Annotated in this window: 45 protein-coding genes (2 of these 45 cut by a window edge); 35 read left to right on the forward strand and 10 right to left on the reverse strand. The window is 38.6% G+C overall.

Translation table 11 applies throughout. The features are described from left to right. Together IPM48_01665 and IPM48_01670 are read right to left on the reverse strand one after the other, a co-directional pair. On the reverse strand, window positions 1-250 hold the 5' portion of the coding sequence (locus IPM48_01665) for a hypothetical protein (GenBank protein MBK9270279.1). It extends 1,169 nt beyond the left edge of the window; 250 of the gene's 1,419 nt are visible here — the first part of the coding sequence; the start codon lies at window positions 248-250; its stop codon lies off the left edge, out of view. 2 nt (window positions 251-252) lie between these two features. Next, window positions 253-1,395 (reverse strand): glycosyltransferase family 4 protein, encoded by a 1,143-nt coding sequence (locus IPM48_01670; GenBank protein ID MBK9270280.1) that lies wholly within the window; start codon window positions 1,393-1,395, stop codon window positions 253-255. A 57-nt stretch (window positions 1,396-1,452) separates the two neighbouring features. Between IPM48_01670 and nadB the strand changes: the two genes are divergently transcribed. After that, window positions 1,453-3,060: an L-aspartate oxidase gene (gene nadB, locus IPM48_01675; GenBank protein MBK9270281.1), complete on the forward strand. Its 1,608-nt coding sequence runs from the start codon at window positions 1,453-1,455 to the stop codon at window positions 3,058-3,060. 64 nt (window positions 3,061-3,124) lie between these two features. Here the strand turns inward: nadB and IPM48_01680 are convergent, their stop codons facing one another. Further along, a complete protein-coding gene (locus IPM48_01680; GenBank protein MBK9270282.1) occupies window positions 3,125-3,592 on the reverse strand; it encodes a RecX family transcriptional regulator in 468 nt (155 codons plus the stop codon). After that, complete coding sequence (locus IPM48_01685; GenBank protein ID MBK9270283.1) at window positions 3,589-4,212, reverse strand: HAD family phosphatase; 624 nt, start codon at window positions 4,210-4,212, stop codon at window positions 3,589-3,591. Before IPM48_01685 ends, IPM48_01680 begins: the two co-directional genes overlap by 4 nt. A 214-nt stretch (window positions 4,213-4,426) precedes the next feature. Here IPM48_01685 and IPM48_01690 point away from each other — a divergent pair, with 214 nt between their 5' ends. The 14 genes from IPM48_01690 (at window position 4,427) to IPM48_01755 (ending at window position 14,914) form a co-directional block, all read left to right on the forward strand. Beyond that, window positions 4,427-4,930, forward strand: coding sequence for a hypothetical protein (locus IPM48_01690; protein MBK9270284.1), 504 nt, complete (start codon window positions 4,427-4,429; stop codon window positions 4,928-4,930). A gap of 1 nt (window position 4,931) precedes the next feature. After that, a complete protein-coding gene (locus tag IPM48_01695; GenBank protein ID MBK9270285.1) occupies window positions 4,932-5,729 on the forward strand; it encodes a hypothetical protein in 798 nt (265 codons plus the stop codon). 52 nt (window positions 5,730-5,781) lie between these two features. Beyond that, complete coding sequence (locus IPM48_01700; protein MBK9270286.1) at window positions 5,782-6,111, forward strand: phosphoribosylpyrophosphate synthetase; 330 nt, start codon at window positions 5,782-5,784, stop codon at window positions 6,109-6,111. Between the two features lie 16 nt (window positions 6,112-6,127). Beyond that, entirely contained in the window at window positions 6,128-6,418 is a 291-nt protein-coding gene (locus IPM48_01705; protein MBK9270287.1) for a hypothetical protein, read from the forward strand. A 6-nt stretch (window positions 6,419-6,424) separates the two neighbouring features. After that, the gene (locus IPM48_01710) at window positions 6,425-7,072 is read left to right on the forward strand and encodes a hypothetical protein (protein ID MBK9270288.1); all 648 of its coding nucleotides are present in this window, start codon (window positions 6,425-6,427) and stop codon (window positions 7,070-7,072) included. A 133-nt stretch (window positions 7,073-7,205) separates the two neighbouring features. Further along, the gene (locus tag IPM48_01715; protein ID MBK9270289.1) at window positions 7,206-7,790 is read left to right on the forward strand and encodes a hypothetical protein; all 585 of its coding nucleotides are present in this window, start codon (window positions 7,206-7,208) and stop codon (window positions 7,788-7,790) included. A gap of 29 nt (window positions 7,791-7,819) precedes the next feature. Then, the gene (locus tag IPM48_01720; GenBank protein ID MBK9270290.1) at window positions 7,820-8,350 is read left to right on the forward strand and encodes a GNAT family N-acetyltransferase; all 531 of its coding nucleotides are present in this window, start codon (window positions 7,820-7,822) and stop codon (window positions 8,348-8,350) included. A 521-nt stretch (window positions 8,351-8,871) separates the two neighbouring features. Next, complete coding sequence (locus IPM48_01725) at window positions 8,872-9,243, forward strand: VOC family protein (protein ID MBK9270291.1); 372 nt, start codon at window positions 8,872-8,874, stop codon at window positions 9,241-9,243. Between the two features lie 269 nt (window positions 9,244-9,512). Continuing rightward, window positions 9,513-11,441, forward strand: a complete 1,929-nt coding sequence (locus tag IPM48_01730) for a hypothetical protein (GenBank protein ID MBK9270292.1) — start codon at window positions 9,513-9,515, stop codon at window positions 11,439-11,441. A 74-nt stretch (window positions 11,442-11,515) separates the two neighbouring features. Next, on the forward strand, window positions 11,516-12,268 hold the full coding sequence (locus tag IPM48_01735) for a DUF1295 domain-containing protein (GenBank protein MBK9270293.1): 753 nt from the start codon (window positions 11,516-11,518) through the stop codon (window positions 12,266-12,268). 94 nt (window positions 12,269-12,362) lie between these two features. Then, the gene (locus tag IPM48_01740; protein ID MBK9270294.1) at window positions 12,363-12,602 is read left to right on the forward strand and encodes a GlsB/YeaQ/YmgE family stress response membrane protein; all 240 of its coding nucleotides are present in this window, start codon (window positions 12,363-12,365) and stop codon (window positions 12,600-12,602) included. Window positions 12,603-12,747: 145 nt separating this feature from the next. Next, a complete protein-coding gene (locus tag IPM48_01745; protein ID MBK9270295.1) occupies window positions 12,748-13,386 on the forward strand; it encodes a YIP1 family protein in 639 nt (212 codons plus the stop codon). Window positions 13,387-13,404: 18 nt separating this feature from the next. Continuing rightward, window positions 13,405-14,487, forward strand: a complete 1,083-nt coding sequence (locus IPM48_01750; protein MBK9270296.1) for a hypothetical protein — start codon at window positions 13,405-13,407, stop codon at window positions 14,485-14,487. Between the two features lie 10 nt (window positions 14,488-14,497). After that, window positions 14,498-14,914 carry a DUF1801 domain-containing protein gene (locus IPM48_01755; GenBank protein MBK9270297.1) on the forward strand — a complete coding sequence of 139 codons (417 nt, stop codon included), beginning with the start codon at window positions 14,498-14,500 and terminating at the stop codon, window positions 14,912-14,914. Between the two features lie 184 nt (window positions 14,915-15,098). On the opposite strand, the gene IPM48_01760 is transcribed toward IPM48_01755, so the two are convergent. Then, the gene (locus tag IPM48_01760) at window positions 15,099-16,214 is read right to left on the reverse strand and encodes an acyl-CoA desaturase (protein ID MBK9270298.1); all 1,116 of its coding nucleotides are present in this window, start codon (window positions 16,212-16,214) and stop codon (window positions 15,099-15,101) included. Between the two features lie 190 nt (window positions 16,215-16,404). On the opposite strand from IPM48_01760, the gene IPM48_01765 reads away from it, so the two are divergent. The 13 genes from IPM48_01765 (at window position 16,405) to IPM48_01825 (ending at window position 32,214) form a co-directional block, all read left to right on the forward strand. Beyond that, window positions 16,405-16,773 (forward strand): DoxX family protein, encoded by a 369-nt coding sequence (locus IPM48_01765; protein ID MBK9270299.1) that lies wholly within the window; start codon window positions 16,405-16,407, stop codon window positions 16,771-16,773. A gap of 229 nt (window positions 16,774-17,002) precedes the next feature. Further along, a complete protein-coding gene (locus IPM48_01770) occupies window positions 17,003-23,131 on the forward strand; it encodes a gliding motility-associated C-terminal domain-containing protein (protein MBK9270300.1) in 6,129 nt (2,042 codons plus the stop codon). 120 nt (window positions 23,132-23,251) lie between these two features. Continuing rightward, on the forward strand, window positions 23,252-24,070 hold the full coding sequence (locus tag IPM48_01775; protein ID MBK9270301.1) for an AraC family transcriptional regulator: 819 nt from the start codon (window positions 23,252-23,254) through the stop codon (window positions 24,068-24,070). Window positions 24,071-24,131: 61 nt separating this feature from the next. Continuing rightward, window positions 24,132-24,545 carry a DUF1761 domain-containing protein gene (locus IPM48_01780; GenBank protein MBK9270302.1) on the forward strand — a complete coding sequence of 138 codons (414 nt, stop codon included), beginning with the start codon at window positions 24,132-24,134 and terminating at the stop codon, window positions 24,543-24,545. A gap of 12 nt (window positions 24,546-24,557) precedes the next feature. Beyond that, window positions 24,558-25,133, forward strand: a complete 576-nt coding sequence (locus tag IPM48_01785) for a DUF4287 domain-containing protein (protein ID MBK9270303.1) — start codon at window positions 24,558-24,560, stop codon at window positions 25,131-25,133. Then, a complete protein-coding gene (locus IPM48_01790) occupies window positions 25,130-26,092 on the forward strand; it encodes a PD40 domain-containing protein (protein MBK9270304.1) in 963 nt (320 codons plus the stop codon). The genes IPM48_01785 and IPM48_01790 overlap by 4 nt, the downstream gene beginning before the upstream one ends. Window positions 26,093-26,728: 636 nt before the next feature. Then, on the forward strand, window positions 26,729-27,172 hold the full coding sequence (rplM, locus tag IPM48_01795; GenBank protein ID MBK9270305.1) for a 50S ribosomal protein L13: 444 nt from the start codon (window positions 26,729-26,731) through the stop codon (window positions 27,170-27,172). A gap of 7 nt (window positions 27,173-27,179) precedes the next feature. Next, a complete protein-coding gene (gene rpsI, locus IPM48_01800) occupies window positions 27,180-27,575 on the forward strand; it encodes a 30S ribosomal protein S9 (protein ID MBK9270306.1) in 396 nt (131 codons plus the stop codon). A 42-nt stretch (window positions 27,576-27,617) separates the two neighbouring features. Continuing rightward, the gene (gene rpsB / locus IPM48_01805; GenBank protein MBK9270307.1) at window positions 27,618-28,328 is read left to right on the forward strand and encodes a 30S ribosomal protein S2; all 711 of its coding nucleotides are present in this window, start codon (window positions 27,618-27,620) and stop codon (window positions 28,326-28,328) included. 49 nt (window positions 28,329-28,377) lie between these two features. Then, window positions 28,378-29,214, forward strand: coding sequence for an elongation factor Ts (locus IPM48_01810; GenBank protein ID MBK9270308.1), 837 nt, complete (start codon window positions 28,378-28,380; stop codon window positions 29,212-29,214). Window positions 29,215-29,306: 92 nt separating this feature from the next. Further along, window positions 29,307-30,014: a UMP kinase gene (locus tag IPM48_01815; GenBank protein ID MBK9270309.1), complete on the forward strand. Its 708-nt coding sequence runs from the start codon at window positions 29,307-29,309 to the stop codon at window positions 30,012-30,014. 1,115 nt (window positions 30,015-31,129) lie between these two features. Beyond that, window positions 31,130-31,759 (forward strand): DNA-3-methyladenine glycosylase 2 family protein, encoded by a 630-nt coding sequence (locus tag IPM48_01820; protein MBK9270310.1) that lies wholly within the window; start codon window positions 31,130-31,132, stop codon window positions 31,757-31,759. After that, complete coding sequence (locus IPM48_01825; GenBank protein MBK9270311.1) at window positions 31,756-32,214, forward strand: hypothetical protein; 459 nt, start codon at window positions 31,756-31,758, stop codon at window positions 32,212-32,214. Before IPM48_01820 ends, IPM48_01825 begins: the two co-directional genes overlap by 4 nt. 114 nt (window positions 32,215-32,328) lie before the next feature. On the opposite strand, the gene IPM48_01830 is transcribed toward IPM48_01825, so the two are convergent. Both IPM48_01830 and IPM48_01835 read right to left on the reverse strand, forming a co-directional pair. Then, complete coding sequence (locus IPM48_01830; protein ID MBK9270312.1) at window positions 32,329-32,853, reverse strand: OmpA family protein; 525 nt, start codon at window positions 32,851-32,853, stop codon at window positions 32,329-32,331. Beyond that, window positions 32,850-33,875, reverse strand: a complete 1,026-nt coding sequence (locus IPM48_01835; protein MBK9270313.1) for an alkane 1-monooxygenase — start codon at window positions 33,873-33,875, stop codon at window positions 32,850-32,852. The genes IPM48_01830 and IPM48_01835 overlap by 4 nt, the downstream gene beginning before the upstream one ends. On the opposite strand from IPM48_01835, the gene IPM48_01840 reads away from it, so the two are divergent. The 7 genes from IPM48_01840 to IPM48_01870 all read left to right on the forward strand — a co-directional run bounded on the left by IPM48_01840 (window position 33,870) and on the right by IPM48_01870 (window position 41,612). Then, window positions 33,870-34,931 carry a galactose mutarotase gene (locus IPM48_01840; GenBank protein MBK9270314.1) on the forward strand — a complete coding sequence of 354 codons (1,062 nt, stop codon included), beginning with the start codon at window positions 33,870-33,872 and terminating at the stop codon, window positions 34,929-34,931. The genes IPM48_01835 and IPM48_01840 overlap by 6 nt on opposite strands. Further along, window positions 34,928-36,118, forward strand: a complete 1,191-nt coding sequence (locus tag IPM48_01845) for an RsmB/NOP family class I SAM-dependent RNA methyltransferase (protein MBK9270315.1) — start codon at window positions 34,928-34,930, stop codon at window positions 36,116-36,118. Before IPM48_01840 ends, IPM48_01845 begins: the two co-directional genes overlap by 4 nt. A gap of 206 nt (window positions 36,119-36,324) precedes the next feature. Next, on the forward strand, window positions 36,325-38,370 hold the full coding sequence (locus tag IPM48_01850) for a hypothetical protein (GenBank protein ID MBK9270316.1): 2,046 nt from the start codon (window positions 36,325-36,327) through the stop codon (window positions 38,368-38,370). Between the two features lie 273 nt (window positions 38,371-38,643). Then, entirely contained in the window at window positions 38,644-38,943 is a 300-nt protein-coding gene (locus IPM48_01855) for a transposase (GenBank protein MBK9270317.1), read from the forward strand. 50 nt (window positions 38,944-38,993) lie between these two features. Then, window positions 38,994-39,827: a DDE-type integrase/transposase/recombinase gene (locus IPM48_01860; protein ID MBK9270318.1), complete on the forward strand. Its 834-nt coding sequence runs from the start codon at window positions 38,994-38,996 to the stop codon at window positions 39,825-39,827. Window positions 39,828-40,380: 553 nt separating this feature from the next. Next, window positions 40,381-41,424, forward strand: coding sequence for an IS481 family transposase (locus IPM48_01865; protein MBK9270319.1), 1,044 nt, complete (start codon window positions 40,381-40,383; stop codon window positions 41,422-41,424). Window positions 41,425-41,432: 8 nt separating this feature from the next. Beyond that, window positions 41,433-41,612 (forward strand): hypothetical protein, encoded by a 180-nt coding sequence (locus tag IPM48_01870; protein MBK9270320.1) that lies wholly within the window; start codon window positions 41,433-41,435, stop codon window positions 41,610-41,612. Window positions 41,613-41,729: 117 nt separating this feature from the next. Here IPM48_01870 and IPM48_01875 read toward each other — a convergent pair whose 3' ends face one another. The 3 genes from IPM48_01875 to IPM48_01885 all read right to left on the reverse strand — a co-directional run. Then, a complete protein-coding gene (locus IPM48_01875) occupies window positions 41,730-44,555 on the reverse strand; it encodes a hypothetical protein (GenBank protein ID MBK9270321.1) in 2,826 nt (941 codons plus the stop codon). Window positions 44,556-45,192: 637 nt separating this feature from the next. Continuing rightward, window positions 45,193-45,375, reverse strand: a complete 183-nt coding sequence (locus IPM48_01880) for a hypothetical protein (protein MBK9270322.1) — start codon at window positions 45,373-45,375, stop codon at window positions 45,193-45,195. Window positions 45,376-45,683: 308 nt separating this feature from the next. After that, on the reverse strand, window positions 45,684-46,129 hold the 3' portion of the coding sequence (locus IPM48_01885) for a transposase (protein ID MBK9270323.1). It continues 214 nt past the right edge of the window; 446 of the gene's 660 nt are visible here — the last part of the coding sequence; its start codon lies beyond the right edge, outside the window — the gene reads right to left on this strand; the stop codon is at window positions 45,684-45,686.

Raw genomic sequence — 46,129 nt, forward strand, 5'->3', positions numbered from 1 at the left:
CCATCATCAATGGTGGATGCTCGTGAAATACCACTTTTGGATCGCCACAAAATTCAAGATACCAAAAACTACCTATGCCGTCTGCCAGATTTCTCGACAAAACCGCATAGATGATTCCATCCATAAACATTCCCTCCCGAATGAGGTTTGGTCCAATCATGGCAATGCCAACTACCAAAACCAACATAAAGCCAATCAAAGTCATGGGTGGCGAAGACTTCCGCATTTTTAGAAATTCTGATACTCTCATATTTACTTAGACAAGTATTTTTTTTCATTCAATATCCGGGAAATGGCAAGTGCGATGATATCAGCAGTGTGATCCCAACTAAATTGTTCTCTATGAATTCTGCCAAGGGCTATCCGATGGCTGTGATCTTTCTCCTGATAAAACTGACTCATGCTATTCGCCATATCCGTTGGATCATCCGGATTAAAGACAAAGGCTCCCGGACCTGCCACCTCCGGTAGCGAAAAGCGGTCTGACACCATCACAGGTACATCGCAATAAAGTGCTTCCAGAACCGGCACTCCAAATCCTTCCAAATAAGAAGGCATGATCAGCGCCTCTGCTGACGCTGTTATTTCCGAGAGTTCTGCTTTTTCCAAATAATTCAGATGAATGATATCATTTCTGTAGGGTGATTGAGAAATGGTTCTTTCCAATTCCCGATTCATCCAGGCTTTTCTGCCGACAAGTAACAATTTGATATCACTAAATTGACGGTTCTTAAATATCGTAAATGCCTTTACCAGATTTACTAAATTCTTTCTTGGATGCATTGCGCCTACAAATAATAAATAAGGTGCACCATGACTTACCCTGGCGCGCACTTTTTCTCTTTTGTCAAGAGAAATTGCATGAAACTCATCTTTACAACCGTTGTAAGCAAGCAGAATTTTTTCAGAGGGTACATGCAATTGTTGGATGATGTCATCCTTTGTTGCCTGAGACACCGCAAATACAAGGCTGGCTTTACGCATAAATTTGGGTACAAAATACCGATAATAATTGCGCACGGTCCAGGAAATTTGATCTGGGTAATGCAGATAAGCCAAATCGTGAAAAACCATTAGCTGTGGTATATTTGCAGCAAGACTAAGGTACCCATCTGGAGAGAGAAACAAATCAACCTCATGATTTTTTAGAAATCGTGGTACAGACCATTCAAACCAAATCCACCACAATAGCGGATGTCTGGCGGGAGGATACAAGGTATGCCAGCTTACATTTTTTCCACATTCCGGTTTTTTAGAAATATTTCGATCCGTCAATAGTAAAAATTCATGTTCCGGAAAACGAACGGATAATCTCCTTATCAACTCATAACTGTACCAACCTATCCCCTCCAATTGATCAGGCAGAATAAACCTCGCGTTAAATGCTATTTTCATATTGCAATTTTCGGGACCCACATTTTCATCGTAACTTTACCCGAAGAGGTAAAGATAATGAGTGTTCACAAAACCGACGTACTGATCATTGGCACAGGGATTGCAGGTTTATCCACCGCCATTCAAACTGCAATTCGAAGACCCGAATTGAGCATTGTTTTGGTGTCCAAGTCCAATAAAGAAGAAACCAACACCCGATATGCCCAGGGTGGTATTGCAGCTGTTTGGGATTTGTCAGAAGATGATGCTTCTAAACATATTGCTGATACCAAAGATGCCGGAGACGATCTATGCAATCCTGAGGTAGTCAACATTGTCGTGAACGAAGGCCCAGAACGGGTGAAGGAGTTGATCGAATGGGGTACACGGTTTGATAAGAATAAAATGGACCACTACGATCTGGCCATGGAGGGTGGCCATTCTGAAAAAAGAATTCTCCATTTCAGAGATCTGACCGGCGCAGAAATTGAACGGGCATTGCTTGAAAAATGTCTTGAGTTTTCGAACATCAAAATCCTGGAACATTATTATGCCATCGATGTCATCACCCAGCACCATTTGGGATATACGGTGACCAGGGTCATGAAAGACATCCAGTGCTACGGAGTGTATTTGCTCAACCTTCAGAATCTGAGGGTAGAAACCCATTTGGCCCGATTAATTGTACTCGCCACCGGGGGCGCTGGACAAATTTACAAGGCCACGACCAACCCCACGATTTCTACAGGGGATGGTATCGCCATGATGTACCGTGCCAAAGGACATGTAGAAAATATGGAGTTTGTCCAGTTTCATCCCACTTCACTATTTAACCCAAAAGGAGAAAATCCATCCTTTTTAATTTCCGAAGCCGTGAGGGGTTTTGGAGGAATTCTAAAAACAAGGGATGGACAGGAATTTATGCACAAATACGACCATCGATTGTCGTTGGCGCCAAGAGACATTGTCGCAAGGGCCATCGATTCTGAAATGAAAGCCCGAGGCGAAGACTACGTCTGTCTGGATTGCAGACATTTGGACAAGAACGCTTTTATTGAGCATTTTCCTACCATTTACAACAAATGTGTTTCCATTGGGATTGATCCATTGGAGGAGATGATTCCTGTGGTGCCTGCCTGCCATTATTTTTGCGGAGGCATCATGGTAGATCCGAATGGACACACCAATATTCAAAATCTTTATGCCTGCGGGGAGAGCACTTCTACCGGCTTGCATGGCGCCAATAGGCTGGCATCCAATTCACTGCTGGAAGGTGCTGTTTTTGCACATCGCATTGCAAAAGACATAGCAGAAAATATAGATCAGGTACAACTCAAAACAGGAATTCCGGAATGGGATGCAGGCGGAACGACAGATCCAAAAGAAATGGTCTTAATCACCCAAAGTATAAAGGAACTTAAAGAAATCATGTCCTATTATGTCGGAATCGTTCGCTCCAATGTGAGACTCAAGAGGGCGCTGGATCGATTGCATTTGCTGTACCAGGAAACTGAAGAATTGTATCACAATACGACGCTTTCACCTCAATTGTGCGAACTGAGAAATCTAATCACAAATGGATATTTGGTGGCAAGAAGCGCTTCGATAAGGAAGGAAAGTCGCGGCTTGCATTTTACCACCGATTATCCGGAAAAACATCCTTTTACACAAGATACTTTACTGTAAACGGGCTTGAGGTTAAATGCACCTTTATTGCAATGAGCATTTCACTTTGCAAAGAAAAATCAGTTCATTTCGGCCACTCCAACTTTGAAATAATTTCATATTCAAATCCTTTTTGCAGCAGATACTGAACGCATTTCTGTTTCTTGATCCTTACATCGCTGTCAGTAAGACCCTTGAATTTTTTCAAACCCAATTCTTGGCAAAGGTCCACATATTCATCTTCAGGGATTTCTTCCATTGCTTTCTCAATCAGGCCGTTATAAATATGGTATGATTTCAAAAGATTGGTTATTTTAATTCTGCCCCAATGGTTGATTCTGAATTTGCCGCGGGTCAGGTTTTTTGCAAATCGCTCCTCATTGATCCAATCGTTATGAATAAATTCAAGCATCAGCTCATCCTGCCATTCTTTGGGAATTTTTAACTCCCACATTTTTTGTTCAAACTCCTTCTGACACCGATCGCGGTATTGACAAAATTTGAGAAGCTTTTCCCTGAAAACATCCTTTCCAGAAAACATTTCCGATTTCATGGCTCCATCAGGTATTTTTCGATCGCTTCAGAAATGTCCGCTTTGGAATCATGGGTGATTACTTTGAAACCCTTGCTTTTTGCGGCCAAGGTATTTTCTTCTTTGTCATCAATAAAAAGACAATCTTCAGCAGAAAAAGGTATCATACTCAGTACCTGCTCATAGATTCTCAATTCAGGCTTTCTCATGCGCAACTCGTGAGAGAAAAACAACTGTTGAAAACAGGATACAAAACGTTGGTATTGATTTGTACGGTGCATCATGCTCTGCACCTTCCGCAGATGGGTGATATTGGTGTTGCTCAAAAGGTACAATGGATATTGATCGGAAAGTTTCTCCAGAAATTGAAGTCGCTGCTCCGGTAAATCTAAAAGCATTGCATTCCAGTGACGAACATAGATATCTCCATCCAGGACCATTTTGGATCTTCTTTGTAGTCTATTGAAGAATGCATCCTCCGAAATTTCACCTCGTTCAAATGGGTAGAAAACCTGTTGCCAAACATCCTCAATCCTTGCAGGATCTAATATTTCCTGGTAAGCGGACCATGTTTTTTCTTCATCCAAATTGAGCAATACGCCCCCAAAGTCAAAAATAATACATTTAATTTCTGTTTCCATTGGCGCAAAGATACGATTATTGAGTTTACAGCCTCCTAGCTCTTGCCCACAACAACATACTCCCACCAAAGTGGATGGATGAGAAGAGTGTTGAATAATGAAACAACAATAAATAGAACAGAAAAGAGAATCTATGGTATATTTGCTACTTAACCAATTTATAATTCAAGTGCACCAATTGTTTGCTCGTATTTTAAGAAAATTGACATGCTTTATGACATATTTCTGCTTACTCGGGTGGATTCCATTTTTTGGATGTTGTCAAATTGAAAAAACTGACTCAAGACTTCCAAATTCCGTTGGCGATATCCTCTTTGACAGTTTGCTGGATAATAAGGAATTCTTCCTATGCAACGAGAAAGATATCATGCAATATCACAACAACGAAAAAGGATTGGAATACAAAGATGAAAAATGGGCCATCCTTCAGGAATTTGAGAAAAAATATCACCATGAAATTGATAGCAGTCAAAATGGATTGATTCGGGTGCGATTTGTAGTCAATTGCAAAGGGCAGACGGATCGCTTTAGAATCATTGGTATGGATGAATACTATCAAGCTAAAACTTTTAATACACAAATTACAAATCAATTATTGGATATTTGCAAGAATCTGGATGGTTGGCTACCAAAAAAATTGGAAGACGTGGAGATGGATTACTACCAATACCTGATATTTAAAATTGTAAATGGACAGCTCACCGAAATAATGCCCTGACATGAGATGGATTGGTTTTATATTTATCTTACCTACTCTACTTTCAAGCCAGTCTCCAAACTGCAACGTATATCTATACAACAAAGATACAGCACAGTACAAAGCCTGCAAAATGGTGGAGTCCGTTCCGTTCTATCAATACTCAAGATCCTATCAAGAGCGGTTTGACAGTGCGCTTATAATATGTCCTTACTTCGCTTATGCTTACTCTGCAAAATCAACGGCCTATTTAAAAAGCGGAGATTTTATAAACTGGAAATTTCTGATTGACAAAGCAGTCCAATTTGACAGTATTTATCTGGACTATAGAGCGTGGTGCAGATATCAGTTTTTTAGAGATTACAAAGGTGCCATTCAGGACATCGAGATACTGGAAAAAAGGTCGAAATCAAAAGAAATTGGCTATTCCGCCGGGGGAGAATATCACCTTCTTGTTGCAAAGGCAATGTGTTATAGCGCCTTGAATCAAAAGCACAAAGCCATTGAAATACTTGAAGATTTGCTTTCGGATACGAATTATCTGGTGGGTCAATATGATTACTATCAGCTTGCAGTGAGCTATTTTCAAATAAATGACTACGAGAAGGCGTGGCATTATTGTGTGGAACAAAATAAAGTGTACGAGTTGGCTGAAAGTAAATATTATATGGCCAAAATTTCCAAACTAAAAGGTAAGCAGTTGGAATATTCAAATCTAAAAGCAGAAGCAATCAGATTGTATCAAAAAGAAAGCTACCTTTTTGATCCTTACACCGAACATTTCAACAAAGTATATTATAAAACGATTCTAAATCTATGACAGCATAAAATGAAAATATAAAAATAATTGAACAATGAGCAAGATTCATTTAATGGAAAATTATGGGACTTTGTCAGAAACGATCAATGCCCTACAAAAAATCGGATACACCATGGATTTTAACATCCGGGAAGCTTGCCTTGTCTGTCAACAAGCAGGAATTGAAATGTCTGCAGAGGAATTTAAAATTGACAAAGTGTATCGTTTTGAGGGATCCTCCAATCCAGATGATCAATCGATCCTTTATGCGATCTCTTCCGAAAAATATCAAATAAAAGGTGTTCTGGTCAATGGATATGGCATATCGGCAGAAGATTTTCCCTCAGAATTGGTGCGCAAACTGAATACTCACGCCAATCAGGAGAGCAGACAGGATGAATAAAATAAGCTCCTTATTCTTGATACTTCTTGGAATCAGGATAATTTCCCACTCCATGGATGCTCATCCGGGGATAGGCCTGGTCATCGATCGCGCCGGAAATATCTATTACACCGATTTGAAAAATATTTGGAAACAATCTCCGGATGGTCGAAAACGGATTGTAGTAGAAGGAGTTCATTCTCACGAACTGTATATGGATTCAGAGGATCAATTGTATGGAGAACATTTGTGGTATAAACCAGAAGAAGATCAATTTTACCAATACCATTGGTGTCTTCAAAACAATGGAAAACTGACCCTATTATAGGATACATTGGAAGCATATACTCGTCCCAAATCATTTTCATTTACAAGAGATAAAGAAGGGCGGATGTATTGGTATGAAGCAAGTGTTGAAAAAGACAGCGTTTACTTTATACGGAAAGATACATCAGGTCAAACAATGACTTTTGCCTCGGGTCAATTCAGAGACATCCGGTGGATGTTTTGCCACCCTATGGGATCTGTGCATTTTCTGGATGGAAATGATTTATACAAGATTGAACCTGATGGACAATTCACCCTCCTTGCGAAAGAACTTTGTATGCACAAACAATGTCCCGACACAAGCGACAAAAAGCACAGTGTATTTGGGATATGGTGGGATGATCAAAACAATATCTACGCTGCAATCTATGAGGACCGCTGCATTCTACAAATTACTCCAAACGGAGAATTCCATCCAATCTACCAATCAACGGATGGGTTCCCGATCAATGGCTTATTCGATCACCAAAAACAATTGTGGATTTTGGAAAATGAAGAGATTCGGAAAATTGATTTTAAAATTCCATCTTCAGGACCTGATATTGTTCGCAAATATGATACTTCATATCTATTATTGATTGGGGCTGTTGTCCTACTCGGTATTACTGGATGGCTTATTCAATATTTTTTCCATCAAAGAAAATCCACCCATTAAAACCAATGAAATTTTCCATTTGAAAATTCTAAAATAACAAACCAAGTCTCGGGTCATCTTGTTTGCAAGAAGTAATTCTTACCATTTGGCCAAATTCCATAACTTTTAAACGAACCAGCGATTGTATTAAAATATGAAAAAACCGAAATTCATTCTGCACAATACAAAAATGGTGAAACTGAAAACCCTTTTTCTTTTTCCATTTTTGGTTGTTTGCCTTGGGTCGACACTGGAGGCTCAAACGATCCCATCCGCTCAATTTATTGGAATCAATCCAAGTGTGACGTTAGAACCCTTTTATGAAAAAGGAGAGCTTGATGTAAATATAGCTCCTTTTGTTTATCAGCGAAGTCTTGGTGCCAGAATGGACTTGCGTATGGGTGCTTTGGTCAATCTTGGTATCCGAAAAAAAGGCAATGGCATTAGTCATTTTGGCGTTGAAACTGCGCTGCCATGGTTCCTCAAAAAGAAATCAGACAAAGCTCAAAATTCGATGGGTTTCTATCTGGCGCCGATCGTCAGCCTTTCCAGAAATCTCATGGAAGAGCACAATAATCTTGGCTTCTGGGTGGAACCTGGATATCATTTGTTGTTTGAATCAGGGTTTGCCATTTCATTTGGAATTCAGACAGGAGGCACCTACTTTGTGTTTGACACTGGTCAAAAAGAATGGAAAAGTCATTTTGGGATCAAGGTCATACTTGGACTTTGGTTATAGAGCTTTGTCCTCAATAAAATTACCATCTCATGATTTACGGCACTAGAATCTCATTAAAACCTGCAACGAGAAAAGATAAATCAAAAATATATGAATGGCTGGTATACTCCAATCTATCAAAAGAAATGTTTGGACCTCCCAAATACCCAGATTGCCCTGCTCCAAGTTGGGAAGAGTTTGATGAAGATTATCTGGATCATTATTTTGATGACTCCAAACCTACAGAAGGCCGATGTTATATCATTCTGCGGGATGATCTGGAAATTGGTCAAATAAACTACAACCATATTGATCCGGAGAGCCGGACCACCGAACTGGACGTATGGCTTTCTGATAAAAAGTACACTGGTAAGGCTTATGGGGTTGAAGCCATAGGGCTACTTTGTGATTATTTATTCCGCTCATTTGGATGCCAAATATTCTATCTTGCTCCATCACAAAGGAATGCCAAGGCCATAAGAGCCTACCAAAAAGCTGGTTTCGAACCAATGCAGAAACAACCGGATCATTTTATTCCTGACTATTCTGATTCGATCCTTCTGCAAAAAAAAATAAAATAAATCGATGAATTGGGATATGAGTTCAACATAACTTGAGATTGCCATTGTCAGCAGTAGCCTTGCAATTGGGTGCATTTTACCGGGGCATTTCGAAGATCGGACTTCCTATTTACCCAAATTGGCCCAATTTATTTTTGCGCTCCTTTTCCTTCCTGGTCTAAGCTTATTTTTAAACAGATCAGCGGCTTAGACCGTATATACCATACCCTTGAGCACAGTTCTCTCTATGCACAAAATCCTTCATTCAAGAAACAATATCAATGAATGGACAGGACAACCTGAGGACAAGTACTGCGCATCCAGAAAATAGGATGAGAACATATTTGAAGAAAAAAATGGAATTTGAGCAAATATTTAGAAATTTCGGAGTTAAAACAAAAATTTTGGCCCGATCCATTGAATTTGACTTATCTTTTGGCTTTGTAAATCAGAAGCCGTTTTCCAATGGCCATCCAGCTTATGAAAAATGGTTTATCTAAGTGATTATATACCAAGTTATTCCAATCCAAATATGATAAATTATGAAACTAGGTGCTTTTTCAATCAGTCTTAATGTCAAAAACCTGCAGGTTTCCAAACAGTTTTATGAGAATCTAGGATTCACAGCCATTGCAGGAAAACTTGAACAAAATTATCTTATTTTAAAAAATGGCAACGCTCTGATCGGACTATTCCATGGGATGTTTGAAGGAAATATGCTGACCTTTAATCCGGGTTGGGATGAGAGTGGCAATGCAGTGGACCCATTCGATGATGTCAGGTCAATCCAAAAAGAGTTAAAATCCAAAGGAATTATCCCTAAACCTGAAGTAGATGAGGGTACTTCCGGTCCTGGATATATTTCCCTGATTGACCCGGATGGCAATCCAATTCTAATTGATCAGCACCGGTGATTTTTTCTCATTGATCCAATCCCTGCCCTCTATCTATTTGTTTAGCTACAAAATCTAAAAAACTTAAAATTATTAAAGCCGCTCAACAAATTGATCGCTTTTTAGAGGCATTTGAAGCCAATCAGCCACCGCCCTCAAAACATAAGGTATTAGAATTCTGATTGGAAATATTTTTGTTTGAATCCTGATGAATTCACTATTTTTAGGCAAAATCTACAATAACCAGCTGGGTGAGTTCAATCTTTGAAAATTATATTTTTAAATTTCAGATGGCCATTAATACCCCATGCAAATTTTTATTCCTCCAATCGTGTCTGGTCATGGTGGCCTTTTATTGTCAGACAAAATCACTTTATGCGCAGGATTTGACTACTTACCCAAAGATTGTTCAGTACAATGACTCCATACAAATCGAGCTTTGGGCAAAAGATTCAGCCAATGGTTTTTCCATCCTCAAAGAATTAAAACAAGGGTTTTCAAAAAAAAGAAATGAAACGCTTTCAATCGCATTGGAAATTTTAGAATTTCGTTATTTAATGCTCATAGGTGTTCGGCATGACAGTCTTTTGACAAAACTGAACCTTTTGCTTCAAAATGCCGAATGCAAGAAAATTCCAGGCTTGAACGCAGATGCATTGCAGGCTGCCGGCCATTACTATTGGGAAGGCAAATCCCATGGAAAAGCAATTGAATATTATCTATATGCCAACCAAATTTATTCAAAATTGAGTCTGGCAGAGTATCCTCATAAAATTGATCATCTTAAGGAACTTGCCAATAAATTTTATTTCTACACCGATTATACTACCGCAAAGAATTACTTATTGGAATTATTTGATCTTTACCCCAAAGATCAAATGAACAAGCATATTTCAAATATCAATACCCTCGGATTGTGTTATTTCCATCTCCAAAAATATGATTCCGCAGAATACTATTTGAACGTAGCTGAAAACATTGCCGCTCATTCAAAGGAAGAAGCATGGATAGGAATCATTAGTGGCAATAAGGCGCAAATCTATTTTTATCAAGGAAAACAAGCGCTGGCGCTACCATTGTTTGAAAAAGACGCAGCCTTAAGCTTGAAGAAAAAGAACAACCAAAGTGCTGCTCTATCCCTGACATCCTGCGCTGCCATTTATTTGGATCAAAAAGAAAATGAAAAAGCATTGAAAACAGCCATCCAGGCAAAGCAAATTATCGATCAAAAAATCAATAAAACAGACTATCATTTTATTTCAAAATCCTACCCTACCCTTGCGCGTATTTATTCTATTCACGGAAAAGTGAATGAAGCTTATCAAATGATTGATTCTGCCTTACTGGCAAAGGACAGTCTCACCAAACAAAAAAATCTTCTTTACTTAATGGGTGCCCAGCATAAAGTAAATGCCGAGAAACATCTGTATGAATTGCTGAACAAAGAAAACGAACTCTCCAAACAAAAACTAATTCGAAACGGTTTGTTATTCGGTAGTCTTTCATTTCTATTGATGTCTGCTGTTCTGTTTCTTCAGCGCAATCGCATTAAGAAAGAAAAGGCAAGGACCGAAGAATTGCTCCTCAACATCCTACCTGAAGAAGTGGCCAACGAACTGAAGGAGAAAGGAAGTGCAGAAGCCAAAATGTACGATGAGGTAACTGTGATGTTTACAGATTTTAAAGATTTCACCAAAATATCAGAAAACCTAAGCCCACAAGAACTGGTGGCGGATATCCATTCATATTTCGAAGCTTTCGACAAAATCATTTCTAAGTATCCCATTGAAAAAATAAAAACAATCGGCGATAGCTATATGTGTGCAGGTGGATTGCCCATCAGAAACCAATCGCATCCGGTTGATATCATACATGCTGCACTCGAGCTCCTGGAATATGTCAGAAATCACCAAAGAAATTCAAATCAAACTTATAACATCAGAATTGGTGTCAATACAGGTCCGGTTGTAGCAGGCATTGTAGGTCTTAAAAAATTTGCCTATGACATCTGGGGAGACACGGTTAACATTGCTTCCAGATTGGAATCTACAAGCGATGTTGGTAAAATAAACATCAGTGGGGTCACTTATGAGTTGGTCAAAGACTATTTTCATTGCACATACCGGGGAAAAGTAGAAGTAAAAAACAAGGGGATGATAGACATGTATTTTGTTGAAGGGAAAATAGTTCCTTCATCAGTTGGTTCTCGTGAAGACTGAACATACAGAACATTTTCAGGTATGAATTAAAATGATTGTACCATATATGTTGGTAAAATTTACAAAAATAAAATATGGCTTTGCAGGAAGAATTTGAAAAACAAGGTCTCTGGTTATTTAGGTACAGAGGTAGTTTACCCATCCTTTTGCTTGTAATTGGCACCCTGATGTATGTTCGTACAGTGTTATACCCCAATCACTTTATCCTCACCGGGGGACCTTATGAAACTTATTATGGATATTTTTGCATTTTGGTTAGTTTGCTTGGTTTGTATATCCGGGTGATTACCATTGGATTTGTTCCAAAAAATACCTCAGGCCGAAATGTGGCCATTCAGGTAGCGGACCAACTAAACACTTCTGGTATGTATTCTGTGGTAAGACACCCATTGTATCTTGGCAACTTTTTTATGTGGTTGGGACCGGCCCTTATGTGCGGTCAACTATGGTTTATCATCGCCTTCGTACTTGTCTATTGGCTATATTACGAAAGGATTATGTTTGCTGAAGAGCAATTTTTACGGGGTAAATTTGGCGATGAATACTTACAATGGTCGCTTAGAGTACCAGCCTTTATTCCTGCTCTCTCCAAATACAAAAAATCAAACCTCAATTTTAGTTGGCGGAAGGTCTTGAGACAGGAAAAAAACGGTTTGGTTGCGATCTTTTTAATCTTTGGATTTTTTAATGTTCTAAAAGTATATTTTTCGAAAAATGAGGAATTCAATTTTTTACTCATTGGATTGGCTGTTTTTAGTTTCATCCTTTACCTCATTTTAAAGTACTTAAAAAAATATACAAGCCTCCTTCAAGACAAGGGGCGCTAAAAATAAAGTATCTTTCCCAAAACTTTTTAACATAATTATTTTCTGAATAAATGTCATTTATCTATCTTTACCAAACAAATTAAATACTCATATCATGGAAATCATTTATTTTCTAATCATTGGGGCCATCTCAGGATGGCTTGCAGGGCAATTTTGGAAAGGATCTGGATTTGGGCTTCTAGGTAATATTGTGGTAGGAATCATTGGTGGATTCCTGGGAGGATATATCGCTGGGCAAACTGGTCTGGGCGGAGGTGGAATGTTGTGGCAAATTATCATATCTGCCGGAGGAGCCTGGCTCTTGCTGTTTGTGATCTCCTTGCTTAAAAAATAAAACCCGTCTCTTTTCAAAAAGATTGATGTTCCCATTTTATATTTTGTAACTTCTTATTCTTCAGAAGTGAATTACGCTACAATGACTCGGCCGATTGTAATTTACCCATCATATTGTTTTGTATTCTGCTGTTTAGTCTATAAACATGAATAAGAAAACTGATTCCATACTATATCTTAGTTGTTTCTATTCCCCTGCTCTTGCCTTTAATCAACTACAACGACGGTCCGATTCTATGCGTCTCGGTTATTTTTATATGTTGATTCCATCGATCGCTTATACTTCAATGTACATTTTTCTAACGATCGCCGAAGGTGCCCCATCTGTTTTTACTCCCTGGCTTAATATCCCAAAAGAAAATTACTATGCTTACAATCGGTTTTTGTTGGCTCCAAGTTTGTTCCTTGGCTGGTTATCAAGCTCTGCCATTATTCAAGTACTTGCCTTTGCAAATCAAGGAAAAGGAAGTTTCGAACAGACACTTCCTGCTGTAGGACTTGCCATCAGCGTGGCGATGTGGGGAGGATTGATCCACGATCTTCCCATGAGTATACTAAGTGCATTGGGTGTCATTGATGCCCGTCAGCACGAGATCGATATGAACTCACCGACCCTATTCAGAACCCTCCTTTGGATTTGTTATTCCATCTATTTAATTTATTTCCTGATCCTATTTACTTTAGCGATTCGGGTGGTACATCAAATGGGTTGGATAAAAAGTATATGGATAGGAGTTGTCGGATTTGTCCTCTTTCAAACTATTTTTTTCATCTTTTATCGCTGACCACCAATTAAGTCTTCTATGTTTAAATATTTAATGCTAATTTTTATCGTCTTACACTCATTCATTCACTTGCTTGGATTTGTCAAGGCCTTCCAACTTGCACAAGTACCACAACTCAGCAAGGAAATTTCAAAGACAATGGGAATTCTATGGTTATTGGCCTTTGTCCTTTTTGTCATGGCTGCTTACCTAATTCTAATGCAATATTCTTTAAGCTGGGTTATCACTGCTGCAGCAATTTTGGTTTCTCAGATTTTAATCTTTTCTTTCTGGAGTGATGCCAGATTTGGGACCATTGCCAATGTCATCGTATTGTTGCTTGCAATCCAGCGATATGGTTCCTGGAATTTTAATCAGCTCTATCAAAATGACCTATCAAACCAACTAATTCAGCAAAGAGCAATTGACTCTTCCATTATAGAGGAAAACGACTTATCACAACTTCCAATCCCGGTTAAGAATTACTTGATCAAATCGGGAGTCATCGGAAAACCAAAAGTGAATTATTTCAAGGTGAAATTTAAAGGACAAATCCGAAAAAATGATCAATCTGAATGGATGCCATTCACCTCTGAACAATACAACTTTATGAGACATCCTACCCGCCTGTTCTACATGAAAGCAGAAATGAAAAATATGCCCGTGAACGGGTATCATTGTTATAAAAACGGCCTGGCATCCATGGACATCCGTCTATTGTCACTCATTCGGGTTCAATACATGGAAGGAAATGAAATGAACGAGGCAGAAACAGTCACCTTCTTCAATGACATGTGTATAATGGCACCAGCTACACTGATCGATTCAAGAATTAAATGGCTTGAAATTGAACCATTGAAAGTGAAAGCTTCCTTTACCGTCCACAAGATCAGCATTGAAGCCTGGTTATATTTCAATGAGATGGGAGAACTCATCAATTTCTCATCCAACAATCGGTACAATGCGGATGCCGGTAGAAAGCTGGAATGGTGGACTCCCATTAAAAACTATAAATCTTTCAACGGCTTCCGATTGGCAGAAAACGCAGAAACGATCTACAGCTATCCAGAAGGAGACCAATGTTACGGGCAGTTTACCCTGACCCATATTGAATACCATTAAATCTTTCTTAGTGAAAATTATATCCGAAATGAATGTACCTTCCAAAAAGAGACCATCACCGTATGGTTCTGTAAAATTTAAATCTGTTGAAGAATATCATGCTGCTCATCCTCACGAAATACAAGTCATTCTCAAAGAATTGCATTCTGCCATCCAACAAATTCTACCTGATGCCATAGAACTGATTAGCTACAACATGCCTGCTTTTAAAATGAAAGAAATCCTAATTTATTATGCTGTCAATAAAAACCACATCGGATTATACCCGACACCTGGCCCGATCATAGCATTACAAGATGAGCTAGCAGATTTCAAAACTTCAAAAGGCGCTATTCAGTTTCCCATTCATCAAGCTCTGCCTATTGCGCTGATTCAAAAAATAGTGAGGATAAGGCTTCAGCAATACTTTGAAAAAATAGAGAAATAATTTGGGTATAACTTATCTACATACCTCCGGATGACACAGTACAAAGCTCAACAGGCCCTCACACTGAGTACCCCTTGATTCAAAATTAAAACCAAGCTTCCAATCATGGGATAGTGATTGGAAATTTTTAAAGTGCTTTAATTGAAATTTCTGTTGTATTGCCGCTTGTGGGGAAAATCCAGTCTCAGTTGATTGCCTCGTTTAAACTAGGCAGCCTCGAAAATCGATTTAGGGCCTGAATATGTGATCCAAGAGCTTTGAAAAAACTTTTGGTTTCCATATACGGGACATCATATTTTTTGCAAATTGGTTTTACGATTCTGGAAATGGCTGGATAATGAACGTGGCATACATTTGGAAACAGATGGTGTTCAATTTGATAATTCAAACCTCCGAGATACCAGGTCAAGAATCGATTCGAGGGAGCAAAATTGACTGTTGTATTCATCTGATGAATGGCCCAGCTTGTTTCAATTTCATTGGCATCGTTGGGTAAGGGATGCGCAGTACCTTCTACTGTATGAGCCAATTGAAAAACCACCGTTAGGATCACACCTGCCACCGCATGCATCAACAAAAATCCCACGACGACATGACTCAGTGGAACGGAAAAAATAAAAATGGGAAGTAATATTAAAATGCCAAAGTAAGCCAATTTGCCAGCGATAATCTTCAATAAAACCATTAGATTATTCAATCTGGAATTTTTATTAACACCATCGCGAATGTATCTGGCAAATTGCAAAAAATCTTTAAAGGTAGACCAATACAAAGTCATTATGGAATACAATGCAAAAGCATAAATAAATTGGAAGCGATGAAACCATTTTGGCTGAAAGTGTGGTGTTAGCTTTATAATCGCTTTATCCGCAATATCATCATCTACGTGTGCAATATTTGTAAAAGTGTGGTGCAAAACATTGTGTTGCAATTTCCAGTTAAAGATAGAGCCACCCAATAAATTAAGCGTATAACCCAACCATTTATTGACTTCTGGATTTTTGGAATAAGCACCATGATTGGCATCGTGCATTACACACATACCAATGCCTGCCATCGCAATACCCATGAGTACCCAAAGTAAATTGCTGATCAAAAAACCAGGGTTTAATAAAAGTATGGCCAGAAACGGAAATATATAAAGTGCCATCAGGACAATTGTTTTGACCACCATGGCAGAGTTGTAATTTTTAGACAGTTTATTCGAACGAAAATATTCATCCACCTCCTTGCGGATGGAAGAAAAAAAATTAGTTTTGTCATTCTGGCTATCTATAAAACGGATGCTTGTATTTCGCATTGAGCTGGCTTAATGTTGGTTTTATCGTATTTTCTAAAAGACCTTCAAATATACAGAGAAAACTCCACAATCATCCTTCATATTCAATAAAAACCCATTAAATTCTCCAAATGAAGAAGAAAACTGACTATTTTCATGTTTCCCGGTCTATTTCAAACAATGATCTATATTTGAGCCAAAATATCATTGCATGAATGTAAAAACAAAAAACACCCTCGGTTGGGTTCTTACTGTACTACTTACCGGATTTCTTGCCTTTAGCGCTTTTGGGAAACTGACCGGAGCAGAAGAGGCTGTTAAAGGATTTGAATCCATGAAACTCAACAAATCACATCTGCTTTTGGCAGGCATCATTGAGGTTTTGGGAATCGTACTTTTTATTATTCCAAGAACAGGGGTCATCGGGGTCCTTTTGATTATGGCTTATCTGGGAGCAACAGTAATGGCTCACTTACAGCTTGGACTTCCGGTGTATATCAACATTGGGGTTGCATTGGCCACAGTGTTGATCGGCAATCTCCGCTTTCCGGAAATTGGGAATCGCCTTCTGGGAAAATAATACCCTCCTAGATTTTAGTAGATCTGATGCTTCCGGTTTCAGCTGAATGAAGGAGGATAAAAATTTCAAATTGATTTTGTTCTCTTTAAGCGGAATTTATCATTTGATCAAATAAACTGGCTATTTCCCTATAAATTAAAGGAATTAGCCATGGATATTCGTTGTTTGAGAGCTTGAACTCAATGCAATAGGACCAGATTTATTGAATACTCCGTATCTTTAACCCGCTATGTTCAAGTGTTTTATTCTTGCATTCAGTTTTTTTGCGTTTTTTACCGGACAAGCTCAAGTGTGGATCGAGTTAAAGACCCCACAGGGTGTGGATCCTTGTCAAGGAATCCCTGTAGAAATCCGCATCGTCAATGAAGGCAACAGGCCTCTGCAACAAGCAGATATACAAATTAAAACGAGTCAGCACCTCAGTTACAGGGCAGGGAGTTTGGTATCTCAAGACGTGGTTCCGGGCAACATCCACCATCCGGAAGGACCTATTTTTACCTTAAATTTTCTGGATATCTGTGAATCCACCTCCTTCCAATTATGGTTGGAACATGGTTGTGCCTTGCAAAGCCACAATGACAGTTTGGAAGCTAATTTAAGTTGGAACCAGCTCCAATTTACTTCCGGAGTGAAAAGTTTCAGCATTTTCAGTCCCCGGATTTCAATTGTCAACCTCGGCATTGTGTATGATGAACCGAGTCAAACTTTTCGTAAAAAATACAGCATTGTCAACATCGGTCAGCTGGCATTGGAAAAATTTTCATTGTATGTTTCAGGCGATGATAAAATGAACATTCTCAATTCCAATATTGGGACACTGAGTAGCAATGGTGACAGCCTTAGTTTTGACCAAAATGATTTCAGCAGGATTGGAAATCAAAATTTGTTTTTTGAAAGAGGAGAAAGCATTGATGTGATTCAGGAAATCAGTCTGAATGCCTGTGAAACAGATTTCAGAATTTCACACAAACTATTGATTCCGTGTGGTGGTGATCAGTGTGAATATTCGGTGAATGAAAATGTCAAATTGCTTGCCATTGCAGGTACTCCAAGATTAGCCATCCTGCAGGACAGTCAGATTATTGCCACTCCATGTAAAAATGGAGAAGTCAATCTGAGAATTTTCAATACAAGCAACAATGGTAATTTTGATCTTGGCAACAGCGTTTACAATTTGTTTCTGAACATTGGTTGGTCCGTTCTTCAGGGAAATCAATATTCAGATCCGCTGCGGGACAATTGCCTTCGCATCACAGAGGTCAGGATGAATGGGAGATTGATTCCTCTTACCACCAATGGATTTAGTGGTTTTGGTCTTGATTTCAGAAGGCTAAACACTGACCCCGATGGTCCGGGCGGTCTGAGTGATATTGATCGGGATGGTTTTTTTGATGATTTGGATCCCAAAGACACCTTGAGGATCAGTGTCCGATATAGTCTTGATGCATCTTGTCTTGCACTGGGTTGTGATCGGGTGGTATTCGATACCAGAATTTTTAGGATAAAGGGTGAATTTGAAAACTATTGTAAGCTTGAAGGAGCCCTGGACAATTATATTTCTACGCACTCCTACCAATGGGGAAGATCCTCCATCAGCGGAATAAGTTTTAAGGGAGTGTACATCGATCAGGAGACAGATACCGTACAGTTTTCATTGTATAAAAACGAGAGAAATTTTTTAAGTCATTGCACCAGAGACAGTGCCGCGGTAAGAATCATATTGCCACCAGTGGCAGATTTACCTGTCGGAGCTGTCATTTTGGTCAATGGAAAACAGGTCAATTATCAGAAGAATGCAAATGTGATTACATTTAGCACCGATACCGCCAATTTTTCCGTTGTCTTTCCATTGCGATACCGTTGTGATCCTTCATCCGGATCAGGTAGCATCAAAACAGCCTGCACTTTTTGTGTTGGCACCGGAGGGCCCCGGTATAGCGTACGCATCGAAGCTGATTATTTTTGTGGAGACAATTGCTATCAGAGAATCCCTTTGTTTTGCGGCAATTCGCCCAATTTTATGTCTGTTTGCAATCCCAACGGAGGTGGACAAAATTCTCCGGGAAAGCTTGAAGTCAAAGAAATCAAATTTAAAAGAATCACTACAGGACATACAGATTCCAGCAAAATGACCAGAATTAATCCTGATGTTGATTCGATCCAGCACAACTACTTTTTTACCTACGATACTTTTCTGATGTACATTCCCATTCAGGTATTGTGCAATGCCAGTTTTTCCAACATCTTTTTCAGGATGGCCTATTCTCCCCGACTCTATTACAATCCAAACAATCAGGTGGACACGATTCGGGACATTCAATGGATTTCAGACACTTTAAAATATTTTGATGCGGAAACCAACCGATGGTCCACTTGCAGAAATCCTTTGGGTGCCGAATTCTACAGCCTCAATACCAATGTATTTTACCGCAATTTTGTCAGAGAAGTCAACCTGAGTGGACTCTTTGGAACATGTCTCAATGGCAGTCTCAGCAGAGCCGATTCCATGGTTTTTGTGATCCGCGCAGTCATTCCACACTCCGAATGGACTTCATGGACAAAAACTACCCTTTACGCCGATCTTACTTACAACCAGGACGGATGTAATTTGGGCAACAGGAAATCTGCCACCCTCAATATATTTTCAGGAAAACCTTCTGTGGGCGGAACCACACTGCGTCAGGATTATCTAAATGCCCCTGATCTCAGCAAAGTATCTCCTTTCCTTTCTGTCTGCGGAAATTTTAAAATTGAGACATCGCTTGATGCAGTTGGAACGTATGCAGAAAATCCGGATCCGTTTCCCAATGAATACAGACCCAGCTATTTGATTGAGGAGTTAAAAATTGTGATACCGCCATTTTTTGAATATTTGAACAATATCCCCAATTATGTTCGGATCAAGCGAACCACTCCTGCTCCCAATTTAAGATACGATACTTCCTATATCCAACCCAGCCTGAGAGACAGTTCGGGATATACCATTCTGGAGTTTTCGAGATTTAATGAGAATGAAGATTTTGAACTTGTGCAGCATTCATTCTATTTCTACGTCAAACCGGAATGTTATGTATCGCATTCTGACACCATCAGGGTTTATAAAAAATTTAAATACCTTAGACATCACCCCGATCCGGCCATGCACCCTGATTTATACAATCTCGCCAAATATCCAGTGAATACTGCAGGTGTGGAGGCCAATTTCGCTTATACCCAAAAACAAATTCTAAAAGATACATTGGTGAGCTGGACCTTTGATCTGACTTCCAAAAACAATAACTCCACACCGCAGCGATTTTTTACCTATAAGAATGTATGGTTGTTGTTTGAAAACATTTCCGGCCAAATCGTTATTGACAGTTTGGTCGAATATGATTCTACAGGCAATAGAATCAAGCATCTTGCAAGAACGTTGGCACCCGGAAAATTCGTGTATGAATTGGACAGCTTATACGGCTTGCGAAGATTCGAAATGTTTACCCGATTTAACCATTGTCTCAAAGATTCATTGGTGCTTTATTCTGGAAATTCATGTGTTTCGTATCCTTCGGACTATGATGCGATTGCAGGAAAATGCAAAGACTATGTCCAAAGACAGGTTCTGCATTACGAACCCGAGGAGTCTTCCATTCGACTTGAATTGATTGCACAACCCAATGATTCTATTGCGCAACCCTGCGATAGTTTTCAATATGAGGTGTTGGCATACAATTCCGGATTGGGGCACAGCTTCAACAATCGTTTTCATTTTAATGCTCCGCGTGGATTGATTTTACGGGAGGCATGGTTGGAATATCCCAAGGACAGTTTTCATTTATTGCCTGCACCACAGTTTTCAGGGCAAGGTGGTAATTATTTTTGGGACATGAATGCCAGTTTGTTTCCATCAGGAATTCCCGGATTTTATAAAGTGGATGAGAATTATTTCACCATCCATTTCAGCTTTGATGGGAATTGCGATTTGGAAGATGGGCAATCGGCTTCATTTTATATGCTCTCCTCCAATGTGTGCAATCAGCAACAAAGATCTGCAGTTGTGAGTTCTGATCCCTTCCATTTTAACAGAAACCAACAAAATACCGAAGATCTATATGACATCCGATTGAGCTTTTCAGCCGATCAGGCATGCGGCAACCAGTTCAGGGCCCGCTGTGTCCTTTTTTCGAAAAATGACATCGCAAACAGCGTCAAACAAAAATTGTATTTTATTTATGCCAAAGAACTGAGTTTTATTCCTGGCAGCTTCAAAGGCATCCGCCATGTGGATGACAGCTCTTCCAGATTCTATTACCTCGATGGTTTGGAATCTGTGGAGGTACCTCTTATCGGTCCAATACCTTTGGGTGACAGTGCAGTGTTTGAGCTGGAGCTTGAGCGCACCTGCATTGAGCTCTGTAAAACCACCAATTTTCAACTTTTGCTCAATTCTGAAAAAACAGTCGATTGTGCAGGAGCAACAGGCGGTGTATGCGAACAATTGTTGGAGGTACAACAATGGGCATTTGATGACATTGAATTGAGCCCAAAAATTAAAATTTTGGATTCTGAAGTTCGCTCTTCGAAATGGGTGGGTGGACAGGAAATTCTACAGGTAAAATATTTACTGGAAAATAAATCCCCCTTTACCGCAAAAACTGACTATCAGGTCCGCTTTTATTATGATGCCAATCTCAACGGTGTATTGGACACAGGAGATGTCTTGACATATACCGATGTGCTGAGTGGATTCCTTGTAGAAGGTATGTCTCAAAGCTGGCACGAATGGGTCAGTCCAGTACCAGGACTGCATTCCTGTCATTTAATAGCCTTGGTTCATCCGTTGGACAATCCATGTCTTTGTACTGCGGATACCCTCTTGTTGAATCCTGCCTTGATCACAGGTGAGAGTCAAAGAAAGAGAATCTGTTATGATCAGGATTTGCAGGTCGGTTTTGAATCGATACCCAACTATATCTACCAATGGCAACAAGCCGACCGTGTGGACAGAATCGATCAATCGATGGTTTGGTACAAATACCCCGGACAAATTGCAGCTGGCAGTTCAATGAATGATACCCTGTATTTAATGGTGGGAAAATCACAGCAGTGTTTTTTTTATGATACGGTATTTATTGAAATCTATAGGCTCGATGCAAATGTTTCACAAGTGGATCAAATTCTTTGTCATGGCGATGCATCGGCTTCAATTCGAGCGGAGGGCATTGGAGATGCAAACCAATGGAATTTTGAATGGGAAAACAGAACTGAAAAGACGGCTGAGTTAAAAAATCTGGGACCTGGAATTTATCGCGTTAAAGTTACAGATGCATCTGGATGTGCCGCTTTTGATTCCATTGCCATCAGTGAACCAAGCCCTATTGTCTCTGATTTGCAAATTAAAAGCAACTACAACGGTTATTCCGTGAGTTGCCACGGAGCAAAAGATGGAGCTGTGCATTTGGAAATAAACGGAGGTACTCCAGCACATACCTATCTATGGTCAAAAGGAACCGGCATAGATTCAATCACGGGTCTAAACGCAGGTTGGATAAAGGTGAAAGTGTTGGATAAAAACAATTGTCCGGCAGAAGATTCTGTTTTACTCACACAACCTGATCCCTTGATTTTAAATGCATCCGCAAGTCCTGCGGGCTGTGGTGAAAATTTTGGTGGCAAAGCAGAAGCATTCATTTCCGGAGGGGTTCAGGCATATCGGCTTCTTTGGAATAATGGTGACTCCAGCTCCCAAATTAGAAATCTCCAAAGCGGAAAATACACCATCGAAGTGACAGACGCAAATGGTTGCAAAACTCAAAAGGAAGTAAGGGTAGCTCAGCTTCCAGACCCTTTGGTATCCGCCAACATCAGTGATACAACCATTGAATTTGGGGCCAGCGTCCGATTAAACGCATGGACCAATGCTGTCAAACCCATTTATGAGTGGTCTCCATCGACAGAACTGTCGTGCTCCAATTGTCCTTCGGTCACGATTGCTCCTACACAAGATCAATTGATCCGCTTGATCGTCACCGATGAAAATGGTTGTAGCGGGGAGGCCTTTTATCAAATACGTGTGACTTTTGTCAAAGATGTTTGGGCTCCCAATGTATTTTCACCCAATGGTGACCAGGTCAATGATCGCTTTACCATCTACGGCAAACCTACCCTTATCAATATTGACAAATTGCAAATCTACGATCGTTGGGGCGAGCTTGTTTATGAAGATTACAACCTTCCGCCCAACGATGCCAACTATGGCTGGAATGGAACATTCAGAGATCAGGCGCTGACTCCGGCTGTCTTCGTATATGTCGCCCATGTCAGGTTTGTGGATGGTGAAATTCGCATGCTCTATGGAGATGTGACCTTGATTCGATAGTTATTCAATGCATAGAAAATTGAACGAATATTATTCTTTGAATAAAGAATCATTCTTGCTATTACTAAATAATATTTAAATACAATGTCTTTTTAAAAGGAGTTCCGACGATTTAATAAAATGATTTTTCAAATTTATTTTCCCAATGATCCTTTAAGTCAGTTTATAGAAAGTTTCTACTTTTATAAGGATCATCATCCAAATCACTCTTACGAAAGATACCTTCCGGATGGTAATGTCACTCTGATTATTGATCTGACAGATGATCCGAAATACATTTATGACGATGTTCTTTTAACGGAAAAACAAATTTGCCGGAATGCATGGTTCTCGGGTATCAGAAACCAATACATTACGATTCCATCTGGCAAGGAGAGCGAAATGTTTATTGTCAACTTTAAGAAGGGGAAAGCTTACCCATTTGTAAAAGCTCCTATGGATCAATGGACCAACATTGTAGAAGATGCATCCTATGCACTTTCCGGAGATATTTTGGATCTTAGAGATATTCTCAGAGAAACCTCAGAGATTTCGAAAAAATTTTTATTGTCTGAAGCATTCTTTTTAAATCAATTTCAATCCAAACTTAAGGAGAATCCGTTTGTGGATTTTACTGTAAATAGAATTTTGCAATCACCCCATCAAACCACCATTCAGCAGATTTCAAAGAAAGTAGGGTTTTCTCAAAAACATCTGATCAAAATGTTTAAAGAACATGTTGGCTTGACACCCAAAGCCTTTCTAAAAGTGATTCGCTTTCAAAAGGTGATCCGGGAAATTGAGCAAAAACAGCCGATCAACTGGACGGATATCGCCCTTCAGAGCGGCTACTATGATCAGGCACATTTTATTCAGGACTTTAAATTATTTTCAGGATTCACTCCAAGCCAATATTTACAGATGCGAGGCGATTATCAAAATTTCGTAGCTTTGGAATAAGGTAAATTTTTTCCAATACATCCTATTCTGCTCCTTCTACCTTTGTCCTAAAAAGAAGGAGATGGAATTTACACACATTAATCACTGGGCTGTCTTTTGCTGTGCAGCCTTCAACCTTGTTCTAGGTGCTGTTTGGTATTCACCTTTACTTTTCTATAAAAGCTGGCTTAATGCAAACAAACTGACTGAAGAAGACATTGCCAAGAATTTTAATCCTGCCATCAGCTATGGCCTTGCATTTGTTATTTCATGGCTCATAAGTTACAATTTGGCTTTCTTCCTTGCCGATGAGTCCACCGATGCCATCTGGGGTGCATCTGCTGGTTTTCTTGCCGGATTCGGTTTTGCAGCTGCTATTTTTGCAATAGTTGCGATCTTTGAGCAGCGTCCCTGGAAATACATTGTCATCAATGGTGGCTATATCGTAGTTTATTTTACCATCATCGGATGGATCCTAGGATTCTGGAAAGCATAAAATCACTTAAATATGTCGAAATCACCAGCAGAGTTTGAGAAAGAATTTTTGGATTCACTTTCATCCAAAACCGGTAAGAAATTGGAGGATTGGATCCAAATCATGAAAAAATCAGGATTTGAAAAAACCAATGATCTGATTGAATACCTTAAAACAAACCATTCGATGAACCACATGCAAGCGCAACTTCTGACAGGTATTTATTTAAACGGGGGCAAACCCGTTTACATGGATGAAGACCAACTGTTGGAAAATCAGTTTGCAAAATGTCCTGAAATGAAGGGGCTATTCCACCAACTTTCCGATTGGATTATTACCCATTATCCGGATACCAAACTGATTCCCAAGAAAACTTATCTTTCATTTACAGCTTCCAGAGAATTCGCAGCAGTCAATGTAAAATCTGGTGAAATCAGACTTGGTCTGGATCTGGGAGATTTGCCATTTGAAGGCCAAATCCAAAAATCTAAACTCACAGGACCCATGCCAAGAATATCACACATGTTGGTATTGAAAAATTCTGATTTCATTGATAAAGAATTGAGCAATCCTGTGCGTTTATCCTATCAAAGAACCCATAAATTATGAAAGGATCTTTTATCCAACTTTTGTTCTTCTGTATAATCATTACGGTCCATTCACAAAACCAGAGTCTATCCAATGCCCTCAGCAGTGACTACAAGATAGCATACAATGTTTTTATCCCTGATAGCACCAAAGATGACTGGGAGATTATGTGCATGACCCTGGATGGTTCTGACAAAAGAAATATCAGTCAAAATCCGGATGTGGCCTGGACCTATCATTCCTATGGAAATAAATTATTTTTCATCAGCGATCGCGATAGCTGTTATCGCTGTTTTTATTTATACGAAATGGATGCCCAAGGTCAACAGGTACGGAAAATATCAGATTTACAATTGGAAGATAGCTGGATGAGCACACGCGGAAATGGTGAAGAAATCATTGTCACTGGCAGAATTGGCAAAAATATTCGCCACCAGTTGTTTATCATTCATGTCCCAAGTGGCAAGTTTCGTCAATTGACCAACGACACTACAGCCAGATATGGCGATCCGTGTTTTTCACCCGATGGAAATAAAATTGTTTTTTCGCTCAAGAAGAATAAAAGAGACAAAAGCAGCCATGAAGAGTTGTTTCTGATGAATAGTGATGGATCTGATGTGAAGCAATTGACACATTATCCCCAAGACAATCCTTCGGCGAAAGAATATGGCTACAGAGCTGGGGCTGCACGCTGGCATCCATCAGAAAATTTTATCAGCTATGTTTCAAAACAAAATGGGAGACACAGCATTTTCGCCATTACACCTGATGGTAGCCGAAAATGGAAACTCATCGAAAACGAGGCTTCAGAAGGCTGGCATGACTGGAGTCCTGATGGTCAATGGTTGACCTACAACGGATCAGATCATGCCGAAAGCCAGTTTCATATCTATCTTATGAAATGGTCCAGCAAAGAGACAAGGCAGCTGACGGACAATACCTACAAATCGCAACTATCTCCGGTATTCGTTAAAAAATAAGCAAGCATATTATTCTAATAAAGAATGAACGATCGGTTCTGAGACGGATACAAGGGGGTAGTTTCAAGGCTGATCAAGCTATAAAATTAAACGCCAATCCATCTGGTAAATCTTGAATGAAAAGTGTTTGCTCAGCTCGCTTCAATCTGATGTTCAGAATATTCGATAGATCTTTGTGCCGTAAAAGAATTATGGTTCAATCCAAGAATGGTCAATGGGATTCAGGCAATGGTGTTAAAGGTTTTGAGGCAACACTTTGCTGGCTTAGAGCATACGTCCCTTTCAAAATTGGCACCAGAAATGCAATTTTAATACCTGTCTTGTGCTTTTGTCCATTGATTATATCTGAAAACTTCTATTTGCATTTTAGCTCTGGCTAACTATTATTTTGCAAGTGTCGTATGGCCTTAAGAAATCAAATGAAACACAGATTGAAATGCAATAAGAATGGCTTATTTTAATCTTTTGGCCCTGCTGTCAATCCCAACAATTTTCAAACAGATTCCAAATTTTCCCTCTTTTTCAGGGATTTACAAAATTTTTTTTGAAAAAAGATTTCATAATTGTGGAATGGAATCTTACCTTTGCCGCTCCTTAGAGCTAAGGAAAATTGATTTTTAATCTAAATTTTTGAAAGTGAATACTTTAAGTTACAAAACCAGCCACACCAGACCGGAAGATGTCCAAAGAAAGTGGTATCTGATCGACGCAGAGAATCTTGTGGTCGGTCGAATGGCTTCCAAAATCGCCCATATCCTGAAGGGCAAGCATAAAGTGGACTATACTCCACACATCGATTGTGGGGACAATATCATTGTTATTAATGCCGAGAAAGTTCGCTTTACCGGAAAGAAAATGGATGACAAGGTGTACACTACTTACAGCGGATACCCCGGGGGTCAGAAGGCTTTTTCCCCTCGCCAACTGTTGGACAAAAGACCCACCAGAGTGGTTGAAGTAGCTGTTCGCAAGATGTTGCCTAAAAATCGTCTGGGTGACGCCATGTATAAAAAATTATTTGTTTACGCAGGTCCGGAGCACTATCATCAGGCTCAAAAACCTGAAATCATCAATCTATAAATCATTTATGGAAATTATCAACGCAGTAGGAAGACGGAAAGCGGCAGTTGCCCGTGTCTATCTCAGCAAATCTGAAAGTGCCGGACAAAGCATTGTCATCAATGGCAGAACATTGGATCAGTATTTTCCCATCAAGGAAATTGCCCAAAAGGTGATGGATCCGGTAAATACCATTGAAGGAGCTTCTGGTTTTAATTTTAAAATTAACGTCGACGGAGGTGGCTTAAAAGGACAGGCAGAAGCCATCCGAATGGCGATTTCCAGGGCTTTGTGCAAAGTGGATGCCGACAATCGCAGCCCTTTGAAGGAAAAACATTTTCTGACAAGAGATCCAAGAGAAGTCGAGCGCAAAAAATTCGGAAGACGCAAAGCGCGTAAGATCTCGCAGTTTAGCAAGCGTTAATTTTTATTTACACATTTTATCAAAGCTTACCAAGAAAAAATTATGGAAAAACCATCATATCAACAAATGCTTGACGCGGGTGTACATTTTGGTCACCTCCGCAAAAAATGGAATCCCAAAATGCGCCCCTACATCTTTAAGGAGCACAAGGGAGTTCACATCATAGACCTCAACCGCACTTCAGACTGTATGGAAAAAGCGGCGGCCGCTTTAAAACAGATCGCCAAGTCCGGCAAAAAAATCATGTTTGTAGCCACCAAAAAGCAAGCTAGAGAAATCGTCTCCAGAGTGGCTCAAAGCATCAACATGCCTTATGTGACCGATCGCTGGTTGGGTGGGATGATGACCAATTTTGCAACGATCCGTCGTTCCGTCAAAAAAATGAACAACATTGAAAGAATGCTGACCGATGCAACGGTCACGAATATCACCAAAAAAGAAAGGCTTACACTAAGTCGCGAACGCATTAAAATGGATCGCGTATTGGGTGGTATCGCCAATTTGAATCGATTGCCTTCAGCCATTTTCGTGGTAGACATCATGCACGAGCACCTGGCCATCCAGGAAGCTGAAAAATTGGGTGTAAGAACATTTGCCATGGTGGATACCAATTCTGATCCCAATTTGGTGGACTTTCCGATTCCGTCCAACGACGATAGTTCTAAATCGATTGAACTGATTGCCGGCTATCTGGCCAATGCCATTAAAGAAGGTTTGGCTGAAAAAGGAAGCGAAGAACAATCAGAATCTTAAACAATACAACTGGAATACCCATAGTCATTGATTCAATAAAAATATAAAAATGAGTTTCACATTATCAGCAACAGATGTTAAAAATCTAAGAGACGCCACCGGTGCAGGAATGATGGACTGCAAAGCAGCACTTACTGAAGCCGAAGGCGATTTCGAAAAAGCGATAGAGATTCTGCGCAAGAAAGGTCAAAAACTTTCTATTAAAAGAGCAGATCGCGATGCCAAGGAAGGTGTTGTCATAGCAATGGTCAACGATACCAAGACCAGAGGAATCGTGGTCAAATTGAGTTCAGAGACCGACTTTGTTTCTAAAAACGAGGATTTTATCAATACCACCAAGAAAATTGCAGAAATCGCTTTGCAAAATTTTCCGGCTGACCTGGAGACCCTCAAATCGCTTCCCTTTGACGGAAACGTCAGCATTGGCGATAAGACCACTGATCTGGTGGCCGCCATCGGAGAGAAAATTGAGTTGACCAATTATGAAAAAATGGAAGCTCCTCAGGTAGAGTACTACATTCACATGGGCAACAAAGCGGGTGTATTGATTGGCCTCAACAAAAGTGGTGAGCAATATACCAACGCAGGTAAGGATGCTGCCATGCAGGTCGCTGCCATGAAACCCGTGGCCTTGGACAAAGCGGATGTAAATGCTGACATCATCGCCAAAGAAATTGAAATTGGCAAGGAACAAGCACGTGCTGAAGGTAAACCCGAAGCCATGCTGGAAAAAATTGCCCTGGGTAAGCTGGAGAAGTTTTACAAGGAATTTACACTTCTCAATCAACAGTTTGTAAAGGACGGTGGACAGACCATTGCGTCCTACTTAAAATCAGTGGACAAGGATCTTACCATTATAGGGTTCAAACATGTCATGTTAGGTTAATCCAATCATATTTAAAAAAAGCGAATGCCAAAACATTCGCTTTTTTTTTGTCAATCATATTACCCAATCAAATAAATAACTCACACCGGATTATGGCAAAGTTTAAAAGAATCTTACTCAAACTCAGCGGTGAGTCCCTCATGGGAAAACAGCAATTTGGCATTGACCCCATTATGCTGAATTATTACGCCGAACAAATTAAAACCATTGCCAAACAAGGGGTGGAAGTAGCCATCGTCATTGGGGGAGGAAACATCTTCAGGGGTCTGGGTTCTGATTCAGGTATAGAAAGAGTCCAGGGAGACTATATGGGCATGCTGGCTACCTGTATCAATGGTCTTGCTTTGCAAAGCTGCCTGGAATCCCATGGGGTCTATACCAGATTGATTTCTGCCATCGAAATGAGACAAATCGCAGAACCATATATCCGGAGAAGAGCCATACGTCACCTTGAGAAAGGCAGAATTCTGATTTTTTCCGCGGGCACGGGAAACCCTTATTTTACCACCGACTCGGCAGCAGCACTGAGAGCCAGTGAAATCAATGCCGATGTCATCCTGAAAGGAACGCGTGTGGATGGCATTTATGACAAGGATCCGGAAAAATTTCCAGATGCCAAAAAATACGATTCCATCAGCTTCGACGAGGCCATCAAAATGAATTTGCAGGTCATGGACATGACGGCTTTCACCATCTGTCGTGAAAACAAGATTCCCATTTTGGTATTTGATATCAACAAAGATCAGAATTTGTACCGCATCGTTGAAGGTGAGAAGATTGGGACGACGGTGGTGATTTAGCGGCAATAAGCGCTATTGAAATTGCATTTTCAATTCTTACATTAAATATGTTTTTTAGCCGGAAGGTTTCATTGTACTTTTTATTCTTACTTTCTTTTGTGCAACTGAATGATCCAAACTGAAAGCTTGGTAGCATGCGACAGCGCTTTATGTGAATGAGCCGCGAAAGCGAACGATCTACGCGGAAAGCTTAGTGAAGCAGGACACTGCGACAAGTGAAGGAGCGTGTAAACGAGAAGCAAAGAAAAACCACCGGCTGGGCCTCTCGCTCACCCATCATCACTTCTGCCGCTGTGCTAAAAAAACTCACACCTTCGTTGCTCAAACATGAAGGAACATTTCGAAGCAAACTCGCTGGTTTAAGCGAGTTAGTGACTGAACCGAGCTGCTAACCACCTCGGAGATTATACACCAAACAAATATAAAATATAAGCTCACTTACGTGCTCCCTCACTTCGAGCACTGTCGTACTCGACCTTTCGGGATCGTTCGGTAGGTTCCCGAGCTGCAAAGCCCTAGGCCGGTTCTTAAAGCCAGCTTTTCGTTCAATTTAAAAATTTACAGAATTAAAATTAAAGTAGGAATAGTTCTAGGTTGTAAGCGTTGACTGAAAATATTCATTTATATCAAATAACACAAAAAATAGTTACTTACAATTGAATCCCGTGTATTGTCAGCAAAAACCAGCGAAAGGTTTGGAGAGCGGGAAACCCAGTCCTAAAGTACCCTTTAGGACGCCCGCTCGCAAAACCTGGTCACGCCGCCTTAGGCGTGATCGCCTTTTTTGGTGACGAGTTTTCTTTGCTTACTTTCTTTTGCAACCAAAAGAAAGTAAGAATTATCATTATGAGAAAAAAAGTTTAATTGCAGCACGAACGTTTGGAGCAATCCATGTTAATTAGATCTCTGTGTGTTCAATTGGAAAAAATACGTTTTTGCGGTACCGCCTTTGGCAGCACAAATTTGTAACTGCGATTCAATACTAGTTTTATAGAATACAAGATCGAAGTCACAGATTTATGACGCCGTGGCGTTATTTCAATCAATTGAATTCGATGACAATTATTGAACTCTATCTCTTTTCATTCATTAATTTTACCATTTAATCAGAAACAATGAATTTCTATTATAAAAAAATGATCGAAACCCTGTCCAAAGACAAAACCATGGCCATGATCATCGATCAAATCCCCAAAGAAAGACTCCATTTAAAAGAAGCCAACGGAATGGTTCGGGAAGACCTCATCTCTTCCATTATCAGCCAGCAACTCGCTGTAAAAGCTGCAAAAGTTATTCACCAAAGATTTTTGGATTTATTTCCGAGGGGTTTTCCCTCCAATACAAAATTGCTGCAGACTTCCGTCGAAGACTTGAGATCCTGCGGATTGTCGGGACAGAAAGCATCTTACATCCTCAACATCGCCGAACATTTTCAAAACAACAAATGGAAAAACGAAGATTTCCATGACATGGGAGATGAAGAGATTATCGCTAAACTCACGGCCATCAAAGGAGTTGGAAGATGGACCTCAGAGATGGTGTTGATCTTTTGTTTGGGGAGACCGGATGTGTTTGCGGTGGATGATCTGGGCATCCAAATGGCTATGATCAGGCATTATGGGCTTGAAGGCAGTAAAAAAGAAATATTGGAAGCCATGAAGAAACGAGCAGAAAAATGGAAGCCTTACCGTTCGGCGGCTTGTCTGTATCTTTGGGCAGCCAAGGACCAAAAAATAGAAATATGATTGCAAGTGCCGCCTTTGACCAAACCATCATTCAGTTTGAAAATAAGCCAAAGGAAGCTGAAAGGCTTTTGGACAAAATCGAAGCAGAGCACGAACTGCTGCTCGATATTCTTGTGGGAACCAACGCCGAATCCCTCACCGATGACGAAGCCGACTATCTAATCTTTCTTTTTGCTGCACTTTTTGAAACCATCCGCCGCGAGAAAGGGATCAAAGAATACGATCAAAAACAAATTGAAGACGCAGAAGAAAAAGCCTGGGAGATCATCAACGAACAAAAAGATTTTGAAAAGTCTGTTGAAAAGCTGTACGAGATCAGTGAAGAAAAAGACGCCGTCGAATTTATCGAACTGTCCCTCGGTCCAGACGATGAAAACGAGTACAACATCACCGACACAGGTCGTTTGATTATGTTGGCGGTGTTGGCGGGAGAGTTGATGGTTTTTACGGATTAGGCAAACAGCTTCAATATTCATAAGCCAAATATCAAACTGGGGAAATTCCTTTCCCTTGTTGCAATGATATTTTGGAGCTCCAATATACGTTTGTAATAATTAAATAGGATCAGCTTACCTCGATATCAAATAAAACTCTGTCCGGCGGTTTAACTTTCGTCCGGCTGCGGTTGCATTGTCTGCAATTGGTTTTGAGGATCCAAATCCTCTGGACATGACTCGCTCGACTGAAATGTTATTTGAAAGTAGAAAATCCCTGCAAACTTGTGCCCGCTTTTCTGATAGTATTTGATTCTTCATAGAATCTCCTTTGCTGTCCGCATGCCCTTCAATGCTCACCATGGTCTCTGGAAATTTTTGCAAGGTTTGAAGGAGTTCTTCCAAATCTTTTCTTGCAGATTTACTTAAACTTGTTTTACCACATTTAAAATATAGGATTGTATAAGCATTGGAGGTTTGCAGATTTTTTCTCTTGGATTCAAATTTTTCATTTCTGACTAAATCAAGAATAATAAAAGCTGCAAGTTCTCTTGAAAAAAGAGGGCAGCTGTTTAAAATCATCAATAGACAAAAGATGAAAATATTTACTTTTATTAAAAATATTTTCAATCCAATTTTAAATAATTTTTGCTCTTTCATTCCCGGTCGATCAAGTGATTTCTGGTCTTAAACCATAGTGGTGGAATCAAAGCGGTGAGCATACTTCCTGGATAACCCACGGGCATCTTGGGTGATTTCGAACGAATGTTTAAATTGGAAAAATGCCTGGTAGAATCCATGTGATGGTCCGAATGTCTCGTCAATTCAAATAGAGCCAATCTCCCCAACAAATGATCCGAATCCCAGGAATGTTCTTCTGCCACTCTTTCATATCGATCGGATGATTCTTTGCCGCGACTCAATCCATAATGTTCAATATAATTGACCGTCTCCAGCAGTAAAATTCCTATGATAGAACTTCCCAAAAAAAACAAAAGTCCTTCCAGTGAAAAATAAAAATAAATGAATACATAAACACTGACTTGCACAAACAGATAAATCAATATTGGATTTACAAAGATCCAACTGTCTCTGACAAACTGCTGTCCGATTTTAAATGCACTTACATAAGATTGCGTGATGCTTCTCCACCAAAAAGCATACAAATTTTCATTGTATCTCGCACTGGCAGGATCTTCTGGCGTCGATACTTTTTTATGGTGGCCGAAATTGTGTTCAATAAAAAAATGCAAATAGCTCGAACAACACAAAAGTAAATGCGCAAAAAATTTAAAAATCGCCGATTTTCGATGTCCCATCTCATGGGCTACATTGATGCCTAAAATACCATTGCATAGTCCAACTGCTATAACCATACCGGACACGTCGGTCCAATGGTAATTATTGTGTTGTAATAGATTTAAGGTCTGCCAATGGATCCATGGTAAAATAAATACGGATGGCAAGAGCATCAGATCAAATATCCATTCATCGCCCTTATACTCATGTCGAATATTCCGAATGGGTATCCAAAGTTCCAATAAGGGAATGATGGCAAATACATAGATCAATGTACTCCACGCCCAAATACCGGCCCAATACAAGGCGAACAAGGTCGTCAGCGGTACCGTGTAAACGAATAAATATTGGAGGGGAACCAATGTCTGGGTTAATTTGTGCATAAAGCTTTACCTTTGTTGATGGTAACCGAGGAGCCGATTCACTTACAAAATTACACAAAAACGCTTTCTGAAGGCAAGATCCATGCATATTTGTTGCACAACGATCAGATCCGGGTTCTCATCAGCAATTACGGTGCAAAAATCATCAGCCTTTGGTTTCAGGGCCAAAAAGGAAATTGGATAGACCTGGTAGCAGGATATGATTCCATCGACGAATATCTCACGGGTTCGGCGTATTACGGCGCTATCTGTGGCCGTTTCGCCAACAGAATAGCCAATGCAAGATTTACACTAAATAATAAGAAGTACCATCTGGATGCAAACCACGGCAGGCACATGCTTCATGGAGGTTCATTGGGATTTCACAAAAAAATTTGGCAGGTACGTTCGTTTGGAGACGATCATCTACGCTTGGGTCTGCATAGTCCGGATGGTGAGATGGGTTTTCCGGGAAATCTAAATATTGAACTGAACTACGAACTCAAAAATTCAACACTTCATATCCAATATTTGGCCAAAACGGACAAACCCACGTTGGTCAATCTCACCACCCATTCTTATTTTAATTTACAGGGACATGGAGATATACTGGCACACCAACTTCAGCTAAATTCAGAGTCCATCACTGAAACCGATTCCGAAAAAATTCCAACAGGTCAATTTATTTCCATCGCAAATACACCATTTGATTTTACAAAACCAAGATCGATTGGAATACAAGAAAATGGAACTATCAAGACAATTGAATATGACCATAATTATATTTTGAAAGATCATTCCTTTGCAGCCATCTTGTCTTCCTCTGCTTCGGGGATACAAATGAAAGTTCACACCAGCCAACCTGGTTTGCAATTGTATATCTGCAATTGGGGAAAGAAAACAGATCATGGAAAAAATGGCCAGATCTATCGCGAGCATTCTTTTGTTTGCCTAGAACCACAACATTTTCCGGACAGCCCCCATCATGCACACTTTCCATCCACTGTCCTGGAACCAGGAAATACCTATGCCCATTGGTGCAGTTATGGCTTTGAAAAAATAAATCCAACACCATGAAGTATCACAGAATATTGGTAGAAGCGGTCATCACCGGCATTCGACAAGTGATGTACCACAACAGCTATGCTGACAAGGTACTTCAAAAATTATTTTTTGAAAACAAAAAATGGGGAGCCAGAGATCGCGCCTTTGTTGCAGAATCTTTTTATGACATTCTTCGCTATTATCGATTATACGAATTTGTCTCCGGACAAGCGAACAATACCAACGTCATCGTTGCGGTCTATTTTCAAAAAAAATATGGCGATCTGCCGGAATGGATTCAGCTCAGCGAAGAAGACCATGCGTTGATCCGGCGACAGTGGGAACGCTCCAAAGATATTCGTGCCATCAGAGAATCCATACCGGATTGGATGGATGAAATGTGTGCATCAGAAATTGGGGAAAATTGGGATCGGGAAATTGCCGCACTCAATGAAGAAGCAAAAGTGGTGCTTCGGGTCAATACTATAAAATGCAGCATTGATCAACTTCAAGACGCATTAATAAAACAAGGTATTGAAAGTCATCGAGATCCCCTCTACCCTACTGCTTTAATTCTTGAAAAAAGAATGAATGTTTTTCGTCTGGAAGAATTTAAAAAAGGATGGTTTGAATTGCAGGATGCTTCCTCACAATTAGTCGCTCCGTTTCTTGCACTAAAGCCGGGAATGCGGGTGGTGGATGCTTGCTCAGGTGCGGGAGGAAAGTCGCTTCACATAGCAGCTCTTTTAAAAAACAAAGGCCAGCTCATCTGTTTAGATACAGAATCCTGGAAACTGGATGAATTGCGCAAAAGGGCCAGCCGAAATGGCGTTGATCTCATCCAAACAAAAATCATCGAAGATCAAAAAACCATCAAAAGATTACATGGGACTGCAGATCGCTTGTTGCTGGACGTACCTTGCAGCGGACTCGGCGTTTTACGCAGAAATCCGGACGCCAAATGGAAACTGAGTCAGGAATTTTTGGATGAAGTTCGCTTGTTACAAAAAGATATTTTAAACAGATACTGCAAAATCCTAAAACCCGGAGGCAAGCTGGTCTATGCTACTTGTAGCATTCTGCCCTCTGAAAACCAAAACCAGCTGCAGCATTTTTTGGAAAATCATCCGGAATTTAATCTGGAAGAAGAAAAAATCATCTCACCCTCGGTATCGGGCTATGATGGATTTTATATGGCAAGATTGAGTTTTGAATTGTGAATTTTTTGCTTGTTATAAAAATTATAATATAATATAATATTATAATATATAATCAAGTGTCTATAATATATATATGTATTTAATTACAAATTTAGAAAATATTTTTCCATCCAATATTAATTTAGGTGTTATATTTACTATAATTATTAGAAATATTATCTGTAATATTAAAATTTATTATTACCTTAATTGCTCAATTAGATTGTATGAAATGCTTAATTTTTATTTTTGTAATATTTACTCACTTAAATACATACGCCCAATGGAAATCCACACAAGGTCCTCAAGGGGGTAATATTGATTGTATCATTTTTGATGGTACAACTATTTTTGTTGGGAATCAAGGTGGTTTATTTCGGTCTGTTAATGATGGTGAAATTTGGGAGCCAATAGATAATGGATTGACTTTTATAGCAATCAATGTTTTAACTAAAAGTGGATCATTAATTTTTGCCGGTACAAATGGTGGCGGTGTTTTTAGATCAATTAACAATGGTGAAACTTGGACAGAGATAAATGATGGGTTAGTAGATAAAACCATTTGGTCAATTTCTGTAGTTGGATCAAATGTATTTGTAGGCACAGAAAATGGAGTTTATCATTCCACAAATAATGGTAATCTATGGACCAAAAAAAATAATGGATTAAATAATAACATAGTTTATTCATTTGCAAACTCAGGAAATTCAATTTTCGCAGGAACAAAAGGGAATGGGGTTTATCATTCCACTGATAATGGAAGCACCTGGAATCAAGTAAATAATGGCCTAACAGAGCTTCATGTTAATTCAATTACAACAGTGAGCAATATTTTATTTGCTGGAACAGGCGGAGGTGGTGTATTTAGATCTATTGATAAAGGAAATAATTGGGTTCCCATAAATTCTGGATTGCCAAATAGTGATATTAGCACTTTAAGTGTGGGCGGTACAGATATTTATGTTGGAACTTATGGTGGCGGTATTTATAAATCCATAAATAATGGGAATTCATGGATAGAAATTAACAAAGGAATTAGCAATGGAAACATTACTTCAATTGCAATAAATAATAACAAGTTATTTACAGGTACGAAAGGTGGAGGGATTTTTAAATCTACTAATAGTGGAGGCGACTGGGCTAATGTTGGTTTATATTCCATCCCAGCGCTTTCAATTGTGCAATTAGGACCCAATATTTTTGTTGGAACTGAGGAAAGTGGCGTGTTTCGAACAATGGATAATGGAAATTCCTGGATTGGTACAGGTATTGAGATACCACAAATGGCGTCTTGTTTAGCTGCTAATAAAGAGACAATTTTTGCTGGCACTTTTGGGGGTGTATATCGCTCACAAAATAATGGACAAAATTGGGTAAATATTGGAATAAAAACAGGATATATTAAGTCAATTGTTGCTATTGACTCTACAATATTTGCAGCTGTTGAAGACAGAATTACGCTAGCCGATGATGGAATTTATAGAGCAGTAAAAAATGGCATTGGAGGGTGGACTAAAGTAAGTAAGGGTTTACCTAAAAATTTTGCAAGACCAACAGTTCTATCTACTAATAATATAGATCTGCTCATAGGAAGCCAAAGTCATGGTATTTATAAATATAACATTAAAAGTGATAGTTGTATTAAAATATTCGATGCTTGTTGTATTTATTCTCTAATTATTGAGGGCCAAAATATATATGCTGGTTCTGAAAATGGAAAAATATTTAGATCACTAGATAATGGCATTAATTGGGAAACAATCAATATAAATTCTGGGTCAGGAAGTAAAGTTAATTCAATTGTGATTAAAGATAATTCAATTTTTGCTTCGACTGATTTTCCAGGATATATATTTCAATCAAAAGACAATGGCCATATTTGGAACGATATTTCAGAAGGCTTAAGTGCTCCTGGAGTCAATACTTTGGCAATTATTGAGAACATTATATTTGCAGGTACATCCTGGGGAGTATATTTAAGAAATTTAAGTGAATTAATAAGCAGTAACCAAGAATTTTCAGATAAAAATTTAGAAATGGCAATAATTCCAAATCCTATAATTGGGAGTTTGAAAATTAATAAAATAAAAAATATAGATTGTGTCAAAATTCAAAATACCATTGGAGAAACTCTTTACAATTTCAATAGAATTCAACTAGATTTATTAAATTCTGAATTAGATTTGACTGATTTAATATCCGGAATTTATATTATCTCAATATTTTATGAGAACGAAAAGGTTTATTCTCAAAAGATCATGATTGCTAAATAATGTAACTTCACTTGCAATAAAAAACAATATGTAACTTAACATGCAAACACTACTAAGAAAAAGAGATCAAACTTACAATTATTATTGCAATCAAATCTATTTCATGGGATTTTCAATAAACCCATCATAAAACCCCATCCCGGCTTCAATAAGTATACTTAGTGCCATTACCCATATCCCAATATTCAATAAATTTTTGCCAATGCTTTTGTTCCAGCCCCCTAATTGACTGGAATAATATTCTACAAATTAAAAGTAGTAAATTTGTAGATTATGTCAAAATACAGGAAGTGGTCGATAGAGGAAAAATTGTCCATATTAAAGGAGGCCGAAAAGGAAGGTGTTACTCCGACAATAAGGAAATATGGGATTTACTATGCCACATATTACAGTTGGAAGGAGAAGCTCAATCTTGAAGGGGTCGAGGGTTTGAAAGTCAGGTATAAGCGAGTTGATCCTGAGATTAAAGCGCTTCAATTGGAGAATCAGAGACTTAAGCAGATTATTGCTGAGAAGGAGTTGAATCTTCAAATTAAGGAGGAGCTGTTAAAAAAAACGAACCAAAGAAAGTAGATAAGATCATGGTGGCCCGTCAATTTATTGAACTGAATTATCCAGTAAATATGGTTTTGGAATTCACAAACCTTAATCCCAGTAGTTATTACTATCAGGGAAAAGAGGGGTGTAAAGGAAAGGGCAAAAGTGTAAATACTTATAGATTGGATGGAAGTCATGTCACAAACGAAACGGTAATGCAACAAATAGAAAATTTGCTCCAAAAAGAATTTGTTGACTATGGATATAGAAAGGTTACCTGGTATTTACGTAATGAATTCATGTATGTCATCAATTTCAAAAAAGTTTACAACTTGATGAAGGATAGCGGAATATTGCGTCCAAAAATAAAGAGGAAACAAACAGGTAAAAAATGGGTGGAATACCTTGTTCCAAGGCCTTCTCAGCCATTTGAACATCTCGAATTTGATATTAAGTATGTTTATATAGCTGGTGAGAGAAGGAATGCCTTATTGCTTACAGTTCTTGATGTGATGACTAGAATGAATATGGCCTGGACCTTACAATGGAGTATTAAAAAAGAAGATGTTAGAGCTATATTTAACTACATAATTGACAATTATAGATTGCCAGGGTGTGTTACTGTAAGAAACGACAATGGAAGTCAAATGGAAAGTGAATTAGTAAGATCTTTTCTGGCCTCACAAGGAATACTCCAAGAGTTTACAAGACCGGCTACCCCGCAACAAAATGGTCACATTGAAGCATATCACAGCATCATAGATAGAACGATATGTCAGGTATATGAAATAAAAAATATTGAGGAAGGTAAGCACTTATTCGATCGATTTGAGTACTTTTACAATCAGGAAAGAATCCATTCCGGCATAGGGTATACCAGTCCATTAAAGTATATAAAAAAACTTGGAATAGCGATTTAAAGAATTTTCCTGCGTGGCTAGCGATTAGGAAACCATAGCAAACAAGCAGGATTTATAAGCATGAAAGGGATCCTTATTAAGATCCCTTTTTAAAGCAAAATTAAATGCTGAAAACAAAAAAAGAGTTTCCTAAGTGTGTTATTGAATAAGTAGAATATTAGTACAACTTATAGGGGGCCAGTACACTTTTTGTCTTAAGCAGGTTGCCGGCAAGAAAAAGAATCAGTCCAATAAATCGGACAATTGAAAGAAAATAAAGTAAGTCCATTTCAGTTATATTTTAAGGCTATGAGAAAGATTCCCAATCAAAGAAATCCCCAAAATTAGTAAGGCTTGCAAAATTACATAAAAAATTCTGATCCCTGTTGGCTCAAGTTTCATTTCATTTGGATGTGAATTTAGATAGATTCAATTTATTGCATAGCGTAATACTCCCCATTATTTGGATCAAAAGTATCGTTTGTTAATGTGTAATAGTTTAGACTTAATCTGACAGTTAGTGATTAATTTTAAGTTGTCAAAAATAATTAATTAACCACTAAACTGTCAGAAAATGAAATTAGAAACAAAATTAATCAAAACTAAATTGGGATTAGTCCATTTAGCAGAAAAATTGGGAAACGTATCTCAGGCTTGTAAAATAATGGGGTATTCCAGGGATAGTTTTTACAGGATTAAAGAGATGTATGACACAGGAGGCGAAATGGCCTTAATCGAAGTCAGCAGGAGCAAACCACTGGTCAAGAATCGAGTGGCTCCCGAAGTAGAGAAAGCTGTTGTTGATATGGCTATTGACAGTCCAGCTTTTGGACAAGTAAGGGTTGCAAATGAGCTTGTTAAGAGAGGAATATTTGTATCCCCTTGTGGAGTTCGTTGTGTTTGGTTGAGGCACGATCTGGAGACCTTCCAAAAGAGATTAAAGGCCCTGGAAGCCAAAGTGGCCCAGGATGGAATAATTCTTACAGAAGCCCAAGTTGTAGCCTTGGAGCGTAAGAAAGAAAAATTGGAATCTCAAGGTGAAATTGAAACATATCATCCGGGCTATCTGGGAGCTCAGGATACTTATTATATTGGCAATATCAAAGGCGTTGGTCGTATCTATCAACAAACCTACATTGACACTTACTCTAAGGTAGTTCTGGCAAAAATCTATGATCGTAAAAATGCTCTTGTAGCAGCCGATTTGCTAAACGATAAAGTCCTGCCATTTTATGAACATGAGCAAATCAGGCTACTCAGGATACTGACCGATCGTGGCACGGAATACTGTGGAAAAAGAGAATATCATGAGTACGAACTTTATCTGAGTTTGGAGGATATTGAACATACTAAGATCAAAGCACGACACCCACAGACTAATGGTATCTGTGAAAGATTCCACCGCACCATTCAAAATGAATTTTATGCCATTACCTTCCGTAAAAAGTTATACAAATCTATTGAAGAGCTACAGGCTGACTTGGAGGATTGGCTACATTACTATAATTCGGACAGACCTCATTCCGGAAAATATTGCTTTGGCAAAACTCCTATGCAAACTCACATCGAGTCAAAAAATATTGCAATTGATAAAATGTTAGAAACTCATTTTGAATAAAGAAGATCATGAATAGAGTAATTCAACGCGTAAACGTCAACAAACTAAATTGTGGAGTAAATGTCAAGAGTTCCGAAGGAACTTGCCTCGCTCTTGACTTTTTCGGAACAATTGTTACTTTTGTTGAAGCGTTGGATTATTCTTTTTTATCGCCAACTGTCAGATCAAGTCTAGGTTATTACAGTTAATGTTAATAAAATTCATCAAAGTATGTGACAATTTTTCTATATTTCAAAAATTGTCAATACCTCCTTGTTTTATAAATTCCTTCCAGCTATATAATTTTATAACGGTTTGCCATCTGATTACTCGACAATAAATGAGCCTAACCAAACAATTCTATTATTCTCCATCAATTGCACAAAATAAACACCGGATATTAATTTCCCTTTATCAAATTCAATAATTTTACCATTTAAATTAAAATAATTTTCAATTATGTGTCCATGCGTATTTGAAATACACATTGTTGCAGAAGCCAACTCCCTGTTCAAAATTATACTAGACTTTCCGCTAACTGGATTGGGTGAAAAGTATACTTCCATTGTACTTTCTAATTGGTCTTTAGTTCCAGTTGTTAAACCATTGTATCTATAAACAGAGAACCCATTTTGCGTATCCAATCCTAGCTCGTTCTGAGCAGTTCCTACAACTACGATCTTACCATCTTTTTGCAAACCAAGGCCGACTCCCAATTCATGACCAACCCAAGATCCTGGCACTTGAGTTATTGCTAAACCATTTGTACCAAAAGATTTGTCAATAGATCCATCAATATTGCAGCGAACAATTCCAACACCATCTTCACTCGAAGTCCCAATGGCTCCACAAATAATGATCTTACCATCATTCTGCAATACCACACGCTTTGCCTCATCTGTAGGAAAATTGGAAACATCCGTGATAGGTATTTTAACAAAACCACTATTGCCAAAAGTCTGATCTACCGCTCCAGAACTAGTATATCTCAATACCACATATGATCCTCCAGAAGTAAAACTTGTCACCTGCCCTACAACAATAATTTTTCCATCATTTTGTACTGCAACATCATTGGCCGTCATCACATCTAAAGTACCCGAAATACTCGTAACTACCCTGCCATTCGTACCAAATGTATTATCGTAAGACCCATTGTCATTTAATCGAACCAGTGCAATTTTCTCAACACCATTCACTGTAGTATTGCCAGCTAATAAAATTTTCCCATTATCAAGAATAGCCAAAGAATTACAGGAACTTTCTGTTCCAAAGTCGACGATAACCTTGCCTGAGGCACCAAAAGTATTATCTAAATCACCATTTTGCTTTTTAAGGCGAACAACCACAAATTCTTTTCCTGTGATTCCGCTACATGCAACCACAATCCTATCGTTTTTATCTACCTTAACTTCAGTAGAAAAATCATTGCGCGCATTCAAAGGGATATTCCATCCTCCTTTTACTCCAAAAAAATTATGAATCTGACCGTCTGGAAGTATACGAACAGTAGCAAGATCGTAAACATTCCCAGACAATATTGAGGTAGCAACCACTAAGTTGCCATCCTTTTCAATGTCAAAAGAAACTTCTTTACCTCCAATTATACCTATCTCTGGGATTGAAATCTTACCATTTTTACCAAAAGATTGATTTAATGAGCCATCTACATTCAATTTCATTACTGCGATTTCATCATCTGAAAGGGAGGACTTTCCCAATGCATAGGAAGTCCCGTTATCAAGCAAAACTACATCCATTCCACGATCAGTGCTTACCGCTAATTTTGCAACAGCAATACCATCAGCATCAAATGACTTATCCAAAAAACCATTTTGATTGAATCGCGAAACAAGCATATCTTCATCTGGTCCCCCATCAAAAGCGCCCGTTACCGCAAGAATAATCTTATTGTCTCCTTGAATGGCAATATATCCACCCCCTGGCAGTGCGGGGCGTTTAATGATATCAGCTTCTGTTTTTCCATTGGATCCAAAGCCGAAATCCAAGCTTCCATTACTATTGCACTTAATAATTCCAACATACGAATGTTTAATGAGATTCATATCAAACCAACTGTAATAAGCTCCAATTAGTATTTTGCCATCAGATTGTATACCCAAAGATCGAGGTTCCCCAGAATCTAAAATTACTTGCCCATTTGACCCAAATGTTAAATCAATTGACCCATTTGCATTAAATTGCGCCACTCCAATTCTACTAGAATTAGAACCAATACTATTTATTACACCTGCAACAACAATTTCACCATTCTTGTTAATTGCCAGACAATGTCCTTCACTAGAAAATGTAGGATTGGATGTAGTGTCAAAATTGAACCTAGAGATTCCATTAATTCCGAAGTTAGTATCTAGAGAACCATTACTATTATACCGAGTAACAAATATTTTAGATATATTTGAATTTAATACAGATCCTGAAATTACAATTTTGCCATCAGCCTGAAGTTCTAATCCTCCTACTGTAATCTTATCAAAAGGGTTGTTGGTTTGTACGATACCATCTCCATCAAATGAAGAATCCAGCGTACCATTCACATTATAACGAAGAATTGTTAAACGGTCATTTCCATTACATACCAAAACAATCTTACCGTCACTTTGTATTGAAATATCCTTAGCATAAACCTTTGTAAATAATGGTTGACCAAAGTCGGTGGTAACAATGCCATTCAATCCAAAAGAAATATCATTAGAACCATCGGCATTGTAACGAACCAATGCAATAAGTGTTTTATCGTTCCTTGTTGCATATCCTGCCAACAATATTTTTCCATTACTTTGTATTGATATTGCATGTGCCTCATCTCCCTTTCCAAATACATCTGCTATGATTTTTCCTTGATAGCCAAAACCATTATCCAATGATCCATCCAAATTGTATCGACAAACTGCAATATCACTATTATCATAGGATTGTCCGTATACACCACCTGCCAAAACTATTTTACCATTGGTCTGAATCGCAACTGCATTAACAATGTCACTTGATCCTCGAATATTTGCGGCAAAAATTCCATCCCCATCAAAACTGGGATCCAAATATCCAGCTTGAGAAAACAAATCAGGTGACCAAAAGTAAGTAAAAACGATTCCTAATAAAATCTTATTAAATAATAACTTAATTTCCATAATAATTCAATTTTTAACAAATAAAAAATAACATATATTCAAGTCCAATTAACAACTAGTCTCATACATTTTTCATTTCGAACAAAAGTCAAAAAAATGATATTCAGACATTGACATTCTTTTTATTTTGTAAGAGATATTCTTAAATTACAATTTAAAAACTATGTCCCAATCCAACATTGAAGTACTCAAAACCTTTATAGTAAATTCCATCATGCGTAACAAAATAAATGTAAAACCATTGAAGTTATTGCCTATAGGTGCGACCGTCCCAAAAACCCATCATAAAAACCCAATCCAGCCTCTATAAGAATGATTATAGCCATTAGCCAAATTCCTGAATTTGTCAAATTATTACCCCAAGACATTGCCTTAAATATTTTACCAATTAAAAATAAAATCAGTCCAACAAATCTAGCGATTGAAATAAGATAAAGTACATCCATCTATTATATTAGATTAAAATGATAAAATAATTTTCCAATGAGTGCGATTCCTATTATGAATAATACCTGCAAGAAGCCCCATAACATTCTGTTCTTAACAGATTCTTCCTTCATTTCCTTGGGGTCTGAATTCATCAAAATCCAGTTTACTGCGAAGGATTGAAAAGTCATCAACATACCAATCCCACAAATTAACAAAAACCAACTAATTTGAACACCATCATCATTGGCCTTCCAATCATTATAAAAGCCAGATAAAATAAAAATGGTTGATAAAAACTACCCACTCTGCCCCAGATACGGTAACCTGAAGGAATTATAAAAAATTTGACCCAGGCTGGCCATTTTTCATAAGGAATTGCTTGATCTTTCATTTGAAATAATTTGAGACAAAAGTTAATTACGTGTCACAGCCCCCTAGAAAATCAGACATAATTACGATAAAACTTTGTAATTATGTCCATAATGAAGACAGAATCTGGTGGTTCAGCCCCCTATTAATCAGACAATTTTCACGAGGTTAAAAAATAATATAAATTAGCTCCATACATTTGCATTTGCGAAGGTCGACTGATGGTTCTGTTTTGTACCGATGTTGATTAATGTATTGTGTAGGCCTACCGATACAATTTTTATTATAAATGCCCATCGAGGTCATTTATAATAATGCGAAGGTCTTCCTTCAAGGTAACTGTATTACCCGATATTGATATTTATTTATATCAGGCAAAGTGAGTATGTCTTGGTAAGCTACTTTTAGCTTAAGCCTTATTTGATTTATCTTCAAAGGTACAACATCTATATAACCTAGATCAAATAATGTCCAAAATTTTGTTGGTGGTATTCCTTTTGTTCCACTGTGACTTCGATCATTATTATAGCAAATGTAAAATCGCTCTAACCTCTGTTCAAGATGTTTTAAATCAATGAACATATCATTTGCCAGCGCTTTGTTTATAATGCAATGAAAGCTTTCGATATGTCCATTTTCTTCTGGGGTGTATGGCTTAGTAAAGACCTGATTTAATCCATTGTCTACAAAAAATTGACGTATCATATCGGATGTAAATTGCTTACCATTGTCACTTCTCACCTCGACTACCAAATCTTTTGGATTGACACCATGTG

Source organism: Saprospiraceae bacterium, from assembly GCA_016715965.1.
Taxonomy (GTDB): domain Bacteria; phylum Bacteroidota; class Bacteroidia; order Chitinophagales; family Saprospiraceae; genus Vicinibacter.

What these genes read in the sequence shown, in the direction of transcription:
- IPM48_01670 (MBK9270280.1), bottom strand. Translation starts at nt 1,395, where the DNA reads ATGAAAATAGCATTTAACGCGAGGTTTATTCTGCCTGATCAATTGGAG.
- nadB (MBK9270281.1), top strand. Translation starts at nt 1,453, where the DNA reads ATGAGTGTTCACAAAACCGACGTACTGATCATTGGCACAGGGATTGCA.
- IPM48_01680 (MBK9270282.1), bottom strand. Translation starts at nt 3,592, where the DNA reads ATGAAATCGGAAATGTTTTCTGGAAAGGATGTTTTCAGGGAAAAGCTT.
- IPM48_01685 (MBK9270283.1), bottom strand. Translation starts at nt 4,212, where the DNA reads ATGGAAACAGAAATTAAATGTATTATTTTTGACTTTGGGGGCGTATTG.
- IPM48_01690 (MBK9270284.1), top strand. Translation starts at nt 4,427, where the DNA reads ATGACATATTTCTGCTTACTCGGGTGGATTCCATTTTTTGGATGTTGT.
- IPM48_01695 (MBK9270285.1), top strand. Translation starts at nt 4,932, where the DNA reads ATGAGATGGATTGGTTTTATATTTATCTTACCTACTCTACTTTCAAGC.
- IPM48_01700 (MBK9270286.1), top strand. Translation starts at nt 5,782, where the DNA reads ATGGAAAATTATGGGACTTTGTCAGAAACGATCAATGCCCTACAAAAA.
- IPM48_01715 (MBK9270289.1), top strand. Translation starts at nt 7,206, where the DNA reads ATGAAAAAACCGAAATTCATTCTGCACAATACAAAAATGGTGAAACTG.
- IPM48_01720 (MBK9270290.1), top strand. Translation starts at nt 7,820, where the DNA reads ATGATTTACGGCACTAGAATCTCATTAAAACCTGCAACGAGAAAAGAT.
- IPM48_01725 (MBK9270291.1), top strand. Translation starts at nt 8,872, where the DNA reads ATGAAACTAGGTGCTTTTTCAATCAGTCTTAATGTCAAAAACCTGCAG.
- IPM48_01730 (MBK9270292.1), top strand. Translation starts at nt 9,513, where the DNA reads ATGGCCATTAATACCCCATGCAAATTTTTATTCCTCCAATCGTGTCTG.
- IPM48_01735 (MBK9270293.1), top strand. Translation starts at nt 11,516, where the DNA reads ATGGCTTTGCAGGAAGAATTTGAAAAACAAGGTCTCTGGTTATTTAGG.
- IPM48_01740 (MBK9270294.1), top strand. Translation starts at nt 12,363, where the DNA reads ATGGAAATCATTTATTTTCTAATCATTGGGGCCATCTCAGGATGGCTT.
- IPM48_01745 (MBK9270295.1), top strand. Translation starts at nt 12,748, where the DNA reads ATGAATAAGAAAACTGATTCCATACTATATCTTAGTTGTTTCTATTCC.
- IPM48_01750 (MBK9270296.1), top strand. Translation starts at nt 13,405, where the DNA reads ATGTTTAAATATTTAATGCTAATTTTTATCGTCTTACACTCATTCATT.
- IPM48_01760 (MBK9270298.1), bottom strand. Translation starts at nt 16,214, where the DNA reads ATGCGAAATACAAGCATCCGTTTTATAGATAGCCAGAATGACAAAACT.
- IPM48_01765 (MBK9270299.1), top strand. Translation starts at nt 16,405, where the DNA reads ATGAATGTAAAAACAAAAAACACCCTCGGTTGGGTTCTTACTGTACTA.
- IPM48_01770 (MBK9270300.1), top strand. Translation starts at nt 17,003, where the DNA reads ATGTTCAAGTGTTTTATTCTTGCATTCAGTTTTTTTGCGTTTTTTACC.
- IPM48_01775 (MBK9270301.1), top strand. Translation starts at nt 23,252, where the DNA reads ATGATTTTTCAAATTTATTTTCCCAATGATCCTTTAAGTCAGTTTATA.
- IPM48_01780 (MBK9270302.1), top strand. Translation starts at nt 24,132, where the DNA reads ATGGAATTTACACACATTAATCACTGGGCTGTCTTTTGCTGTGCAGCC.
- IPM48_01785 (MBK9270303.1), top strand. Translation starts at nt 24,558, where the DNA reads ATGTCGAAATCACCAGCAGAGTTTGAGAAAGAATTTTTGGATTCACTT.
- IPM48_01790 (MBK9270304.1), top strand. Translation starts at nt 25,130, where the DNA reads ATGAAAGGATCTTTTATCCAACTTTTGTTCTTCTGTATAATCATTACG.
- rpsI (MBK9270306.1), top strand. Translation starts at nt 27,180, where the DNA reads ATGGAAATTATCAACGCAGTAGGAAGACGGAAAGCGGCAGTTGCCCGT.
- rpsB (MBK9270307.1), top strand. Translation starts at nt 27,618, where the DNA reads ATGGAAAAACCATCATATCAACAAATGCTTGACGCGGGTGTACATTTT.
- IPM48_01810 (MBK9270308.1), top strand. Translation starts at nt 28,378, where the DNA reads ATGAGTTTCACATTATCAGCAACAGATGTTAAAAATCTAAGAGACGCC.
- IPM48_01815 (MBK9270309.1), top strand. Translation starts at nt 29,307, where the DNA reads ATGGCAAAGTTTAAAAGAATCTTACTCAAACTCAGCGGTGAGTCCCTC.
- IPM48_01820 (MBK9270310.1), top strand. Translation starts at nt 31,130, where the DNA reads ATGAATTTCTATTATAAAAAAATGATCGAAACCCTGTCCAAAGACAAA.
- IPM48_01825 (MBK9270311.1), top strand. Translation starts at nt 31,756, where the DNA reads ATGATTGCAAGTGCCGCCTTTGACCAAACCATCATTCAGTTTGAAAAT.
- IPM48_01830 (MBK9270312.1), bottom strand. Translation starts at nt 32,853, where the DNA reads ATGAAAGAGCAAAAATTATTTAAAATTGGATTGAAAATATTTTTAATA.
- IPM48_01835 (MBK9270313.1), bottom strand. Translation starts at nt 33,875, where the DNA reads ATGCACAAATTAACCCAGACATTGGTTCCCCTCCAATATTTATTCGTT.
- IPM48_01845 (MBK9270315.1), top strand. Translation starts at nt 34,928, where the DNA reads ATGAAGTATCACAGAATATTGGTAGAAGCGGTCATCACCGGCATTCGA.
- IPM48_01850 (MBK9270316.1), top strand. Translation starts at nt 36,325, where the DNA reads ATGAAATGCTTAATTTTTATTTTTGTAATATTTACTCACTTAAATACA.
- IPM48_01855 (MBK9270317.1), top strand. Translation starts at nt 38,644, where the DNA reads ATGTCAAAATACAGGAAGTGGTCGATAGAGGAAAAATTGTCCATATTA.
- IPM48_01860 (MBK9270318.1), top strand. Translation starts at nt 38,994, where the DNA reads ATGGTTTTGGAATTCACAAACCTTAATCCCAGTAGTTATTACTATCAG.
- IPM48_01865 (MBK9270319.1), top strand. Translation starts at nt 40,381, where the DNA reads ATGAAATTAGAAACAAAATTAATCAAAACTAAATTGGGATTAGTCCAT.
- IPM48_01870 (MBK9270320.1), top strand. Translation starts at nt 41,433, where the DNA reads ATGAATAGAGTAATTCAACGCGTAAACGTCAACAAACTAAATTGTGGA.
- IPM48_01875 (MBK9270321.1), bottom strand. Translation starts at nt 44,555, where the DNA reads ATGGAAATTAAGTTATTATTTAATAAGATTTTATTAGGAATCGTTTTT.
- IPM48_01880 (MBK9270322.1), bottom strand. Translation starts at nt 45,375, where the DNA reads ATGAAAGATCAAGCAATTCCTTATGAAAAATGGCCAGCCTGGGTCAAA.